This window comes from Mesorhizobium loti, assembly GCF_013170705.1.
Taxonomy (GTDB): Bacteria; Pseudomonadota; Alphaproteobacteria; order Rhizobiales; family Rhizobiaceae; genus Mesorhizobium; species Mesorhizobium loti_D.
Genome location: NZ_CP033334.1, coordinates 5611453 through 5669123, shown reverse-complemented (window position 1 = coordinate 5669123; position 57671 = coordinate 5611453). Strand labels below are relative to the sequence as shown.

Annotated in this window: 51 protein-coding genes and 1 tRNA gene (2 of these 52 only partly in view); 25 read left to right on the top strand and 27 right to left on the bottom strand. The window is 60.6% G+C overall.

The window, feature by feature from the left end; translation table 11 throughout:
• The 4 genes in view from EB815_RS27890 to thrC are tightly spaced (at most 14 nt apart) and all read right to left on the bottom strand, a layout consistent with a single transcriptional unit that may run on beyond the window.
• Positions 1 to 370: the beginning of an EAL domain-containing protein gene (locus tag EB815_RS27890; protein WP_056563918.1), read on the bottom strand. Its footprint begins 2519 nt before the window's first position; the window shows 370 of its 2889 coding nt (coding positions 1-370); the start codon lies at positions 368 to 370; its stop codon lies beyond the left edge, outside the window.
• Positions 371 to 373: 3 nt separating this feature from the next.
• Positions 374 to 970, bottom strand: a complete 597-nt coding sequence (locus EB815_RS27885; RefSeq protein WP_056563916.1) for a GNAT family N-acetyltransferase — start codon at positions 968 to 970, stop codon at positions 374 to 376.
• Between the two features lie 14 nt (positions 971 to 984).
• On the bottom strand, positions 985 to 2277 hold the full coding sequence (locus EB815_RS27880; RefSeq protein ID WP_056563914.1) for a M16 family metallopeptidase: 1293 nt from the start codon (positions 2275 to 2277) through the stop codon (positions 985 to 987).
• A 14-nt stretch (positions 2278 to 2291) separates the two neighbouring features.
• Positions 2292 to 3689 carry a threonine synthase gene (thrC, locus tag EB815_RS27875; protein WP_056565622.1) on the bottom strand — a complete coding sequence of 466 codons (1398 nt, stop codon included), beginning with the start codon at positions 3687 to 3689 and terminating at the stop codon, positions 2292 to 2294.
• Between the two features lie 129 nt (positions 3690 to 3818).
• Between thrC and EB815_RS27870 the strand changes: the two genes are divergently transcribed.
• A complete protein-coding gene (locus EB815_RS27870) occupies positions 3819 to 4550 on the top strand; it encodes a hypothetical protein (RefSeq protein ID WP_056563912.1) in 732 nt (243 codons plus the stop codon).
• Between the two features lie 42 nt (positions 4551 to 4592).
• Here EB815_RS27870 and EB815_RS27865 read toward each other — a convergent pair whose 3' ends face one another.
• A complete protein-coding gene (locus EB815_RS27865; protein ID WP_056563909.1) occupies positions 4593 to 5282 on the bottom strand; it encodes an HAD family hydrolase in 690 nt (229 codons plus the stop codon).
• A gap of 176 nt (positions 5283 to 5458) precedes the next feature.
• On the opposite strand from EB815_RS27865, the gene EB815_RS27860 reads away from it, so the two are divergent.
• Positions 5459 to 6592: a site-specific DNA-methyltransferase gene (locus EB815_RS27860; RefSeq protein ID WP_056563906.1), complete on the top strand. Its 1134-nt coding sequence runs from the start codon at positions 5459 to 5461 to the stop codon at positions 6590 to 6592.
• Between the two features lie 64 nt (positions 6593 to 6656).
• On the opposite strand, the gene EB815_RS27855 is transcribed toward EB815_RS27860, so the two are convergent.
• Together EB815_RS27855 and mutY are read right to left on the bottom strand one after the other, a co-directional pair.
• Positions 6657 to 7268 carry an HAD family hydrolase gene (locus EB815_RS27855; RefSeq protein ID WP_056563903.1) on the bottom strand — a complete coding sequence of 204 codons (612 nt, stop codon included), beginning with the start codon at positions 7266 to 7268 and terminating at the stop codon, positions 6657 to 6659.
• Complete coding sequence (gene mutY, locus EB815_RS27850; RefSeq protein WP_056563900.1) at positions 7261 to 8400, bottom strand: A/G-specific adenine glycosylase; 1140 nt, start codon at positions 8398 to 8400, stop codon at positions 7261 to 7263. The genes EB815_RS27855 and mutY overlap by 8 nt, the downstream gene beginning before the upstream one ends.
• Positions 8401 to 8454: 54 nt before the next feature.
• Between mutY and EB815_RS27845 the strand changes: the two genes are divergently transcribed.
• The 3 genes from EB815_RS27845 (at position 8455) to smc (ending at position 13378) form a co-directional block, all read left to right on the top strand.
• Positions 8455 to 8964, top strand: a complete 510-nt coding sequence (locus EB815_RS27845) for a DUF721 domain-containing protein (protein ID WP_056563897.1) — start codon at positions 8455 to 8457, stop codon at positions 8962 to 8964.
• Between the two features lie 154 nt (positions 8965 to 9118).
• On the top strand, positions 9119 to 9862 hold the full coding sequence (locus EB815_RS27840; RefSeq protein ID WP_056563894.1) for a DsbA family protein: 744 nt from the start codon (positions 9119 to 9121) through the stop codon (positions 9860 to 9862).
• Between the two features lie 57 nt (positions 9863 to 9919).
• On the top strand, positions 9920 to 13378 hold the full coding sequence (smc, locus tag EB815_RS27835) for a chromosome segregation protein SMC (protein ID WP_056563891.1): 3459 nt from the start codon (positions 9920 to 9922) through the stop codon (positions 13376 to 13378).
• Positions 13379 to 13428: 50 nt separating this feature from the next.
• Here smc and EB815_RS27830 read toward each other — a convergent pair whose 3' ends face one another.
• On the bottom strand, positions 13429 to 13881 hold the full coding sequence (locus EB815_RS27830) for a VanZ family protein (protein ID WP_244493898.1): 453 nt from the start codon (positions 13879 to 13881) through the stop codon (positions 13429 to 13431).
• Positions 13882 to 14281: 400 nt separating this feature from the next.
• Positions 14282 to 15919: an ABC transporter substrate-binding protein gene (locus tag EB815_RS27825; RefSeq protein WP_056563886.1), complete on the bottom strand. Its 1638-nt coding sequence runs from the start codon at positions 15917 to 15919 to the stop codon at positions 14282 to 14284.
• Positions 15920 to 16047: 128 nt separating this feature from the next.
• Here EB815_RS27825 and EB815_RS27820 point away from each other — a divergent pair, with 128 nt between their 5' ends.
• Positions 16048 to 16947, top strand: a complete 900-nt coding sequence (locus EB815_RS27820; protein WP_056563883.1) for a LysR family transcriptional regulator — start codon at positions 16048 to 16050, stop codon at positions 16945 to 16947.
• Between the two features lie 86 nt (positions 16948 to 17033).
• On the opposite strand, the gene EB815_RS27815 is transcribed toward EB815_RS27820, so the two are convergent.
• Positions 17034 to 17906, bottom strand: coding sequence for a phytanoyl-CoA dioxygenase family protein (locus EB815_RS27815; protein ID WP_056563880.1), 873 nt, complete (start codon positions 17904 to 17906; stop codon positions 17034 to 17036).
• Positions 17907 to 17927: 21 nt separating this feature from the next.
• On the opposite strand from EB815_RS27815, the gene EB815_RS33465 reads away from it, so the two are divergent.
• Positions 17928 to 18242: a hypothetical protein gene (locus EB815_RS33465; RefSeq protein WP_196772368.1), complete on the top strand. Its 315-nt coding sequence runs from the start codon at positions 17928 to 17930 to the stop codon at positions 18240 to 18242.
• Between the two features lie 205 nt (positions 18243 to 18447).
• Here EB815_RS33465 and EB815_RS27810 read toward each other — a convergent pair.
• A tRNA-Gln gene (locus tag EB815_RS27810) sits at positions 18448 to 18522 on the bottom strand.
• Positions 18523 to 18649: 127 nt separating this feature from the next.
• Complete coding sequence (locus EB815_RS27805; protein WP_056563877.1) at positions 18650 to 18994, bottom strand: VOC family protein; 345 nt, start codon at positions 18992 to 18994, stop codon at positions 18650 to 18652.
• A gap of 225 nt (positions 18995 to 19219) precedes the next feature.
• On the opposite strand from EB815_RS27805, the gene ppdK reads away from it, so the two are divergent.
• The 3 genes from ppdK to EB815_RS27790 all read left to right on the top strand — a co-directional run bounded on the left by ppdK (position 19220) and on the right by EB815_RS27790 (position 24071).
• Positions 19220 to 21898, top strand: a complete 2679-nt coding sequence (gene ppdK / locus EB815_RS27800) for a pyruvate, phosphate dikinase (RefSeq protein ID WP_056563873.1) — start codon at positions 19220 to 19222, stop codon at positions 21896 to 21898.
• A gap of 119 nt (positions 21899 to 22017) precedes the next feature.
• The gene (locus tag EB815_RS27795; protein WP_056563871.1) at positions 22018 to 23121 is read left to right on the top strand and encodes a glycosyltransferase family 9 protein; all 1104 of its coding nucleotides are present in this window, start codon (positions 22018 to 22020) and stop codon (positions 23119 to 23121) included.
• A gap of 206 nt (positions 23122 to 23327) precedes the next feature.
• Entirely contained in the window at positions 23328 to 24071 is a 744-nt protein-coding gene (locus EB815_RS27790) for a polysaccharide deacetylase family protein (protein ID WP_056563868.1), read from the top strand.
• A gap of 85 nt (positions 24072 to 24156) precedes the next feature.
• Here the strand turns inward: EB815_RS27790 and EB815_RS27785 are convergent, their stop codons facing one another.
• Positions 24157 to 24546, bottom strand: a complete 390-nt coding sequence (locus EB815_RS27785) for a DUF427 domain-containing protein (protein WP_056563865.1) — start codon at positions 24544 to 24546, stop codon at positions 24157 to 24159.
• Between the two features lie 131 nt (positions 24547 to 24677).
• Positions 24678 to 25034, bottom strand: coding sequence for a hypothetical protein (locus EB815_RS27780; RefSeq protein ID WP_056563862.1), 357 nt, complete (start codon positions 25032 to 25034; stop codon positions 24678 to 24680).
• A gap of 320 nt (positions 25035 to 25354) precedes the next feature.
• On the opposite strand from EB815_RS27780, the gene EB815_RS27775 reads away from it, so the two are divergent.
• Both EB815_RS27775 and EB815_RS27770 read left to right on the top strand, forming a co-directional pair.
• Complete coding sequence (locus tag EB815_RS27775) at positions 25355 to 26983, top strand: fatty-acid--CoA ligase (RefSeq protein WP_056563857.1); 1629 nt, start codon at positions 25355 to 25357, stop codon at positions 26981 to 26983.
• A gap of 80 nt (positions 26984 to 27063) precedes the next feature.
• On the top strand, positions 27064 to 27849 hold the full coding sequence (locus tag EB815_RS27770) for a DUF1499 domain-containing protein (RefSeq protein ID WP_056563854.1): 786 nt from the start codon (positions 27064 to 27066) through the stop codon (positions 27847 to 27849).
• 37 nt (positions 27850 to 27886) lie between these two features.
• Here the strand turns inward: EB815_RS27770 and EB815_RS27765 are convergent, their stop codons facing one another.
• Positions 27887 to 28795 (bottom strand): MBL fold metallo-hydrolase, encoded by a 909-nt coding sequence (locus tag EB815_RS27765; protein ID WP_056563851.1) that lies wholly within the window; start codon positions 28793 to 28795, stop codon positions 27887 to 27889.
• Between the two features lie 114 nt (positions 28796 to 28909).
• On the opposite strand from EB815_RS27765, the gene EB815_RS27760 reads away from it, so the two are divergent.
• The 6 genes from EB815_RS27760 to rfbD all read left to right on the top strand — a co-directional run bounded on the left by EB815_RS27760 (position 28910) and on the right by rfbD (position 34099).
• A complete protein-coding gene (locus tag EB815_RS27760; protein ID WP_056563848.1) occupies positions 28910 to 29500 on the top strand; it encodes a biotin transporter BioY in 591 nt (196 codons plus the stop codon).
• A 64-nt stretch (positions 29501 to 29564) separates the two neighbouring features.
• Positions 29565 to 30632: an NAD-dependent epimerase gene (locus EB815_RS27755; RefSeq protein WP_056563845.1), complete on the top strand. Its 1068-nt coding sequence runs from the start codon at positions 29565 to 29567 to the stop codon at positions 30630 to 30632.
• Positions 30633 to 30682: 50 nt separating this feature from the next.
• Positions 30683 to 31564 carry a glucose-1-phosphate thymidylyltransferase RfbA gene (gene rfbA / locus EB815_RS27750; RefSeq protein WP_056563842.1) on the top strand — a complete coding sequence of 294 codons (882 nt, stop codon included), beginning with the start codon at positions 30683 to 30685 and terminating at the stop codon, positions 31562 to 31564.
• Positions 31565 to 31567: 3 nt separating this feature from the next.
• The gene (gene rfbC / locus EB815_RS27745) at positions 31568 to 32119 is read left to right on the top strand and encodes a dTDP-4-dehydrorhamnose 3,5-epimerase (RefSeq protein ID WP_056563839.1); all 552 of its coding nucleotides are present in this window, start codon (positions 31568 to 31570) and stop codon (positions 32117 to 32119) included.
• 13 nt (positions 32120 to 32132) lie between these two features.
• Positions 32133 to 33203: a dTDP-glucose 4,6-dehydratase gene (gene rfbB / locus EB815_RS27740; protein WP_056563835.1), complete on the top strand. Its 1071-nt coding sequence runs from the start codon at positions 32133 to 32135 to the stop codon at positions 33201 to 33203.
• Complete coding sequence (rfbD, locus tag EB815_RS27735; protein ID WP_056563831.1) at positions 33200 to 34099, top strand: dTDP-4-dehydrorhamnose reductase; 900 nt, start codon at positions 33200 to 33202, stop codon at positions 34097 to 34099. The genes rfbB and rfbD overlap by 4 nt, the downstream gene beginning before the upstream one ends.
• A gap of 57 nt (positions 34100 to 34156) precedes the next feature.
• Here the strand turns inward: rfbD and EB815_RS27730 are convergent, their stop codons facing one another.
• Together EB815_RS27730 and EB815_RS27725 are read right to left on the bottom strand one after the other, a co-directional pair.
• Positions 34157 to 35275 carry a glycosyltransferase family 4 protein gene (locus EB815_RS27730; RefSeq protein WP_056563827.1) on the bottom strand — a complete coding sequence of 373 codons (1119 nt, stop codon included), beginning with the start codon at positions 35273 to 35275 and terminating at the stop codon, positions 34157 to 34159.
• Complete coding sequence (locus EB815_RS27725; protein WP_056563825.1) at positions 35272 to 36396, bottom strand: glycosyltransferase family 4 protein; 1125 nt, start codon at positions 36394 to 36396, stop codon at positions 35272 to 35274. Before EB815_RS27725 ends, EB815_RS27730 begins: the two co-directional genes overlap by 4 nt.
• A 312-nt stretch (positions 36397 to 36708) precedes the next feature.
• On the opposite strand from EB815_RS27725, the gene EB815_RS27720 reads away from it, so the two are divergent.
• Genes EB815_RS27720 through EB815_RS27710 form a run of 3 tightly spaced genes read left to right on the top strand, consistent with a single transcriptional unit; the run spans position 36709 to position 38819 of the window.
• Positions 36709 to 37743: a glycosyltransferase family 2 protein gene (locus tag EB815_RS27720; RefSeq protein WP_244493897.1), complete on the top strand. Its 1035-nt coding sequence runs from the start codon at positions 36709 to 36711 to the stop codon at positions 37741 to 37743.
• Between the two features lie 28 nt (positions 37744 to 37771).
• Positions 37772 to 38458, top strand: coding sequence for a class I SAM-dependent methyltransferase (locus tag EB815_RS27715; protein ID WP_056563822.1), 687 nt, complete (start codon positions 37772 to 37774; stop codon positions 38456 to 38458).
• Positions 38451 to 38819 (top strand): EamA family transporter, encoded by a 369-nt coding sequence (locus EB815_RS27710; protein ID WP_056563818.1) that lies wholly within the window; start codon positions 38451 to 38453, stop codon positions 38817 to 38819. Before EB815_RS27715 ends, EB815_RS27710 begins: the two co-directional genes overlap by 8 nt.
• Before the next feature lie 49 nt (positions 38820 to 38868).
• On the opposite strand, the gene EB815_RS27705 is transcribed toward EB815_RS27710, so the two are convergent.
• Complete coding sequence (locus EB815_RS27705; protein ID WP_155772375.1) at positions 38869 to 40977, bottom strand: DUF7024 domain-containing protein; 2109 nt, start codon at positions 40975 to 40977, stop codon at positions 38869 to 38871.
• Positions 40978 to 41251: 274 nt separating this feature from the next.
• Between EB815_RS27705 and EB815_RS27700 the strand changes: the two genes are divergently transcribed.
• The 4 genes from EB815_RS27700 (at position 41252) to EB815_RS27685 (ending at position 44654) form a co-directional block, all read left to right on the top strand.
• The gene (locus EB815_RS27700; protein ID WP_081294681.1) at positions 41252 to 42268 is read left to right on the top strand and encodes a glycosyltransferase family 2 protein; all 1017 of its coding nucleotides are present in this window, start codon (positions 41252 to 41254) and stop codon (positions 42266 to 42268) included.
• Positions 42265 to 42906 carry a class I SAM-dependent methyltransferase gene (locus EB815_RS27695; RefSeq protein ID WP_056563811.1) on the top strand — a complete coding sequence of 214 codons (642 nt, stop codon included), beginning with the start codon at positions 42265 to 42267 and terminating at the stop codon, positions 42904 to 42906. Before EB815_RS27700 ends, EB815_RS27695 begins: the two co-directional genes overlap by 4 nt.
• 2 nt (positions 42907 to 42908) lie before the next feature.
• Positions 42909 to 43781: a hypothetical protein gene (locus EB815_RS27690; RefSeq protein ID WP_056563807.1), complete on the top strand. Its 873-nt coding sequence runs from the start codon at positions 42909 to 42911 to the stop codon at positions 43779 to 43781.
• 111 nt (positions 43782 to 43892) lie between these two features.
• Positions 43893 to 44654 (top strand): FkbM family methyltransferase, encoded by a 762-nt coding sequence (locus EB815_RS27685; protein ID WP_056563803.1) that lies wholly within the window; start codon positions 43893 to 43895, stop codon positions 44652 to 44654.
• 43 nt (positions 44655 to 44697) lie between these two features.
• Here EB815_RS27685 and EB815_RS27680 read toward each other — a convergent pair whose 3' ends face one another.
• The 9 genes from EB815_RS27680 to EB815_RS27640 form a co-directional block, all read right to left on the bottom strand.
• Complete coding sequence (locus EB815_RS27680; RefSeq protein ID WP_056563800.1) at positions 44698 to 46392, bottom strand: hypothetical protein; 1695 nt, start codon at positions 46390 to 46392, stop codon at positions 44698 to 44700.
• 356 nt (positions 46393 to 46748) lie between these two features.
• On the bottom strand, positions 46749 to 49616 hold the full coding sequence (locus tag EB815_RS27675; protein WP_056563796.1) for a glycosyltransferase family 4 protein: 2868 nt from the start codon (positions 49614 to 49616) through the stop codon (positions 46749 to 46751).
• Positions 49613 to 51118, bottom strand: coding sequence for a methyltransferase domain-containing protein (locus tag EB815_RS27670; protein WP_056563793.1), 1506 nt, complete (start codon positions 51116 to 51118; stop codon positions 49613 to 49615). The genes EB815_RS27675 and EB815_RS27670 overlap by 4 nt, the downstream gene beginning before the upstream one ends.
• Positions 51115 to 52341, bottom strand: coding sequence for an ABC transporter ATP-binding protein (locus tag EB815_RS27665; protein ID WP_056563790.1), 1227 nt, complete (start codon positions 52339 to 52341; stop codon positions 51115 to 51117). Before EB815_RS27665 ends, EB815_RS27670 begins: the two co-directional genes overlap by 4 nt.
• Positions 52342 to 52343: 2 nt before the next feature.
• Positions 52344 to 53129, bottom strand: coding sequence for an ABC transporter permease (locus EB815_RS27660; RefSeq protein WP_056563787.1), 786 nt, complete (start codon positions 53127 to 53129; stop codon positions 52344 to 52346).
• A gap of 33 nt (positions 53130 to 53162) precedes the next feature.
• Positions 53163 to 54107 (bottom strand): GDP-mannose 4,6-dehydratase, encoded by a 945-nt coding sequence (locus EB815_RS27655; RefSeq protein WP_244493896.1) that lies wholly within the window; start codon positions 54105 to 54107, stop codon positions 53163 to 53165.
• 38 nt (positions 54108 to 54145) lie between these two features.
• Complete coding sequence (gmd, locus tag EB815_RS27650; protein WP_056563781.1) at positions 54146 to 55132, bottom strand: GDP-mannose 4,6-dehydratase; 987 nt, start codon at positions 55130 to 55132, stop codon at positions 54146 to 54148.
• 57 nt (positions 55133 to 55189) lie between these two features.
• Positions 55190 to 56605 carry a mannose-1-phosphate guanylyltransferase/mannose-6-phosphate isomerase gene (locus tag EB815_RS27645; RefSeq protein ID WP_056563778.1) on the bottom strand — a complete coding sequence of 472 codons (1416 nt, stop codon included), beginning with the start codon at positions 56603 to 56605 and terminating at the stop codon, positions 55190 to 55192.
• Positions 56605 to 57671, bottom strand: the 3' portion of a protein-coding gene (locus EB815_RS27640) for a phosphomannomutase (protein WP_056563775.1). It continues 364 nt past the right edge of the window; the window shows 1067 of its 1431 coding nt (coding positions 365-1431); its start codon lies off the right edge, out of view — the gene reads right to left on this strand; its stop codon occupies positions 56605 to 56607. The genes EB815_RS27645 and EB815_RS27640 overlap by 1 nt, the downstream gene beginning before the upstream one ends.

The following is a 57671-nucleotide window of genomic DNA, read 5'->3' as shown; positions in this document are numbered from 1 at the left end:
GGGTGGCGCCAAGATCGGGCCAGAAGATGCCGGAATTCACCAGTCGGAAATGCGGCGCCACGATCAGCCTGTCGAGCTGCTGGTCGGTGGTGTTGGCCAGCGCGAACACCGCCCAGTCACCGGTCGAGCGCGCGTCATTGGCCTCGACCTCGATGCGCCGCACGATGCCGTCTGGCCCGGGCGCCGTCGACACCTGGAAGTTCTCACCCTGGTTGCGGTAGATCTCGAAGGCGCGCGACAGGTCGAGCGCGACGTCGTCGCGGGCGATCTTGATCGGTTCGACGGCAAAGGCCGACGATGCCGCGCACAGCGTCAGGATTGCCGCGAGGACAAAGGCGAACAGCGGCCCGTTGCGCAGGAAATTCGTCAAAAATCAGTCCTTCGTTCCAGCGCTCGGCGGATCGTCCGCGATCCGGGCGTAGAGGTAGTGGTCCTGCCAGATGCCGTTGATCCTGAGATAGGATCTTAAGAGTCCTTCGCGCCGGAATCCGGCTTTTTCAAGCACGCGGACCGACCGGATATTGTCGGGAATACAGGCCGCTTCGATCCGGTGCAACCTCAGCGTATCGAAGGCAAAGCGGGCCACGACCTTGACCGCGTCGGTCATCAGCCCGCGGCCGCCGAAGCGCTCGCCGATCCAGTAGCCGACATGGCCGCTTTGCGAGACACCGTGGCGTATGTTGCCGAGCGTGATTCCGCCAGCCAGCTTGCCGCTCGACTTCTCGAAGATGAAGAAGGCGATCGCGGTGCCTTGCGCATAGTCCTCGCGGTAGCGGGAGATGCGCAGGCGCCATGCCGTGCGGTCGAGTTCGTCGGGCGTCCAGCGCGGCTCCCACGGCTCCAGGAATGCCCGGCTTTCGCCGCGCAACGTCGACCATTCACGGTAGTCATTGGTGAATGGAACGCGCAGCGTAACGAGGTTGCCCTTTAGCGCCGGCAGGTCACGGCGAAAGAAAGGGAGCGCGAACACGACGCTTTGGGGACTTAGACGGCGAGCCTGCGGGCCGTGGTCTGCGTGCCCGGAAGCGAATCGAGAATCGCCTCATATGGCGCCAGCGTACCCACGGGCCCGACAGCGGTAAGCGTCGGCTTGGTCGAGAACATCCGCGACGACAGGTCGGTCAGCCGCTCCACGGTCAGCGCCGAGAGGCGCTCCATCAATTCCTCCTTGGCGATCGGCCTGCCGAACAAGAGCAGTTGCCGCGCGATCTGCGAGGCCCGGCTGGCCGGGCTTTCGGCCGACATGATCAGCCCGGCGCGATACTGGGCGCGCGCCCGGTCGAGTTCTTCCTGCAGGATGCTCTCTCCGGCCTTCTGCAGTTCGTCGATGATGACAGGTACCAGTTCGGCAATGTCGCTCTGGCCGGTCGCGGCGTGGACGCCGAATATGCCGGTGTCGGAAAAGCCCCAGTGGAAAGCATAGACCGAATAGCACAGGCCACGTTTCTCACGGACTTCCTGGAACAGCCGCGACGACATGCCGCCGCCGAGGATCATCGACAGCACCTGCGAGGCGTAGAAGTCGCGCACATGGTAGGCGCGGCCCTCGAAGCCCAGCACGATCTGCGCATCCATCAGGTCGCGGTCCTCGCGGAAATCGCCACCGACATACTGCGCATATTGCGGAATGGTGCTGTCGGCCTTGCTGCGAAAGCCGCCGAGCTGCTTCTCGACCTCGCGCACGAAATTGTCGTGCTTGATGTCGCCTGCGGCCACGATCACCATCCGCTCGGCGCCGTATTGGCGTTCGATGAAGTCGTGCAACTGCTTGGAAGTGAAGGATTTGACGGTTTCCGGCGTGCCCAGAATGGAGCGGCCGATTGTCTGGTGGCGAAAGGCCGTCTCGGTGAAACGGTCGAAGACGATATCATCGGGTGTGTCGTGCGCTGCACCGATCTCCTGCAGGATCACATGCTGCTCGCGTTCGAGTTCCTGCGGGTCGAATTCGGACTCCTGCAGTATGTCCGCAAGGATGTCGACCGCCAGCGGCACGTCGTCGGACAGCACCCTGGCGTAATAGGACGTGGTCTCGACGCTGGTGGCGGCGTTGATCTCGCCGCCGACATCCTCGATTTCCGAGGCGATTTCGAAAGCGCTTCGCCGCTTTGTGCCCTTGAACGCCATATGCTCGAGCAGATGGGCCATGCCATGCTCTTCGTCACGTTCATTGCGGGCGCCGGACTTGACCCAGGCACCCAAGGCAACCGATTCGATACTTGGAAGGGTTTCGGTGGCGACTGTCAGGCCGTTCGACAGACGGCTTACCTCAACACCCATATGGCTCGTACTCCCTAACGCGCCGCCCGCGCGCGGCGGCTGACGTAATCTTCCACCATTTTCAGGTCGGATGGAAGTACCGTGTATTTTTCCTCAAATGTCATCAATCCCCCTAGCCATGCGGGCAGGGCGGGCGAGACGCCGCTGGCGGCTTCGACGGCGGCCGGAAATTTCGCCGGATGGGCGGTGCCCAGTACCACCATGGGCACGGCGCCTGATGTTTTGCCGGCCGCGACATGCACGGCTGCGGCGGTATGCGGATCCAGAAGATAATTGCTGGCCGCGAGCGTCGAGCGGATGGTGGCGGCGACCTCGTCCATGGTGGCGCGGCCGGCGTCGAATTCGGACCGCATCCCATTGATTTCGCGGGTTTCAATGGTGAAGGCGCCGGACTGCTTCAGGCCATCCATGTAGCGCCGCACGGTCGCCGCGTCACGGTTCGAGGCCTCGAACAGCAGGCGTTCGAAATTCGACGACACCTGGATATCCATCGATGGCGAGGTGGTGGCGAAGACGCCCTTGGTGCGGTATTCGCCGGTGGCGAAGGTGCGGGCCAATATGTCGTTGTCGTTGGTGGCGATGACCAGCCGTTCGATCGGCAGGCCCATCTTCTTGGCAGCGTAGCCGGCAAAGATATCGCCGAAATTGCCGGTCGGCACCGTGAACGACACCGGCCTGTCCGGTGCGCCGAGCGACAGGGCCGAGGAGAAATAGTAGACGATCTGGGCCATGATGCGCGCCCAGTTGATCGAGTTGACCCCCGACAACGCCACCCGGTCACGGAAAGCGTGGTCGTTGAACATGTCCTTGAGCAGGCCCTGGCAGTCGTCGAAATTGCCTTCGATCGCCAGCGCATGGACGTTTTCAGCCTTCGAGGTCGTCATCTGCCGCTGCTGCACCGGCGAAACGCGGCCATGCGGGAAAAGGATGAAGATGTCGGTCCGGCTGCGCCCGGCAAAGGCGTCGATGGCCGCGCCGCCGGTGTCGCCTGAAGTGGCGCCGACGATGGTGGCATGCTGGTCGCGTTCGGCAAGCACATGGTCCATCAGCCGGGCGAGCAGCTGCATTGCCACGTCCTTGAACGCCAGCGTCGGTCCATGGAAGAGTTCGAGGACAAACGTGTTGGGGCCGGTCTGGACCAGCGGGCAGACCGCTTCGTGGCGGAAGGTGGCATAGGCTTCACGGACCAGGCGTTCGAAGACCGGAGCCGCGATCTCGCCGCCGAGGAACGGCGCCAGCACGCGTATGGCAAGGTCGGGATAGGCAAGGCCTCGCATGGCACGGATGTCGGCTGCCGAGAAGTGCGGCCACTCGCGTGGCACGTAGAGTCCGCCATCACGGGCCAGGCCGGCCAGCACGGCATCGGAAAATCCAAGCGCGGGCGCTTCGCCGCGCGTACTCACATATTGCATGTCCCAGTCCCGTTGCTGCTCGGCTCTTCCGTTCACCACAAGGTGGTTAATTTCTGTGCCGGCTCCAGTCGCATTTTTGCCGCGCCGTTGATATACGTCACCAGCTTTACGAGAGGGAAGTGCAGTTTCATGGCGTTTCGTACATCACGTGGCCGCTTTTTGGCGGGTCTTGCGCTCACCGGCTTTATGCTCGCCGCCGCCGGCTGCCAATCGGGCGACAATGGCATCCTTGACCTCGGCTTCGGCAAGAAGAAGGACCCGGCAGCGCCACCGCCGCCGCAGGATCCCAAGGTCCTGGCCAGCCAGTTGAACGCCTATTGCCCGAGGGTGACGGTGCGCGACGGTACGGCCTTCTTCAACACCTATGCCAACGAGGTCAAGAAGGCCAAGCCCAAAGTCAAGAAAACAGGCGACGCCGCGGCTGATGCCGCTGCTCAGGCTGCTGCCGACGCCGCAGCCGCCACTCCGCCCGACGATTCGGCGAGGATCATTTACCAGGCGTCGATTGCCGACGTGACCCGTGATTGTGGCCGTGCCGACGGACAGATGACCATGAAGATAGCGGTCGCCGGCAAGATCGTGCCGGGACCCAAGTTCTCGCCCGGCACCATCACCATGCCGATCCGCACCGCGGTGATGCACGGCACCGAGGTGCTCTACTCGCAGATCCACCAGTATCAGGTCCAGGTCACCGATCCCTCGGTCGCAACCCAGTTCGTCTTCACCGATTCCAATGTCGTCGTGCCGGCGCCGACGGCGCAGGACTATCAGGCCTATGCCGGCTATGACGAAACCGCGCCGAAGGGGACGACCGACAAGCCGAAGAAGACCCACAGGAAGAAGGCCGCGGCGACGAACTGAGCGGCCATGGACACAGCGTGCGTCCGCCCGGGCGCCCGCGTCTCAGGCGTCAGCCGACCATTCCGATAGTGCCGCGATAACGCTTTTCAACTCGGCCCAGCGGCGGATCACCGTCTCGGCGCCGGCCTCTGTCAGCGCGTCGGCATGGCCGGGATAGCTGTGGCTGGCGCCGGTGAAGCCGATCACGCGCATGCCGGCTGTCCTGGCGCCGGTGACGCCGTGCACGGAATCCTCGATGACGAAGGTGTTCGCCGGGTCCGCGCCTAGTTTTTCCGCCGCGAACAGGAACACGTCCGGGGCGGGCTTGGTCTTTTTGCTCGGGATCTCCAGCGCCGAGAAGATACGGCCGGCGAAAAACGGCAGCAGATGCAACTTCTCCAGCATGAATTCGATCCGCGCCGAACGTGAGTTGGAGCAGATGCAGCGCTGTGTCGTGACCGAGGCCACCGCCTCGCGCACGCCCTCGATGGCGCGGACGTCGCTTCGCAGTTTGCGGTCGACCAGATCCTCGGCGCGATCGATCAGTGACGCCTGGAACGGGATCTTGGACTTCTCCTCGATCCGCATCAGGATGTCCTTGAACGTGAGGCCCGCATAGGTCTCCGCGATCTCCTCGGCCGAGATTTCGTATCCGGCCAGGGTTATCAACTCCGCCTCGACCCGCGCGGCGATGATTTCGGAATCGACGAGCACGCCGTCGCAATCGAAAATGACAAGGTCTGGCTGGGGCATGGTGATCCGGAATAAGGAGGGTGGAGGAATGGCCTCTCGGCTCAAGCGGCGCGGCATACACCAATGGCCCGGTCTTCGCAAACCTGACGGATGATCGCGCCGGCCTTCACCGAATATTTACGCTGATCGGTAACCATAACGGGGAGTAAACAGTAACGCGTGCCTCGGGTGTAAAAATGTCTGCCGTGCGTCTTCTCGACGAGCTTTCCCTTGCCCCCCAGCAATCCGAATGGCTGGACACGATCCTGAAAGGCGACTGCGTCGCGGCCCTCGACCGCTTGCCGGAAAAATCGGTCGACGTCATCTTCGCCGATCCGCCCTACAATCTGCAGCTCGACGGCGATCTGCATCGCCCCGATCAGTCCAAGGTCAACGCGGTCGACGACGACTGGGATCAGTTCGAGAGTTTTGAAGCCTACGACGCTTTCACCCGTGCCTGGTTGCTGGCGGCGCGGCGAGTGCTGAAGCCCAACGGCACGATCTGGGTCATTGGCTCCTACCACAACATCTTCCGGGTCGGCGCCAAGATGCAGGATCTGGGCTTCTGGATCCTCAACGACGTGGTCTGGCGCAAGACCAATCCGATGCCGAATTTCCGCGGTCGCCGCTTCCAGAACGCCCATGAGACGATGATCTGGGCCTCGCGCGACCAGAAAGGCAAGGGCTACACTTTCAACTATGAAGCGTTGAAGGCGTCCAATGACGATGTCCAGATGCGCTCCGACTGGCTGTTCCCGATCTGCACCGGCGGCGAGCGGCTGAAGAACGACAATGGCGACAAGCTGCACCCGACACAGAAGCCTGAAGCGCTGCTGGCCCGCATCATGATGGCCTCGACCAAGCCGGGCGACATCGTGCTCGATCCTTTCTTCGGCTCCGGCACGACAGGCGCCGTGGCCAAGCGCCTCGGCCGCCATTTCGTCGGCATCGAGCGCGAGCAGGCCTATATCGACGCCGCCAATGAGCGCATCGATGCGGTGCGGCCGCTGCAGGATGCCGATTTGACTGTCCTGACCGGCAAGCGCGCCGAGCCGCGCGTTGCCTTCGTCAGCCTGATCGACACCGGGCTGGTGATGCCGGGCGCCACGCTCTATGACGCCAAGAAGCGCTGGGCGGCCAAGGTGCGTGCCGACGGTACGGTGGCGATCGGCGACAGCGCCGGCTCGATCCACAAGATCGGCGCCGAAGTGCAGGGGCTGGATGCCTGCAACGGCTGGACGTTCTGGCACTATGAGCGCAGCGGTGGGCTCACCCCGATCGACGAACTGCGCCGCATTGCCCGCCTCGGCATGGAGCGGGCAGGGGGTTGACCCCTGCCGATTGCCGCTTTCACGTTGATTCAAGATCCGAGCGGATCGCCGCAAGCGATTCAGATCACGCCTTGATCCCGAAGCGTTCAAGATCCGCTTTAAGCGTCCTGGCATCGGTGAACAGCACCGATTGCCAGCCCGCCGCCCGGGCGCCGTCGACATTCTTCTGGCTGTCGTCGATGAACAGCGTAGCCGATGGTTCGAGGCCGAACGCAGCCACGTGATGGTCGTAAATGTCGCGATCCGGCTTGATCTTGCCGATCTCGCCGGAGATGGTCACCCCACGCGGGCGCTCAAGAAAATCGAAGCGTTTGCGGGCTTCGGCCAAAGTGTCGGAGGCGAAGTTGGTCAGCATGGTCACATCATGGCCGCGCTCGATCAGGCTGAGCATGATGGCGACGCTGTCGTCATAGGCATGCGGCACCATTTCGTGCCAATGGCGGCGGAAATTGCGGATGTTTTCCGAATGATCCGGGTGCTCAGCGATCAGCAGCGCCTCGGCCTCTTCCCAGGTTCGTCCGCGATCCTGCTCGATGTTCCAGTCATGCGTGCAGACATTGTCGAAGAACCACTGTCTCTCTTCGGCATCGGGAATGAGGCGACTGAACGGGATGTTTGGATCGTAGTGGATCAGCACACGGCCGATGTCGAAAACGATGTGGCGGATTTCAGTCATGGGGCCTCTTTGCTTTGAGCGGTGACGGCTTTTTCGTCGCACCGGGTATCGCAGCCTCGATTGCCTTTTTCATGACAGTGGGCAGCGCCTCTCCGGCAATCTCATGGGCAGGTGACCAGAAACATCCTGCCGGCGCATCATCTTTTATGTTGGCGCGAAAGACGTCGAGCTCGAGGGCGAAATGGGTGAAGACATGCGTGATTGTCCCGGCGCGCCGCCAGTCGCCGGAAAAGGGCGCCGCCGCCGCTGTGGTGTCCCCATCCACCCGCGCCGTCCAGGCCGTGGTCGGCACCTCCGTCATGCCGCCCAGCAAACCTTTCTCGGGCCGTTTGCGCAGAAGAAGGGCACCGTCCTCTCGCACGGCCACGAAAGCAGCGCCGCGCCGCAGCGGCTTGTCGGCTTTCGGCAGCCGCACCGGGAAGTTTTCGGGATCGCCTGAAACGACGGCGCTGCAATCCTCGCGCAGCGGACACAGCATGCAGCGCGGCCGGCGCGGCGTGCAGATCGTGGCGCCAAGGTCCATCATCGCCTGGGCGAAATCGCCCGGCCTTGTCGGCGGCAGCAGGCGCTCGACATGGGCGCGTATCTCTGCCTTGGCTTCGCTGAGAGGCGTCGTGATCGAAAACAACCTCGAGATAACGCGTTCGACATTGCCGTCGACAACCGCAGCGGGACGGTCGAAAGCGATCGCCGTGATGGCGGCCGAGGTGTAGGCGCCGATGCCAGGCAGGTCTCTCAAGGCAGCCTCGGTGTCGGGAAAGCGGCCGCCACGCGCCGCCACCAGATCAGCGCAAGCCTTGAGGTTGCGCGCGCGGGAATAGTAGCCGAGCCCCGCCCAGGCCTTCATGACGTCCTCGGTTGGTGCCGAGGCCAGTGCCTCGACATCCGGCCATTTCTCGACAAAAGCACGGAAGTAGGATTTCACCGCCTCGACGGTGGTCTGCTGCAGCATGACTTCGGACAGCCAGATGCGGTAGGGATCCGGCCGCACGCCGCGTGCATGCTCACGCGGCGTCACGCGCCACGGCAGTTCGCGGTGGTGTACGTCGTACCAGGCAAGCAGCCGCGAGGCGGCATCGCCTGTCATTGCCTCGTGGGTCTGGGCCTTGCGGGTCTGGTCTGCTGGTGCCATTGATCTTGTGTTGGCCTTGCGGATATCGGGTGAGGTCGTGGCTGGAGAACGCACATGGCAGGGAAAAGGCGCTTCGGCAATCCTGTTCCGGTGAGCGATCTCGCCACCGAGATCCTCGATCCGGTGCTGCGCAAAAGGGCAGGCATCTCGATCGGCCTCGTCCAGTCCTGGGAAGAGATTGCCGGACCGCGCCTTGCCAGCCGCTCGCGGCCCGAGAAGATCCAGTGGCCGCGTCGCCTGCACGAGGACGATCCGTTCGAGCCGGCGGTACTGGTTATCGCCTGCGAGGGGATGGCGGCGCTTCATCTGCAACATGAGACCGGCGAGATCATCAACCGGGTCAACGCCTTCCTCGGCTTTACGGCAATAGGCCGCATCAGGATCGTGCAAAAACCGGTGACGTCGGACAAAGGACGGCCTAAACCCAGCTTCAGGCCCTTGACGGCGGCGGAGAAGACGAAATTGTCCAGCACGGTCGAACTGATCGAGGATGAAGGGTTGCGCGCCTCGCTGGAAAGGCTTGGCGCCACCATCCTGGGTGAAAGGAAGTCAAAAACCCCTTGAAGACAGTCATGAATTTGTCGTCAACATCTCGCATTCGTGATCGCCTTTATCGGGTTCCGCGATTGGATTGGAGATGGAGATGCCTTAATTCGCGCCAACTCTCGCCTTTTCGTGCCTTTGCATTGCAAAATCCAACCCTTGTCAGGTGATTCGTATGAACCGTCCTCCGTTCGGCAAAAGTCTGTCTCGCAGAAACGTCCTGTCTTCGCTGGCCGCAATCCCGGCGGTTGCCCTGCTTGCCGCCTGCAGCGACTCCGGCGAAGAGGCCAAGGCTGCGGATGTGAAGCCTGCTGATCCGGCCGCACCGGCAAAGCCGGCAACACCGGCGGCTGTCCAGGTGCCGGAAGCGCAGGGCACCGTCGACATGGCCGAATTGCTGAAGCCGGGCGCGCTGCCCGACAAGCAGCTCGGCAAGGATGACGCCAAGGTCACCATCGTCGAATACGCATCGATGACCTGCCCGCACTGCGCGCATTTCGCCGAGACCACCTTCCCGGATCTGAAGACCAAGTACATCGACACCGGCAAGGCGCGCTATATCCTGCGCGAATTCCCGTTCGATCCGAGCGCGGAAGCCGGTTTCATGCTGGCGCGCTGCGCCAAGGATAACTATTTCCCGATGGTGGACGTGCTGTTCCGGCAGCAGGCGAACTGGGTTGGCGTGTCGAACACCAAGGATGCGCTGCTGCAAATCTCGAAGCTCGCCGGTTTTACACAGGAGTCCTTCGAGGCCTGCTTGACGGACCAGAAACTTCTGGACGATGTGAGATCTGTCCAGAAGCGCGGCGCCAATGAATTCAAGGTCGACTCGACACCGACCTTCTTCATCAACGGTAAGACCTACAAAGGGGCGATGTCGATTGAGGAAATGTCGGCCATCATCGACCCTCTGCTCTGACATCAGGTCAGCGCTGAAGCGGCAGCGTTTCGGCGCTCGCCTCAATGGGGCGCGTGAATGAAGTTCTCGCGCCTTCGCCTCCTTGGTTTCAAGTCGTTCGTCGAGCCCGGCGAGTTCGTCATCGAACGCGGCCTGACGGGTATTGTCGGGCCGAACGGCTGCGGCAAGTCGAACCTTGTCGAGGCGCTGCGCTGGGTGATGGGCGAAAGCTCCTACAAGAACATGCGCGCGTCCGGCATGGACGATGTGATCTTTTCCGGCTCGGGTACGCGGCCCGCGCGCAATACCGCCGAAGTCACGCTTTTTCTCGACAATGCCGACCGCTCGGCGCCCGCCGCGTTCAACGATGCCGACGAATTGCAGGTGTCGCGCCGCATCGAGCGCGAGGCCGGCTCGCTCTATCGCATCAATGGCAAGGAAGCGCGCGCCAAGGACGTGCAGCTTCTGTTCGCCGACCAGTCGACCGGCGCGCGCTCGCCATCGATGGTCGGGCAGGGCCGTATCGGCGAGTTGATCCAGGCCAAGCCGCAGGCGCGCCGTGCGCTGCTGGAAGAGGCGGCCGGCATTTCCGGCCTGCACACCCGTCGCCACGAAGCGGAACTGCGGCTGAAGGCGGCTGAACAGAACCTCGAACGCCTGGACGATGTCGTCGGCGAGCTGGAAAGCCAGATCGAGAGCCTCAAGCGGCAGGCGCGCCAGGCGTCACGCTTCAAGAACCTGTCGGCCGATATCCGCAAGGCCGAAGCGACATTGCTGCATCTGCGCTGGACGCTGGCCAAGACACAGGAAGGCGAAGCGCGTTCGGCGCTGGCTGCCGCGACCGCCCTGGTTGGCGACCGCGCCGCCGCGCAGATGGCCGCCGCCAGGGAACAAGGGATCGGCGCTCATCGCTTGCCTGACCTGCGGGACGCGGAAGCCGCCGCCGCCGCCGCCTTCCAGCGCCTGTCGATCGCCAAGTCGCAGATCGAGGAGGAGGCCGGCCGCATCCGCAATCGCCAGGCCGAAATCGAGCGTCGGTTGCAGCAACTTGACGGCGATATCGCCCGCGAGGAGCGGATGGTGCGCGACAATGCCGATGTTCTTGAACGCCTGCGCACCGAAGAGGCTGTACTGAATTCCGAGAACGCCGGCGCCGCGGAACGGGAAGCCACCACCCGCGCTGCATTCGAGCAGGCGGCGTCGACGCTTGCGCAGAGCGAAGCCAAGCTCGCAGCTCTGACAGCCGAACGGGCCGAGGCCGCCGCCTCGCGCCATCAGATCGAACGGACGCTGCGCGAAACCGCCGAGCGCCGCGACCGCTTCGCCCGCCAACTCGCCGAGGTTGACCGCGAATTGTCGGACATCCTCTCCAAGGTGGCTGGCCTGCCGGATCCGGCCGAGAAGCGGGTGCTGGTCGAACAGGCCGTGGCGTTGCTCGAAGAATCCGAGGCAGCGGTGGCGCAGGCTGAGCAGTCGGTCATCGATGCCCGTGCCGCCGAAAGCGCTGCCCGGCCGCCGCTTCAGGACGCCAGGGCAGAGCTGGCGGGCATCGAGACCGAAGCGCGTACCCTGGCCAAGATACTCAATGCCGCCAGCGGCGATCTCTTTCCTTCGGTGCTGGAGCAGATCAGCGTCGAGCGCGGCTTTGAGACGGCGCTGGGTGCGGCCCTTGGCGAAGACCTCGACGTACCGCTCGACCGCAGCGCGCCGGTGCATTGGGGCGAAAGCCAGATCCAGCCCGGCGACGCGGCCTTGCCGGACGGCATCAAGAGCCTGGCCAGCGTGGTTCGTGCCCCCGCGCAATTGGCTCGCCGACTGGCGCAGATCGGCATCGTCGAGGCCGCTGACGGCCGCCGGCTGCAGGCGCTGCTTGCGCCGGGCCAGAGGCTGGTCAGCCGCGAAGGCGCGCTCTGGCGCTGGGACGGTCTCACGGCCAGCGCCGATGCGCCGACAGCCGCTGCACAACGGCTGGCGCAGAAAAACCGGCTTGCCGAACTCGATGCCGAAGCGGTGCAGGCGACGCTTGTCCTGCGCCAGGCCGAGGAGGCTCTGGCACAGGCCGAACAGGCGCTTCGCCAGGCAAGCGACGCTGAACGCAACACGCGCCAGGCCGGACGCGACGCCCAGCACCGCCTGGACGCTGCCCGCAATGCGCTGGCCGACGCCGAAAAGGCGGGCGGCGAGCTGTCGAGCCGGCGCGCGGCACTCGATGAGGCCCGCGCGCGCATCGTCGACAGCCATGAGGAAACCTCGGCGGCCTTCGTCGAGGCCGAAATGCTGCTGCAGGACGCGCCTGATCTCGGCGACCTGCAATTGCAGCTCGAACAGTCCTCGGCCAATGTCTCGCGCGACCGCGCCACGCTTGCCGATGCGCGTGCCGTCCACGAGGGATTGCGGCGTGAGGCCGAGGCACGCGCACGCCGGCTCGATGCAATCGGCGCCGAACGCAGCAACTGGCTGGTGCGTGCCGAAAACGCCTCGACCCAGATTGCATCGCTCGGCGACCGCAAGGCCGAGGCCGAGGCCGAGCGCGAACGCCTGGCTGATGCTCCCGACGAGATCGACGCCAAGCGGCGCGCGCTGCTGTCGCAGCTCGCCGAGGCCGAGACCTTGCGCAAGGCGGCCGCCGATCGCCTGCAGGAAGCGGAGAACAGGCAGGCCGAACTGGACAAGCTGGCCACATCGGCCATCCAGTCGCTGGCCGAGGCGCGCGAGACCCGTGCCCGTACCGAGGAAAGGCTGACGGCGGCCGACGAGCGCCGGCTTGAGGTCGAGGCGCGCATCCAGGAGACGCTGAACACGCCACCGCATCTGGTCATTCGCCATACCGGCCTCGAAGTCGACGCTCCGATGCCCGAGATGGCCGAGATCGAACGTCAGCTCGACCGCTTGAAGATCGAGCGCGAACGGCTCGGCGCCGTCAATCTGCGCGCCGAGGAAGAGCAGAAGGAGCTCTCCGACCGGCTGGAGGCGATCGTTTCCGAGCGCGAGGACATCATCGAAGCGATCCGCAAGCTCAGGCAAGCGATCCAGAGCCTCAATCGCGAAGGCCGCGAGCGGCTTCTCGCCGCCTTCGACGTGGTCAACAGCCATTTCCAGCGCCTGTTCTCGCACCTGTTCGGTGGCGGCACGGCGGAATTGCAGCTGATCGAATCCGAGGATCCGCTCGAGGCAGGTCTCGAAATTCTTGCCCGCCCGCCGGGCAAGAAGCCACAGACCATGACGCTGCTGTCGGGCGGCGAGCAGGCGCTGACGGCGATGTCGCTGATCTTCGCCGTCTTTCTGACCAATCCGGCGCCGATCTGCGTCCTCGACGAAGTCGACGCGCCGCTCGACGATCACAATGTCGAACGCTTCTGCAATCTCATGGACGAGATGGCCAAGACCACCGAGACGCGCTTCGTCATCATCACGCACAATCCGATCACGATGGCCCGCATGGACCGGCTGTTCGGTGTCACCATGGCCGAGCAGGGCGTGAGCCAACTCGTATCGGTCGATCTGCAGGCGGCTGAAGCGATGCGCGAGGCGAGCTGATACATCCGGGCTGATGGCGCTCCGCCGTCAGGACAATGTGCGATTGGCGCTCAGCCTCGATGGCGCGTGAGCCAGGTTGCACAACCCGCCACCACCAGCCCGCAGGCGATGCCGATGCAATCGGCAACCCAGTCGAACACATCGAAATCGCGGTCTATCTCCGACGTCCCCTGAAGGACTTCGATCGCAGCTCCGACCGTGGCCAGGAAAATCACCAGCCAGAGCTTGCGCCTGGGCCAACCCAGACTGCCAAGGGCAGCCAGGACGGCGAATGCGCCGGCATGGTTGAGCTTGTCATCGCTGAAACCGATATCGATGCCGAATTCCTCAAGCCAGGACACCGGCAGCAGCGCGAGGACAAGAACCGCGACGAACGTAACGACAAATGCAGTCCGTAAGACGACTGAACAGGATGTCATTGTGCCCCAACAGCGATTTCGACCGCCCTTGAGGTCGAAGCCTGCCGACTGAGCCCGATGCACCAGGCAGGCGCGGAGCGCCACGATTGCATCGGATCGTTGGAAAAGCAACGACGTTTCGCTGGCATGGAAGGGTCAATTTTCCCGTTTTTTGGGAAGGTCAGTGCCCGCCAAAGCGGGTTCCGTTTCATTTCGGCAAAGATAAGCTCTCTTCGTGAACTGGAGCTTCTTGACGATGGCAGACGCGGAAACCGGGATTTCTCGCACGGGTGATGGTCCGGCGGATCTGGCGGCACGGCCGCGGATTCTCGGGGATCTGTCGAGGCAAGATACGTGTGGACGCATCTGCGCGACGTGTCCGATGCGAAGCCAGAACTGCTCCTCATCGGCCCTCGATAGTGTCGCCGTGAGGCGAAATGCCCGGTGAGCGAAAAAGAAATGGCAGGGCGGCGCCGCGGCAGGCGCCGCCGTGTTGTCCTTGTAATCAGGCGGCGAGCCAAGCCTTGGTGAAATCCTGCTCATAGGCCTGATGCATCTGATAGCCCATCAAGGCAGGTTTCATATGGCAGAACAGCTTTCGCCAGTAAGGCTGAACGATAATGCCGGATTCCTGCAGCATCAGCTGCAATTCCTTCATCACCGCGCGACGCTGATCCGGATCGGCGATGGCATTGGCCTTGTGAACCTTGGCATCGAACGCCGAATCGGCAAACCCTGTCTCGTTCCATGCCGAGCCGCTCTGATAGGCAAGCGCATAAGTCTGGATGCCGAGCGGGCGGGCATTCCAGTTGGTCGTCGCGAAGGGATATTTGGTCCAATCGTTCCAGAATGCCGATTCCGGGATGACTGTGCGCTTCACCTTGAAGCCGGCGTCGCGCATCTGCTGGGCGACGACGTCGGAGCTTTCCTTGCGGTAGTCGGCTTCGACCGAGATCAGATCGAACTCGAAATCGAGCTGACCGGCTTCCTCCAGCAGCGCCTTGGCCCGGACCGGGTCGCGCTTGATCGGCGGCAGTTCGGCATGCTCGGGGTGCATCGGCCCGACGTGATCGTTCTGCGCCACCATGCCCATGCCGTTGGCGCCCAGCTGCAGCACCGCCTCATTGTCGACCGCAAGCTGAATGGCATTGCGCACACGCTTGTCGTCGTAGGGTTTGGCATTGACGTTGCAGCGCGAGACGATGGTGGCGGCGGTGACGATCTCGCTCTTCTTCAAGCCCAGTCCGTCGAGCATCGCGACGTCATAGGACTGCGTCTGGCCGTTCAAATCGATCTCGCCCGATTCGAAAGCGGAGACGGTGGCGGCCGAGTCGGTGCCGTAGTCGATCCAATCGATGCCATCCAGGAACACCTCGCCGCCCCACCACGAGCCTTCCGGCCGCTTGCGCACCGATGCGGCGACCCCGACATCGAGCTTCTTGAGTTCGAACGGGCCCGTGGAAATGGGATTTGCCGACAGGGGCGCCTCTTTCGGATTGAAGCTGCGATGGACGATCAATGCCGGGTAATCCGTCATCGCCGGGATGATGGTGATGTCGGGTTGCGACAGTTTCAGCGCCACGGTGTGGTCGTCGCGGATCGTGATCGCGCCGGCCCGTGCCACCTTGGTATCGGGATCGATCAGCGAACTCATGCGCCCGGCCATGGAATTGCCGGCGGCACCCTTCTCGCACCAGCGCGTGATGTTGAAGGCAACGTCGGTGGCGGTGAAATCGTCGCCGTTCGACCATTTCACGCCTGGGCGGACCTTGAGCACATACTCCGTGGCGTCCGCATTGATTTCCCAGCTCTGCAGCAGGACCGGCTCGAAGGTGAAATCCGGCTTCCAGCGCACCAGCGGTTCGAGAAATTGCATGGCGATGTTGCCCATCTGCGAAACCTTGAAACTGCGCGGGTCCTCGAGTTCCATCACCTGCATGGCGACGCGTACGACACCGCCCTTCCTGGGCTGGGCCGCTTCTTCAGCCAGAGCCGGAACCGGCTGGCCAATGAGGCCGTAGGCGACCGCCGTGCTTGCGCCAAAGGCGCTGGCCAGCGCCAGGAATTCGCGGCGGCTGAGCGCGCCATTTTTTGCCCCCCGTGCAAAGGCGTCGATCGCTGGATGAAGAGGCTTGGATGTCATATCGTTTCTCCCATTGTTGATTTTACGTCCAAATTCGGTGGAATGCCCTTACCGCACGATCGCCGGGCGCTGTCTTCTGTCGGAAGACGCGAAGGGTGGAACAGACGCGGCGGCGAGGGGAAGCCAGGATGAATCTTCTGACGGCGATGCGGGTGTTCGACCGGGTCTGCCTGCTGGGCAGCCTCTCGGCGGCGGCGCGCGATCTCAATATGTCGACCACGGCGGTCAGCCGCATGATCAAGGATCTGGAAGAGGACCTTGGCGTGCGTCTCATCAACCGCACCACAAGGCGCCTCAGCCTCACCGAGGCCGGACGTGACTATGCTCCGCGGGCCCACAGCCTGCTGGACGACATCTCGGAATTGCAGGATTCGACGCGCGGCCTGCACAAGGAGACGCGTGGGCTGATCCGGGTTTCCTGCTCCAATGTCCTTGGCCACACGCGCATCACCAAGCTGGTGCCGAAATTCCTCGAGGAAAACCCTCTCACCAGCATCGAGTTCGACCTGACCGCGCGCTACGTCGTCGGCATTGTCGAGGAGGGCTACGATGTCGCCATCCGTTTCGGCGGGCAGGCCGATTCCGCCCTGATCGCGAGGCGCCTTGGCGAGGTTCGCAACTATGTCTGCGCCACGCCGGACTACTGGAACAGAAATGGCCGGCCGACCCATCCGGACCAACTGGCAAGCCATTCCTGCGTGTTGAGCAACTTCGCCAAGCGGCTGGGCACATGGCCGTTCATAGGCCCCGACGGGCCGTTCGACGCCGCCATCGGCGGGCGCATCTCGACCAACAGCGTGGAGGCCGCCTATCAGATGACCGTCGCCGGCTTCGGCATCGGCAACCTGCCGAGCCTCCTGGTCGATGCCGCGATCCGGGACGGCCGTCTGGAGGTGCAGCTTGACGAGTTTCGCCCGGGCTCCAGCCCGATCTATGCGCTCTATCCGCACCGCACCTATATCGCCGCCAAGGTGCGCGCCTTCGTCGATTTCCTGATGCGCGAACTGTCGGCGGATTTCACCGCCTGAGACGTTGCGAGGTCGCTGTTGAACGCAGTCAGGGGCCCGGCGCGAACGCCAGGCCCCCTCTGCCCCCGTCGCCCGACGCGGCAATGTCATTTCCACCAGGCGGTGGTGTCGTACATCGGTCCCGGCTCCTCGAAGAGTTTTTCGTATTTGCACAGCGTCGGCGTCTTGCCGAGCGGCACGGAGACGCCATCCCGGAACGCCCATTCGCCGCGCTGCGTCGAATCCGCCCGCACATAGCTCGACAGGGCGAAGGCGCGGTCGTGCTGCGATTTGTTCGGCGAGGAGCCATGCACGGTAAGCAGCCCCCACATGGCAAGGTCGCCCGGCTCCAGCACCAGCGGAACGATGGTCGCCGGATCGATGCCGACCTTGCGCAACTCCTCCTCGGCGGTCAGGCCCTTCATCAGCTCGCCGGTCCCCTCGTCCGAGAGGCCGAGATAGCCGAGCTTGTGGCTGCCGGGTACGACCTGGAGGCAGCCATTGTCGAGCGTCGCGCGGTCGACGGCGAGGCCGGTGGTGACGGTCGCATCGGCGACATTGTCGAAGGCGGCCTGGTTGCGGAAGCGCAGGTCCTGATGGAAGCGGTAGCCCGTGACATTGGCGCCTGGCGGCTTCCAGTGCAGTTGCTGGGCGATTTGCCTGATGTCGCGGCCAATCAGGCCCTCGAGCAGTTTCAGATAGTCCGGGCTGCGCCGGAATTGCTCGAAATAGGAATTGATCCAGGAGAACCAGTAGGCCTGCAGCACGTAACGCTGGCCGAAATCCGACTCGGGCAGAATCTGGAAGCTGAGATTGCCATGCCTGTAGGTGGCGTGATGCTTGAGCCCTTCGGCGTAGACATCATCCGTTTCCTTCTTCAGCCGGATCATCTCGTCGCCGTCGACGAACTGTCGAACGATCGCATATCCTTCCTCGCGGTACTGCTCCACCGCCTCGCGTGCCTGCTTGTCCGTCAACATGTCTTTGACAACCCCTGTCTGGTGATCCGTGGCGATCGTAACAAAGGGATTGCGGACGATAAGTCGTGGATTCTGGCATCGACTTTCCCGAATATCGGAAAAATGCCGTCGGCTAAGGCGGGCGTGAATCCCGCGGCGTCTGGCTCGGATGCCGCCGCATCCAGCACGCCATATGCGGCTGATGCGGGAACCCGCGGTATTGCTGGCGCTGGTCGTGTCCACGATCTTTTGCCGAAGCGCTGCCGATGGCGGTTGCTGTCCGGCTATCTGCCTGTCGATTTGTTCGGCCGAAGTGGTGCAGCCGGCGAGCTTGAGCGCTGCCGCAACGATAGCTAGTCTTGTAAAGGATTGCCCCCAATGATGTTCCCCAGCGGGAAGGAATCATAGGGTGGATTCACCGTCAAGGCGTCCAGCTAGACACGCGGCGTCAATCTAGCCATGTATCTACAGCCTAAATGACCTGTGTGGATCATCCGCTGGCTGTAACGCTTGGCATTCACCAATATTCGCTAGGTGATTGAAAAATCAGGAAAAATAGATATGGCTGGGGCGCCAGGATTCGAACCTGGGAATGTCGGTACCAAAAACCGATGCCTTACCACTTGGCGACGCCCCAATAGCCGTCAGAGTCGCTTGTGCGGCGCGTTATTAGCAGAGCAGCCGAAAAGCACAATGCTTATGAGCGACCGCGAGAACACTCGGCTGGCCCGCGGGGCGTTGCCGCCGGACGGTCCTTGAACAGGCTATTGGGACCACACTGCGAGCTCATTGCCGGCCGGATCGACGAAATGGAAGCGCCGGCCGCCGGGAAATGCGAAGATCGGCTTGACGATCGTGCCGCCGGCGCTTTCGACGGCGCCAAGCGTTTCCTCGAGGTCGTCGCTGTAGAGCACGGGCAGCGGCTTGGCCGGTGCTTCCGCCGCATCGGCCTGGAAACCGCCATCCAGGCCCTCCGCGAAGGCCGAATAGGTGGGGCCATAGTCGGTGAACGACCAGGCAAAGGCGGAACTGTAGAAAGCCTTCAGCCGATCCAGCGTGCCGCCCGTCGCCGGCATTTCCAGATAGTCGAGTTTTCCAGTCAGTTTCATGGGGCACCTATTTGTTCCCTTTATGTTCTAGCGGTCGAGCCGTGAGGTGGCAAGTCTTTTTGCCGCATGTCCGGGCCGGGCTTTTTCTTAATCGATTGTAGCGGCGGAACGGCTTTTCCGGTGCTTGCCTTTCGCACTGCAGCATCATATCGCTCCAAAGTCGGACCAGGGCGGAACTTTCCGTTTCGCCAATCTTTCCAATCTCCTGCAACCGGAGAGCAAAGCATGACCAAATGGGTTTTCACCTTTGGCGATGGTGCGGCGGAAGGCCGTGCCGGCGACAAGAATCTGCTGGGCGGCAAGGGTGCCAACCTTGCCGAGATGTGCAGCCTGGGTCTGCCGGTGCCGCCGGGCTTCACCATCACCACCGAGGTCTGCAATGCCTTTTACGCCAATGGCCGCGCCTATCCGGCGGGGTTGGAAGCCGATGTCGCGATCGCGCTCGATCACATTGGCCGGCTGACCGGCCGCCAGTTCGGCGATCCGTCGAAGCTTCTGCTCGTGTCTGTACGTTCCGGGGCTCGCGCGTCGATGCCGGGCATGATGGACACGGTGCTCAATCTCGGCCTCAACGACGAAACCGTCGAGGCGTTGGCGACGGATTCCGGTGATGCGCGCTTTGCCTATGACAGCTACCGCCGCTTCATCCAGATGTATTCCGATGTCGTCATGGGCCTCGATCACGAGGTGTTCGAGGAGATCCTGGAAGACCAGAAGGCCAGCCTCGGCCATGAACTCGACACCGAGCTGACCGCCATCGAATGGCAAGGCGTGATCGCGCTCTACAAGGCCAAGGTCGAGGAAGAGCTCGGCAGGCCGTTCCCGCAGGATCCGCAAGAACAGCTCTGGGGTGCCATCGGCGCCGTGTTCTCGAGCTGGATGAACAACCGCGCCATCACCTACCGGCGTCTGCATGACATCCCCGAAAGCTGGGGCACGGCGGTCAACGTGCAAGCCATGGTGTTCGGCAATATGGGCGAGACCTCGGCCACCGGCGTCGCCTTCACCCGCAATCCGTCGACCGGCGAAAAGCAGCTCTATGGCGAGTTCCTGGTGAACGCGCAGGGCGAGGATGTCGTCGCCGGTATCCGCACGCCGCAGAACATCACCGAGGCGGCTCGCATTGCCGCCGGCTCCGACAAGCCGTCGCTGCAGAAGCTGATGCCCGACGCCTTCCAGTCCTTCGTCACCATCTCCGACAGCCTGGAAAAGCATTACCGCGACATGCAGGATCTCGAATTCACCATCGAGCGCGGCAAATTGTGGATGCTGCAGACCCGCTCCGGCAAGCGCACCGCGAAGGCGGCGCTGAAGATCGCGGTCGAGATGGCCAGGGATGGCCTTATCTCGAAGGAGGAGGCTGTCGCCCGCATCGATCCGGGCTCGCTCGACCAGTTGCTGCATCCGACCATCGATCCGAAAGCCGCGCGTGACGTCATCGGCGTCGGTCTGCCTGCCTCGCCGGGTGCCGCCACCGGCGAGATCGTCTTTTCCTCCGGCGATGCCGAGGATCTGAAGACGCAAGGCCGCAAGGCGATCCTGGTGCGCATCGAGACCAGCCCCGAGGACATCCACGGCATGCATGCGGCGGAAGGCATCCTGACCACGCGCGGCGGCATGACCAGCCATGCCGCCGTTGTCGCGCGCGGCATGGGCAAGCCTTGCGTGTCGGGCGCCGGCTCGCTGCGCGTCGACTACAAGGCGGGCACGCTGATCTCGATGGGGCAGACCTTCCGCAAAGGCGACATCATCACAATCGATGGCGGCAATGGTCAGGTGCTGAAGGGCGCGGTTGCCATGCTGCAGCCGGAACTGTCGGGCGATTTCGCCGCCATCATGGAATGGGCGGACGCCGTGCGCCGCATGAAGGTGCGCACCAACGCCGAAACGCCGCTCGATGCCCGCATGGCGCGCTCTTTCGGCGCCGAAGGCATCGGGCTTTGCCGTACGGAACACATGTTCTTCGACGGCGACCGCATCGTCGCCATGCGCGAGATGATCCTGGCCGACACCGAGAAGGACCGGCGCGCCGCCCTGGCCAAGCTTCTGCCCATGCAGCGCTCGGATTTCCTGGAACTTTTCGAGATCATGGCGGGCCTGCCAGTGACGATCCGCCTGCTCGATCCGCCGCTGCATGAATTCCTGCCCAAGACCGAGGCCGAAATCGCCGAGGTCGCCGCCGTCATGAATATATCGGCCGACAAGCTCAGGCAGCGCACCGAGGCCCTGCACGAATTCAACCCCATGCTTGGCCATCGCGGCTGCCGGCTGGCCGTCTCCTATCCGGAAATCGCGGAGATGCAGGCCCGCGCCATTTTCGAGGCCGCCGTCGAGGCCGGCAAGAAGGCGGGCGCGCTGGTTGTGCCCGAGATCATGGTGCCGCTGGTCGGCCTGGTGAAGGAACTCGACTATGTGAAGGCGCGCATCGATGCGGTCGCCAAGAGCGTCATGGACGAGACCGGCGTCAAGATCGACTATCTGACTGGAACCATGATCGAACTGCCGCGTGCGGCGATCCGTGCCCATGTGATCGCCGAGTCGGCCGAGTTCTTTTCCTTCGGCACCAACGACCTTACCCAGACCACCTTCGGCATCTCGCGCGACGATGCGGCCTCGTTCCTGGAGACTTATCGCCAGAAGGGCATCATCGAGCAGGATCCGTTCGTCTCGCTCGACATCGACGGTGTCGGCGAACTGGTGCGCATGGCCGCGCAAAAGGGCAGGGCGACACGGCCGGAGATCAAGCTCGGCATCTGCGGCGAACATGGCGGCGATCCCTCGTCGATCCGTTTCTGCGAGGAGGTCGGTCTCGACTATGTGTCGTGCTCGCCCTATCGCGTGCCGATCGCCAGGCTGGCGGCCGCGCAGGCAGCGGTGCAGGTAGCAAGGACGGGGCGCGGATGAGCCGATCAAAGCTTACGGTTTTGTATGAAAACTCACGCGAACGTGCTGAAGGCATTGCGTAATCTCGACATTGTTCCTGCCCAATTTGCGGACGGCCCGCCAATTGTCCCGGGAATCACATGTTGCAGATATCACCCGCGCCGTTCCGCTCGATCCTGGTCATTCAAACGAAGTTCATAGGCGACATCGTCCTCGCCTCGACGCTCGCCAGGAACCTGCAACTCGAATTCCCCGGCGCCAGGATCGTGTTCCTCTGCGAAGCGCATTTCGAAAGCTTCGTGGTCGCGCATGGTATCGCCTCGGAAGTGGTCACGTTCAGGCGATCCCGCATGCGCGGCACCGCGCTGGAGCGTGGAAAAGAGCTCTATGCCATGGTGCGGGCCCTACGCGACTTCCGCTTTGATCTGACGATCGACCTGACCGATTCAAAGACCTCGCGCGTCATCAGCGGGTTCGTCAACGCCAAGACCCGTGTCGGCTACAATCCTCCCGAACGGCCTCTGAAGCTGCTGGAGCGGCAACCAGCCAATGTGTTTGCCAAGCCGTTCGGATTTGGCGGCCAGCATTTTGTCTACCGCTATCTTTCGCCCATTGAAGCGCTCGGCCTCGACCTGCGCGTGACGGTGCCGAGCATTCAGCCTCTGCCGTTCGAGACCCTGAAAGCCTTGGCGCTTCTGGGCAAGCATGGTCTCAACCCACACGGCTTCGTCGCGGTGCACGCGGGAGCAAGTTTCAAGGGCCGGCAATGGCAGCCCGAACGCTTTGCCGAGGCGATCGACGAAATTGCAACCGGCACCGGATTGGGCTTCGTGTTGGTCGGAGGGCCTGAGGAGCAGGGGACAGCCGCGCGGATCATCGCCAGGACGGTGACGCCGGTCGTCGACCTTGTCGGGACGCTGTCGCTGAACACCTTGCTGGCTGTGCTGAAGCAGGCGCGGCTGTTTCTCGGCAACGAGAGCGGCCCGATGCATATGGCGGCGGCCGCGGGCATACCCGTTGTCGGCCTGTTCGGTCTGACGAACCCGTCGCGCTGGGGCCCTCTCGGCGTGCCCAGCATCGCGCTTCGGCCACCGATGCCGTGCGACTGCGTGGCCAAGGGCTTGTGCCGCCGGACCGACCCCCGCAAGGCATGCTGCGTCTGGCGCTTGAAGGTGAGGCCTGTCGTCGAGGCGGCGCGCGAGATCTTGGCGCGCACCGAGATGAAGCGCGAGCGCGCTGTCTGAACTGCTGTCGCCCGATGGATCGTTCGCAAGCCGGGCGGTCAAATTGCCGCGCCGGGCATTTTTCTGCTACCAATCGTCCTGATTTCCGCCTTCATGCGGGTCTTGGGATAGCGGCTCGAAATCGCCCCATGGGAAATATTCCAAAACAAAGGGCGGGTTGCCGTTTGCGTGAAACGGTGAACTGCTCCAGTCGGGAATTCGGTTCGATGCGTCTGCTGCTGCAAAGACATCTCTGCATGATCGCCATGTCGCTGGCGGCGCTATCCAGCGCCCAAGCCGCGCCGCTCGTCGAGCCCACGCTGCACATCAAGCCCGCGGCAAGCGGGGCGGGCCATGTCGCGCTCACGCTCGACGCCTGCGGTGGACAGACCGACACACGCATTCTCTCGGCGCTGGTGGAAAACAAGATACCTGCCACCATTTTTGTCACCGGCATCTGGCTGAAGCGCAACGCCGCGGCCGTCGAGATCATGCGGGCGCATCGCGACCTTTTCGAATTGGAAAATCACGGCGGGCGCCATATTCCGGCGGTCGACACGCCGCGGAAGATCTATGGCATACGCAGCGCCGGCAGCCCGGATGCTGTGCTGGCCGAGGTCGAGTCGGGGGCCGCGGCGCTTGCCAGGACAGGTGAGCCCGCGCCGAAATGGTTCCGCGGCGCAACCGCCGAATACAGCCCCTCGGCGATCGCGATGATCCGCAAGCTCGGTTTCAAGATCGCCGGCTTTTCGATCAACGGCGACGGCGGCTCGCTGCTGGGCGCCAAGGAGACCGCCAAGCGCATCGCCGCCGCCAAGGACGGCGACGTCATCATCGCCCATATCAACCAGCCCACCCATGCCGCCGGCGAGGGCGTGGTGCAAGGCCTGCTGGCACTCAAGGACAAAGGCATGACCTTCGTGCGCCTGGACGATGCCGACGGTACCGGCAATCACGGCACCACCGACTGAGGGTGCGTGGATATTCAGGTGAGGCCGGCCTGTTTCGACTCGAACTGAATCTCAACGCACCCCAATGCCCTCGAGTTCGAAGCGTTCAGCCCGGCTTGGCTTCGATGCTGACCTTGCTGGCGTAGAACGCGCCGTGGTCGCGGATTTCGGTCATTTCGTCAAAGGGCCGCTCGTAAGCCCACATCGCATTCTGACCGGTTTCGCCGGCAGGCAGCACGCTCCAATAGCTGGCATCGCCCTTGTAGGGGCAATGGGTCGAGTGTTCGGTAGCGCTCAGCTTGCCGAAATCGATGTCGGCGAACGGAATGTAGAAGGCGGCGGGGTAGGGAGCCTCCGTCAGCACCTTGGCCTTCGTGGACGACGCGATGACCGTACCGCCGGCGCGCACCGTAACGGTGCCGACATAGGGCTCGATGGTGATGATCTTGTCGGGATTGCGCTGGAAGCCGGGTGCCGGGTTGGCGATCTTGTCCATGCTGGTTCTCCTTGCCTGGCTCCCTAAGGTGTGGCGGGCACAGCCGTTGCGCAAGGTCCAGTTGCATCACGAAAACAGGCGCACCAATCGCCGCGGCGTGGCGCTTCGCGCTTTCGAGTATCCGCCGCGGCTCAGGCGGCGGTCTTGAACGCGTCCATCAATCCGGCATAGGCGGCTGCGATGCCCGCCACCGGGTTGCTGCTTCTCGAAACGGTTTCGACTTTCAGCGAGCCACCAACGGTTGGCAAGGTGAGCAGCAGGAACTGGCGGTTGCCGCCATCGCCGACTGATGCCGCCGCGACGTGCTGGCCTTCGCCTTCGTTCTGGACGCACATCTTGAACAGCAGCGTACCGCCGACCGCTTCGAGCGCGCCGCCGACAACTTCAACAAATTCGTCTTCGGAAACAGTCTTCTCGTCCGGCACCAGATCGGCCAGGCTTTCCGCAAGTGTGCTCTCAAGGGCCTTGTCGTCGAGCTGCGCGTCCATGCGAACCTCTTTCAGTCGCCAATCGCCCCTTGCCCGTTAACGAAACTTAACGCCGACGATGGCCGGATTGTGGCGGATTTCAAGTCATTTCGCCGGATAAGGCACTGCCGCCACCGCGATGATTTTGACCCTCCTGCCATCCCGGTGGCACGAGTGGCCAGGAGACGGAAGTCCAAAACATGTCAAGATTCAACCGCTTGCCGTTGCGGCACGGGCGCTGAAATTCGTTCGCCGCGCAAGCGGGTGACTGGACAATCCGCCGGTTCGCTTCACAATGGTTCGAGGCTACGACGCAAAATGCGCGAGGGAGGAGGAACGGGATGCTGGGGCTGATGCAGGAATGGCCGCTGCTGTGCCACAAGCTTATCGACAACGCCGAACGGCAGCATGGAGTGCGCGAGATCGTGTCGCGCTCGGTCGAGGGACCGATCGTGCGCACCACTTATGCCGACATCCATCGTCGTTCCCTCAAGGTCGCCCAGAGGCTGGAGCGGGACGGCTATGGGTTGGGCGACCGCATCGCCACGCTGGCCTGGAACACGGCGCGCCATATCGAGGCCTGGTACGGCATCATGGGCGTCGGCGCGATCTATCATACACTCAACCCGCGCCTGTTTCCCGAGCAGATCGTCTGGATCATGAACCACGCCGAGGACAAGGCCGTCTTCGTCGACCTCACCTTCATACCGCTGCTCGAGAAGATCGCCGGTGCCGTCAAATCGCTGAAAAGGGTGATTGTGCTGACCGACAGGGAGCACATGCCGCAAACGACCCTGCCCAACGCCGTCCCCTATGAGGACTGGCTTGACGAGGTCGATGGCGATTTCGCCTGGAGGACCTTCGACGAAGGCACCGCCGCCGGCATGTGCTACACGTCGGGCACGACAGGCGATCCCAAGGGCGTCGTCTACAGCCATCGTTCGAACGTGCTGCACGCCATGATCGCCGCCATGCCCGACGCGATGGGCCTGTCGTCACGCGACACCATCCTGCCCGTGGTGCCGATGTTCCATGCCAACGCCTGGGGCCTTGGCCAGAGCGCACCGATGATCGGCGCCAAGCTGGTCATGCCCGGCTGCAGGATGGACGGCGCCTCGATCTATGAATTGCTCGAAACCGAGAAGGTAACCTTCAGTGCCGCCGTGCCGACCGTCTGGATGATGCTGCTGCAATATCTGGAGGAGACCGGCAAGAAGCTGCCCTATCTGAACAAGGTCGTCATCGGCGGCTCGTCCTGTCCGCGTGCGATCATGACGAAGTTCGAGGACAATTACGACGTCCAGGTCACCCATGCCTGGGGCATGACCGAGATGTCGCCGCTCGGCACTCTGTGCACCTTGAAGCCGGAATATGCGGCCCTGGAGAGGGAGGCCCGGCTCGACGTCAAGCAGAAACAGGGTTACCCGCCCTTCGGCGTCGAAATGAAGGTGACCGATGACGAGAACAATGCGCAACCCTGGGATGGCAAGACCTTTGGTCGGCTGAAGGTGCGTGGACCGGCCGTTGCCCGCGCCTACTACGGTGGCGCCGGTGCCGAGCAGTTCGATGAGGAGGGCTGGTTCGACACCGGAGACGTCGCTCACATCGACGCCGGCGGCTACATGCAGATCACCGATCGAGCCAAGGACGTCATCAAGTCCGGCGGCGAGTGGATTTCGACCATCGATCTCGAGAATCTGGCGGTCGGCCATCCAGACGTGGCGGAGGCGGCGGTAATCGGCGTCCATCATTCGAAATGGGGCGAGCGGCCCTTGCTGGTCGTGGTCGCCAAGCCGGGCAAGGAGCCGAGCAAGGCTGACATTCTCGGCTTCATGAACGGCAAGGTGGCCAAGTGGTGGATGCCGGACGATGTCGCTTTCGTCGGCGAGATACCCCATACCGCCACCGGCAAGATCCAGAAGATCACCTTGCGCCAGCAGTTCAGGGACTACCGCCTGCCGACGGATTGAGGGGATGTTGCTTGTTTCGGCTTCAAGCCGACGCGAAAAGGCACTAAACCTCCGTCCGGGTTGGGGCAGCGCAGAGAACAATGGTTAGCATTCCCGAACGGCGAACCTCGAAGGCTGCCGGCTGGTCGCGGCGCACGGCCGCATTTTCAGCGGTGCTTCTGCTGACCAATTTTGTCGGCCACCGCTTCGATCTCGTCGAAACGCCGGTGTTCCTGTGGGTGCTGGGCATCGTCGCGCTGCTCGCCGCGCTGGCGCTGTTGTTCGCCGCCTTCGCCTTTTCGAGACTATGGAAATTTGGTGATCGTGGCGGCCGTGACCTGACCGTCGGCGCCTTGCTGGCCCTGCTGGTGCTCGTTCCCTACGGCGTTGCCGCCTATTGGGCGACGATCTATCCGCCGCTCAGGGACATCTCGACCGATTTCGATGATCCGCCCGCGCTCGATGTCAGCGACCGGACAAAGGACATGAACGTGCTCTCGCCGTCGACGCCGGGCGAACAGCGGCTGCAGACCGACAGCTATCCGCTGGTCACCGCGCGCAGCTATGACCTGCCATTCGAGACCATCGTCAATGCCGTCGAGACCGTGCTCGACCGGCGCGGCTGGGATCTTTCCGAACCCTATCCCGACCTTGCCGGGCAAAGCGACGTGACCATTACCGCTGTCGCCAAGAGTCTCGTGCTCGGCCTTCCCGCCGATGTGGCGATCCGCGTGACGGATGATGGCGATACGGTGATCGTCGACATGCGGTCGGCCTCGCGTTACGGCCGCTACGACCTTGGCGACAATGCCGCGCGCATCACTGATTTCCTGGCGGAGTTGGACCAGGAAGTCGCCGGCCAGGTCGGGGCGGCTTCGGCCGAGTAGACTTTCCGCCGATCCCATGCCTGCTGCGAGGATAGGCCTATCGGACCGGCGTGAAAATGCCGTCGATGGCGGGAGCCGCGTCCGTCGACACCATACCGCGGGCCACCAGATCCTCGAGATGGGCAAGCACCGACAGTCCGGCGGCACCATGCAGCCGGGGATCTGTATCCCGGTAGATCGCCTTGACCATGTCGGGAACCCTCCGGTCGCCGGCTCTGACCCGCTCCAGAATGGCCCGTTCGCGCATCTTGCGATGCGTCTTCAATCCGCGCATGAAAGCGCGCGGCGCCGTTACCGGCCCGCCATGGCCTGGCAGCAGCATGCGGTCGTCGCGCTCGATCAGTCTGTCCAGCGATGCCATGTAGTCGGCCATCGCTCCGTCCGGCGGAGCGACGATGGACGTCGCCCACGCCATGACATGATCGGCCGAAAACAGGATGCCGGTTCCTTCCAGCGCGAATGCTGCGTGATTGGCGGTGTGGCCGGGGGTTAGAACCGTGCGGATCGCCCAGCCGTCGCCGGCGACCAACGTGCCGTCCGGCAGGGCGGTGTCGGGAACAAAAGCGGTGTCGGCGCTGGCGTCGAGCGCGTTGGTCTCGCCGACATGCAGTGGCCTTGCCGGCCGGTGAGGCCCCTCCGCCACCACCAGGGCACCGGTGCGCTGCTTTAGCCGGGCCGCCAGCGGGGAATGGTCGCGATGCGTGTGGCTGACGAAGACATGGCTGACCGGCCTGCCGGCGATCACGTCGAGCAAGGTCTGAAGATGGGCGTCGTCATCGGGCCCGGGGTCGATCACCGCCAGCGTGTCGCGACCGACGACGTAGCTGTTGGTGCCATGAAAAGTGAAGGGGCTGGGATTTCGGACCGTGACGCGCAGCACGTCCGGTGCCACGCTCACGCCCTGGCCGTAATGGGGATCGAAGCTGGTATCGAATTTGAGAGCCATATCGGCGCATTGTTCCCGGAACGGCAAAACCGATTGCCGCATAGCACGCAAGCCAATATAGGAAAACGCTAGACCGCGATTATCGGATCGCGACAGATCGGATTGGGGAAGACCATGGCAACTGCAACGACGATGCGCCCGCTTGTTTCTCTGGCCTTGCCGCAGGATGGCGCGGCGCGACTGGCAACACAGCTTTTCCTGGCGATCGCCGGAACGCTGCTGCTGACCCTGTCGGCCAAGACCAAGGTTGTGCTGGGCCCCGTCGACATCTCGATGCAGACGCTCGCCGTCTTGCTGATCGCCGCCGCCTTCGGCATGCGTCTCGGCGTCGCCACGCTGCTGCTCTACATGGCGGAAGGCGCCATGGGCTTCCCGGTTTTCCAGGGCACGCCGGAGAAGGGCATCGGCATCGCCTACATGCTTGGCTCGACCGGCGGCTACCTCGCTGGCTTCGTGGTCATGGCGGCGATCGTCGGCTGGGCCGCGGATCGCGGTTGGGATCGCCACCCGATCAAGCTTTTCAACGCAATGCTGGTCGCCGAAGTCGTCATGATGGCGATGGGCTTCGCCTGGCTGGCGCTGCTCATCGGTCCGGAAAAATCCTGGCAGTTCGGCGTCGTGCCGTTCATCGTCGGCGACCTGATCAAGGTTGCACTGGCGGCAAGCCTTGTGCCGGCCGTCTGGTCGCTGCTGAAGCGCTCCTGAGGTCTTCAGGAAGCTTGGCGTGCCATAGACGTCAGGGGTCCATTCCCGAGGACGGGTGCTTCTGATGAAGGTTCTGGTCACCGGCGTCGCCGGGTTCATAGGCTATCATGTCGCCAGGCGGCTCCTCGAGCGCGGCGACGAGGTTGTCGGTATCGACAGCATCAACGAGTACTACGATCCGGCGATCAAGCAGGCGCGGCTGCGGCTGCTTGCCGAAGCAAGCCGAAGCACCAATGCCGGCTATCATTTCATCCACGGCAATCTTGCCGACAGGGGCATCGTGGACGGCTGCTTTGCCGACCACGCCTTTGACCGGGTGATCCACCTCGCCGCGCAGGCCGGGGTCCGCTACAGCCTTGAAAACCCGCGCGCCTATGTCGAAAGCAACATCGTCGCCTTCACCAACATGCTGGAGGCCTGCCGCGGCAGCGGCATGGCGCACCTGACCTACGCCAGCACCTCGAGCGTTTACGGCGCCAACACCGACATGCCGTTTTCCGAGCATCGCCCCGCTGACCATCCGCTGCAGTTCTACGCCGCGACCAAGCGCGCCAACGAGTTGATGGCGCACAGCTACAGCCATCTGTTCGGGCTGCCGACCACCGGGCTGCGTTTCTTCACCGTATACGGCCCCTGGGGGCGTCCCGACATGGCGCTTTTCCTCTTCACCAGGAGCATCTTGGCCGGCGAGCCGATCAAGCTGTTCAACAATGGCAACCACACACGCGATTTCACCTATGTCGATGACATCGCCGAAGGCGTGATCAGAAGCAGTGACAGCCCTGCCACAGGCAACCTTGCCTGGGATTCCGGCCATCCGGACCCGGCAACGAGCAGCGCCCCGTGGCGTATCTTCAACATCGGCAATAATAACCCGGTGAGGCTGACCGCCTATGTCGAGGCGCTGGAAAACGCGCTTGGCCGCAAGGCCATTATCGAGCTCTTGCCGCTGCAGGCTGGGGACCTGCTCGATACCTTCGCCGACATCTCCGCATTGCAGGAGGCGGTCGGATATCGCCCCGGTACCTCCGTGTCGGAAGGGGTAGGGCGATTCGTCGAGTGGTATCTGGCGTATTTTAGTAACGACTCTGCGGTAAAAGCCGGCGCTGGCAGCAGCTTTTTCAGGGTGTAGTATGGCTCCCACTGCCGCCGAGGGGATTTGGGCATGTCAGGGAGAGCTTCTTGAAAGGAATTATCCTTGCGGGAGGTAGTGGAACACGCCTTTATCCGCTGACATTGGCAGTCTCCAAACAAATTCTTCCGGTATACGACAAGCCGATGATCTATTATCCGCTGAGCGTACTGATGCTCGCGGATATCAGGGAGATTCTGGTTATTTCGACGCCGCGGGACCTGCCCGTTTTCCGTGATCTACTCGGCGACGGATCGGAGTTCGGGCTGGACATTTCCTACGCGGAGCAGCCGCACCCCAATGGCCTTGCGGAAGCTTTCATCATCGGCCGCGAGTTCATCGGCAAGGACAGTGTGTCGATGATCCTGGGCGACAATATCTATTTTGGCGATGGGCTGTCGCAGCTTTGCCGCACCGCCGCTTCGCGCGACACGGGCGCTTCGGTTTTCGCCTACCGCGTGGATGATCCTGAACGGTATGGCGTCGTGTCCTTCGACAAGGTCACCGGAACCGCGCTTACGATCGAGGAAAAGCCGCAGAAGCCGAAATCCAACTGGGCTGTTACAGGGCTCTATTTCTACGACAACTCTGTTGTCGACATCGCCTCGTCCATTCGACCTTCGGCGCGCGGCGAACTGGAGATCACGGCGGTCAACAACGCCTATCTCGATCGCGGCCTGCTGCATGTGCATCGATTGGGGCGCGGCTATGCCTGGCTCGACACGGGGACCCATGACAGTCTGAACGACGCGTCTTCCTTCGTGCGCACGATCGAACATCGACAGGGCATCAAGGTCGCGTGCCCCGAGGAGATCGCCTTCGAGCAGGGTTGGCTGACGGCAGAGCAAGTGCTGCAGCGCGCGACACGGTTGGGAAAAAATGAATACGCCGCCTATCTGCGCCGGCGTGTCGCCGATCTGTCGGAGGGCTAGGCGTTGGAGATCAGGTCCCTCGGCATTGAAGGCGTGCTGGAAATCGTTCCAAAGCGGCACGGCGATGCGCGCGGTTTCTTCATGGAAACCTACAATGCCGAGCGGTTTGCGCAGGCTGGAATAAATTTGCTTTTCGTGCAGGACAACCATTCTTATTCGGCCGAGGCAGGTGTCCTGCGCGGGCTCCATTACCAGCTTGCGCCCCGGGCGCAGGACAAGTTGCTGCGTGTTGTGCGCGGCCGGATTCTGGACGTTTGTGTCGACATTCGCCGCAGTTCGAAGACCTTTGGGAAATGGACCGGCCACGAGATTTCGGCTGAAAAGGGCAACCAGATTCTGGTGCCCAAGGGCTTTGCCCACGGCTTCCTGACCCTGGTGCCCGACACCGAGGTCCTCTACAAGGTGACCGACACCTACTCGCCCGAGCACGACCGGTCTATCCGCTTCGACGATCCCGCGATCGGCATCGAATGGCCTTCGGTGGCCGGCGGGTTCCAGCTCTCGGACAAGGACGGCAAGGCGCCGATGCTCGCCGACACCGAGGTGTTTGCCTGATGAGGACAGCAGCATGAATTTTCTGGTGACAGGCGGGGCCGGCTTCATCGGCTCGGCGGTGTGCCGTCATCTGTGCGCCAATCCGGCCTACCGCGTGACCAATCTCGACAAGCTGACCTATGCCGGAAACCTGGCCTCGCTGCGGCCGATCGAGAGCGCGCATAATTATCGCTTCGCCCATGGCGATATCGGCGATGAGAGGACAGTGCTCGATCTGCTGCGCCGTGACGATATCGACATCGTCATGAACCTCGCCGCCGAGAGCCATGTCGACCGCTCGATCGACGGGCCGGGCGCCTTCATCGAGACCAACATTGTCGGCACCTACCGGATCCTCAATGCGGCGCTCGAATATTGGCGTGGCCTTGCCGATGACAGGAAGGGCCGCTTCCGCTTCCACCATGTCTCGACCGACGAGGTGTTCGGCGATCTGCCATTCGACGGCGGCATGTTCGTCGAGGAGACGCCTTACGCCCCGTCCTCGCCCTATTCGGCTTCGAAGGCGGCGTCGGACCATCTGGTGCGCGCCTGGCACGAGACCTACGGCCTGCCGGTCGTGCTCTCCAACTGTTCGAACAATTACGGCCCCTATCATTTTCCCGAGAAGCTGATCCCGCTGGTCATCCTCAACGCGCTCGACGAAAAGCCGCTGCCGGTCTATGGCGCCGGCGCCAATGTGCGCGACTGGCTGTTCGTCGAGGATCACGCGCGGGCCCTGGAACTCATCGCCACGAGAGGGCATCCGGGCGAGAGCTACAATGTCGGCGGCAATTCGGAGCGCACGAACCTCGCCGTCGTCGAGACGATCTGCGACCTGCTCGACACCAGGCGTCCCCGGACCGGCGGCAGGCGCTATCGCGAGCTGATTTCCTTCGTCACCGATCGCCCCGGCCATGATCGCCGCTACGCCATCGATGCCTCCAAGATCGCCCGTGAACTCGGCTGGGCGCCGACCGAGAATTTCGACAGCGGCCTGGCCAGAACCGTGGATTGGTTCCTCGACAACAAATGGTGGTGGGGGCCTATCCGCGAGCAGCGCTACGCCGGAGAAAGACTGGGCGAAGCGCGCAAGGGTGGCGCGTGAGGCTCGTCGTCACCGGACGCGAAGGCCAGGTCGCGGCAAGCCTGCTGGAGGCAGGCCAAGGAAAGGCCGGCATGGAGGTCGTCGCCATCGGCCGCCCGGAACTCGACCTGGAAAGACCCGAGACCATCATCGACGCCATTGCGGCCGAGAAGCCGGATATCGTGGTGTCGGCCGCCGCCTACACGGCGGTGGATCAGGCCGAGGACGAGCCCGACCTCGCCTTTGCGATCAACGCGACCGGCGCCGGCAAGGTGGCTGAAGCGGCTGCTCGGCTCGGCGCTCCCGTCATCCATCTTTCGACCGATTATGTCTTCGACGGCAGCGCTTCTCACGCCTATGTCGAGACCGACGCGACGGCGCCCCTCGGCGTCTACGGCGCCTCCAAGCTCGCCGGGGAACTGGCCGTGGCCGCCGCCGGCCCGCGCCACCTGATCCTGCGCACCGCATGGGTCTACAGCCCGTTCGGCAGGAATTTCGTGAAAACCATGCTGCGGCTGGCCGCCGACCGCGACGAGATTTCGGTGGTGGCCGATCAATGGGGAAATCCTACCTGCGCGCTCGATATGGCCGACGCCATCCTGCATGCGGCCACGGTGCTGCATGGCGACAAGAACGCCGGCGCGTTCGGAACCTATCATCTGGCCGGCACCGGCGAGACCAACTGGAGCGGCTTTGCCCGTCACATACTGGACACCAGCCGAGCGTGCGGCGGTGCTTGGGCGCAAGTGCGCGACATTGCCAGCAAGGACTATCCGACCAAGGCGCGGCGCCCCGCCAATTCGCGGCTGTCGAGCGCGAAGTTCGCTGATGTATTCGGATGGAGCGCGCCTGACTGGCGGCAGTCGACGGAGGCGGTGGTCCGCCGGCTCCAAGGCGGGCAGGCCCCGGCAGGATGACCAAGCGTCCTTGAGGGCGCCTCGCTGAGTTTCACAAGCCGTGCCTTTCCGCGGCCCTCAACGTCGACGGCTGTCGAGTTGGTGATAGAGATCGGCGTACGCCTTTCCCATCCGGTCTGATGTAAAGAGGCTGGCATAGCGATCTCGGGCGGCTCGCCCCCACGTCGCTGCTTCATCAGGCGAGCCGACGAGCCGGTTGATCGCTTCGGCAAGCCGTGCTGGATCTGAAGGCGGAACGACCAGCCCGGTTTCGCCGGCCTTGTTCACATAACTGGTTCCCGTTCCGATCTCGCATGAAATCATCGGCTTGCCGCACATTGCCGCCTCGACCAGCGATAGCCCATAGGCTTCCGACCTCTGGTTCGAAGGAAAAACGAAGCCGAGGCAGCCGTGGAGGAGCGCCATTTTGTGCGGTTCCGAAACTTCGCCCAGGAAAACCACATTGTCGCGCCGCAACGTCCTGGCCTGCAGCTTGAGCTGCTGCTCGATCGGCCCCGAGCCGGCGATGACGATCTTGCATCGGACCCTGTCCGCGGCCTCGATCAGAACATCAAGTCCCTTGTAGTAGCGCAGAACGCCGACGAACAGGACGAAGGGCTCCGCCACCGCCGACCGGCGCCAGATGGTGTCGGATTCGGTCGGCGCGGGGTAAGCGGTTTCGTCGATGCCGATGGGAATGATCGTCGATTTGGCCTTGAAGGCTTTGAGAACAGGGCTCGATCCCAGATAGTCCGGGGATGTCGCAACGATCGTGTCCACGTCCTTCAGGAAACGCAGCATCAGCGGTCGATAGAAAGGCAGTATCAGCCTCTGTTTGACGATGTCGGAATGATAGGTGACGATGGCCGGTTTGCCGTGTCGGGAATGAAAATGCACCATATCCATCAGCGGCCATGGAAAATGGTAGTGCAGCAGGTCGGCTTTCCCGGCGAGTTCCGCGAATTTCCGAAAAACCGCGCGCGAGAATCCGGTCGAGGCGAGTTCGAAATCGAGCTTGGCCTTGTGGGCCATATGGCCGTCAAACCATTGGGTGTTCTCGGCCGGAGTGGGGCTCAATGACAGCACGTCCGTTTCGATGCCATGGCTCGCGGTGCTCTGGGCAATGGCCTGTATCGTGCGCTCCACCCCGCCGAATGAATCCGGCCAGTAGGTCTTGAAGAAGTGCAGGACTTTCAAACGCGGGTCTTCCGTCTTTGCTTGATGGCTTGTTCAAAAATCCGCAGCATGCTCTTGGCGTGGTTTTCCCAGGTGAAGCGTTCGGCATTCCTTTTCGCGCCCGCGGCGATGCCGTTTCGGAATTCCGCATCGACGCACAACCGGTGGAATGCGGCGGCGATCGCCACGGGATCGTTCGGGTCGACGAGGACGGCATTGTCGCCCGCCACTTCAGGCATGGATGACGTGTTCGAGGTCAGCGCCGGCTTGCCGAAAGACTGTGCCTCGACGATCGGAAAACCGAACCCCTCGTAGAGAGATGGCATCGCCAGGAACAGGCAATTCGCATAAAGCGTGGCAAGCGTCATGTCGTCGACGAATCCGGTAAACTTGATATTCGCCTCCAGCCCGCCGGCGCGCACCTTATCGGCAAGGCCCGTCTGTTTCCACCCCGTGCCGCCGACGATGACCAGATCGCAGCCGGACCGGATGCCGGCCGGCAGCAAGCCGTAGGCCTTTATCAGATTGCCGAGGTTCTTCCTGGGTTCGACCGTGCCGACAAAGAGCGCATAGGGCTTGCCGATGCCGAGCGGCCGCAGGCTCGAAATATCGCCAGGGGGCGGCAGGGCGACCGTGCCGGGATGAACCGTGCTGACCGGCGATTTCAGCCAGGGGAATTCGGCCGTCAAGGCGGTGGCCGTGGCTGTCGAATCGGCAACCACGGCATCGGCGGTCCGCAGCGCGGGCTTCATCAGCAGGCGGTCGCCAACCCAGGTCCGGGTCCGCATGGTCCGCGCGGCGTGCAACCAGACGAGGTCGTGGATAGTGACCACCCGAGCGATGTCGCCGCCGAGAGCAAAGGGCAGACGGTGCGATGGTCCCCAGAACACCTCCACGCGGTCGCGCCGGGCCAAGGAGGGCAACACGGCCTGGCCCCAGAACGTGCGGGCGACGGGTCCCTTGAAGTCGGCGATCCGCACGCGAACGCCAGGCGGAAGATCGTAATCCGGATTGATCCTGCCAGGGGCATAGACAACAACATCGACGCCCAGAGCCGCCAATGCCTTCACGGCATTGTGGACGAACCGGCCGATCCCGTCGGTAGCCGATCCGAGATTCCTGCCATCGATCCCGATCCTCAAGCGTGTCTCCGGAAATGAACTGGGCAAGGGATTCCGGACATTCTTACGATGGCGGCAGGACGGGTGTGTGGAAGCGTGGTCGCTTCGACCGCGCATTGCGAACCACCTGTAGCATACATCCAGCTGAATCGGTAACCTCAGGGCTGGCCGTCATGCAGCGAAAGCCGCTCCACGGCATGAGGCACGGTAGCGTCGAAGCTTTATGCGTCGTCGGCAAGCCGATAGACTTCGGTTGCTCTGGAGATAAAGCTAAGCTAAAGCCCTCGGCGCAACTGGAAGACTATGCCACATGGCCCACCAGAATGGCTGCGGGTGAGCTTTTTGCCCTCACAACAAAAGCCTGGCATCGCTGTCGTCATCCCGAGCTATCGGGTGCGCAATCATATTCTCGCCGTTCTCGGCCAGATCGGCTCTGAAGTCACCGCCATTTATGTCGTCGACGACGCCTGTCCGGAGGACACTGGCCGTTTCGTCAAGGAACATGTCACGGATCCCCGTGTGAACGTGCTGTGGAACGACGAAAATCTCGGCGTCGGTGGGGCGACTCTCGCGGGGATGAAGCAGGCTGCCGCCGACGGCGCCGATGTGATCGTGAAGATCGACGGCGACGGCCAGATGGACCCGGCTCTCATTCCGAGCTTCGTCGGCGTCATTCTCATCGGTGAGGCGGACTATGCGAAGGGCAACCGCTTTTTCGATCCGGAAGGGGTGGCTTCCATGCCTTTAGGCAGGCTGATCGGTAATGCGGGCCTTTCCTTCCTCGCCAAGATGTCGACCGGATATTGGCACAGTTTCGATCCGACAAACGGGTTCTTCGCAATCCACGCCAGCCTGGTCGGTCTTCTGCCGCTGGAAAAGATATCGAGGCGGTTTTTCTTCGAATCGGATCTGCTTTTCCGCCTGAACGTCCTTACCGCGCGCGTCGTCGACGTGCCCATGCACTCACACTACGCCGACGAGGTAAGCAACATGAAGCCGCATCGCGAAATTCCGCGATTTGCGCTCGCGCATCTGAGGAATTTCGGCAAGCGTATCTTTTACAACTACTTCATCCGCAATTTCAGCATCGCGTCGTTGGAGCTTGTGTTGGGATTGGCGCTTTTGCTGTTTGGCTTTGTGTACGGCCTGTCGAAATGGGGTACATCCGTGCCGGCCACCGCCGGCACCGTGATGATCGCAGCGCTGCCGATCATCGTTGCGACCCAACTCCTGCTTGCTTTCATCAACTACGATATCCAGTCGGTTCCGCGGTCGACACTGCACTTGCGACTGAAGACCTCGTTGTTGCCGCGAAAGGCCCTGGTGCATCAGGGAGCAGCGAATAGTAAAGCGAAGAAAAGTAATTGATGTAAAGTTAATTGGGTGACGAGTCGAAATGAAAAAGTATACTCCTCTTCCAGATTACGAAGAGATGGTCAAAAGATGGCTGTCGAATTACTATACATCCAACTATCAAGGCGGATTGTCGGCTTATGTTTTACGAGAGACGCACTCGTTGATCGAGAAGCCATTTAACAGCGACGTCCACCTCTCTCAAATATTGGAGGTGGGAGCGGGTACTCTCGCCCATCTGCCGTTTGTGCGTCACAGCTTTGATCGGTACATCGCATCAGATTTCGACGATACTGTCCTGAAATCCGTTTCTGGGCGAAAACTGCCGCATGGCGTTGAGCTTATGAAACTAGATGGTGCCGCTCTGCCGTTCGAGAGCGACAGTTTCGACCGGCTCATAGCGACCCATGTGTTGGAACATGTGCCTTTCCCGCATATTGCGATCGAGGAGTGGGTGAGGGTGTTGAAACCAGGGGGGGTACTCTCGGTTTTGCTGCCATGCGATCCGGGGTGGGCATGGAGAATAGGGCGCGCATTTGGGCCTAGGAAGCAGGCGGAACGAGCGGGTCTGCCCTATGATTATTACATGGCCCGCGAACACATAAACAGTATATTTAATCTGAGTGAGATATTGAATTTTCATTTTCCCGAGCGTCAAATAACCTGGTGGCCATCGAGGATCCCTGTTCCTGATGTAAACCTGATTTACGCTGGAAATTTTTATGTTTAATATAAATTATATTCTGATTTCATCATCTGTTTTGGTTATAGCTTTCGGGCAGGTAATATTCAAGTTTGCCGCTAGGAATTTCAAAATAGGCGCAGGGGGTGGTTGGTGGAGTGTGGCCCAGCAGAATGTGACGCCCATAGCACTCATACTTCTAGCCCTATTTCTATACTTTTTATCCACTATCGCGTGGGTGCAGGCGCTCAGAACCGTTCCGCTTTCGGTAGCCTTTATGTTCAACGCGCTGGCCTTCGTGATCGTCCCATGCGCAGGTTTCTTCTTGTTTGGTGAAAGCGTTCCCAAATACTTTTATCTGGGTATGCCACTCATTCTCTTGGGGATTTTTCTGATTTCGCGGCCCTGATGTCTCCAGTTTGAGCACATCGCCATGGCAGGCAGTTCGCAACGATCAACTACTGTGTCACTTCCTGCACGCTGAGTTGGCGGAATCCAATTCCGAGCTTCCGACGATCTTCGTTTAGACCAAGCTCCTTCGGTGAGATTGGGTTGGGGATCGAGAAGGAGATCGAAGTCGACGCCTCCGAATTTTCAAATGGGATAGCAATTTCCTGCACCGATTTCGACAGCGCGAACGTCGCCGATTGAGAGCCTATGTGCACGGAAACGGGTCGTCCGACATTCGGACCAAATGCACTTGCCGTAAGGTGCAGAACGAATTTTTTTGGCAGCGGCTTCACGAATTCCAGTGTGACCATAGGACCATCCGACCACGTGCCCCAACCCTCGGCACCTGACAGGCCTCGGACACGGGCTAGGGTTCCGGGCCAGGATCTTCTTGTGAAGTCTATCCTGTCTGATCCTGCGAGCCGAAAAAGTGAAAAGCCATTCAGGTCCAATTTGAAATGAGAGTTAGGCGGAGGGGCGTGATCGCCGATGAGAAGGAGCCATTCCTTATCACTGCGGACCTTCGAAAGATCCGCTGGAGAACCCGCTGGAATTAGAACAATCGAAGCCTGCGGATCATCGACATAAAACAAGGACCTAAATAGCCCTGACGGATTTGAGCTCATGATTACAAGGCGGGATGTGTCGTGGCCCTTCAAATATTGATGCGCGAAGATGCCAGCCTCGTCAAATACATTTGGATTTAGGTTGGTTCGAAGATCGATGCTGGAAAAATAAGTTCCTATAACCGCCGATAGAGGCGCAAAGATCAGAAGAAAAACCCGCGCGCCAAATTTAAAACTAAAAACCCAAATAAAAAGTGAAAGCATTCCGATGGCGGAAATAAAGTAGAATATATTCTTTTGGTAAGAAATACCACGCAGCTCTGGGCTATCTACAAAGGCTGGCGTGTAGGGGCGCATCGCCGTAAAAATCGCGTAGATAATCAATCCAAAAACAGGGGCTGCTGAAATAAGTCTATAAAGCGTGAAATTTCCTTCACGTTGATTAATTTGTGATGACATAAATATTAGAAAAAGAGGAAAGGCGAAATTATAGTAACGCATATGTAGCCTGAAGGGCGTTTCATAAGGGCCCATATTGGCGATCGAAGCCGAAAATAGCGCCACTACCACGACCAAAGTTGAAAAGACGGCGAGCGTGTAAAAGGCAATTCTAGCGGAGACCTCCTCGGCTTCATGACGAATCGAGTGCTTCCACATGCTGAGCAGGACGGCGGCTAACGGGGTGCCGTACAAGATTGATAGCGCAAGAAGATGGCCGGCAAGATTGATGCCGGCTAGTTTGACCAGTTCGGCGTAGTGGTCCAAGTTCAGAACTGCGCCGCTAGCGTAGGACCCGTAGGTGGGGCCAAAGAGCGTGGCTCCCGCTCTCCCTGCAAGGGCAAAACCAAGCGCCAGTTTGGCGGCGATGGCAACGGCGACAAACACAGTGGACACCCGGAGCCACTTCGCGGCCCAGGCCTGCTCGGGACCCTGCCTAATCAGATAAGCGAAGTATAGAATGACCCCGGGTAGAAAAAATAATGAGTGCGGTTTAACTAGTGCCGTAGCAGAAAATATAAGTGAAACAAAAATAAATTCAACGAGCTCAGAGTGTGCGTCTAGCGCCAATACCGCCCACGAAAAAACCCAGAACATCAGAAAATAAAGAGATTCTGGCATGTAATAGGCTGTATATGTATTGATAGCTCCAATAACTGACAAGATGGCGATCAAGGATGCGGATGGCTTTGATGTGATGCGGGAAGAGGTTAAAAAAATGAATGGTGCAGCTAGTATAAATAAAATAGTATTTAAGTACCTTGCGCACGCGAGAAAGCCATCTCCGCAGTATCCTGTAAATTTATATACATAGAAGAAAAGATACGATGGAACAGGAGCGCCAGACGGGAGGCTAAGTCGAGAAAATCTACTGTATGTATATTCGTCGGCTAACACTACAACGTAAAGACCTTGATTTCTAAAGTTTATCGCAATGCCGATAGCGACCAGGATAATTGACAGAAATACCGTCGTGTTCCTGGCATATGAAGCAATCAGACGAGCCCATGTGGCGGAAAAACCGCGCGCGATCTCCTCGCGTGTCCAAATCACAGTTAGCTCTCCCAACGCCTGGTCAAACGTTTATCGAATCTACCTGTCGACTAGTTTTATCAGATGTTCAACCACCACGTGCGCGCTATCCCGCAGGGACGGTGCCGAATTCTGGCACTCTCGGCTCGGCATTGGCTGCCCACTGAAAAAGGTAGAACAACCAACCCTAAGAGTACGCAAATAGGAGCCTCGAGATTGGTGATCGGTATGGAAAGGCCGTTTTTGCTTAGCCAAACCGCTTGCGTCGGAGCCTCATGATGGTAGATGACACGGAGTGTCAGGTCCCAAACCCAAGGGCAAGCCGCTGCCAAAACTGATTATCCAGATTCCTTGCTATAACGAGGCCGAGACCCTCGCGATAGCGCTGAATGATCTGCCGCGGATCGTTGCCGGTTTCGACAGCGTCGAATGGTTGATCATCGACGACGGAAGCAGCGACGCCACAGCCAGGGTCGCGGAGGAAAACGGCGTCGACCACGTCATACGCCATACCAGCAATCGTGGCCTTGCCTACGCCTTCATGACCGGCATCGAAGCCTGCCTCGCGCGAGGCGCCGATGTCATCGTCAACACCGATGCAGACAACCAGTACAACGCGGCCGATCTGCCGGCCCTGACAAGGCCGGTTCTTGAGGGACGCGCGGACATGGTCATCGGCGCTCGGCCGATATCGGAGATCGAGCACTTCTCGCCGTTGAAGAAGCTGTTGCAGAAGCTCGGCAGCTGGGTGGTTCGCGTCAGCAGCGGCACGGATGTGCAGGACGCACCGAGCGGATTCCGCGCGATTTCGCGCAACGCGGCCCAGCGCCTGGTCGTCTTCAACAATTACACCTACACGCTGGAAACCATCATCCAGGCCGGCCGCAAGAACATGCGCGTGGTCTCAGTGCCGATCCGTGTCAACGGTGATCTGCGACCGTCGCGGCTGGTCAAGAGCATCCCTTCTTATCTCAAGCGCTCGATCTTCACCATCGTGCGCATCTTCGTCATCTACCAGCCGGCCCGGTTCTTCGGCGCGGTCGCGGCGGTTCTTTTCGGCCTCGGTTTCCTGCTCGGCCTGCGCTTCCTCTACTTCTATCTGGTCGATGCAAGCAGCGGTCACGTCCAGTCGGTGGTCCTTGCGGGCGTGCTGATGTCGATGGGCTTCCAGGCACTTCTGGTTGCTTTCCTGGCCGACGTGATCGCGGCCAACCGCAAGCTTCTGGAGGACATCAGATATACGCAGCGCGCGGCGCAGGGGGAGATCAAGCGACCACAGCTGAAGCGGCAGGAAAGCAGGCTGGGCGAATGAAGGTAGCTGGTGGAAAGGCAGAGGACGGCGTCGTCATAGGCAACACCTATGACAAATACGGCACGCGAAATCCTATCGCCCGCCGGATGGTCGCCGGCTTCGACGATGCTTTGTCCGGCTTGGTGGCAAAGGCGAACCCCGCTACCATTCACGAGGTCGGATGTGGAGAGGGCTATTGGGTCATGCGGTGGCTTGGCCAGGCCATCGATGCGCGGGGCACCGATTTCTCCACCCAGGTTATCGGCATGGCAAGGGAGAACGCCCGTGGACGCGGCATGGACCCCGGGCGTTTCGCGGTCCGCAGCATTTATGAAGTGAAGCCGGAACGCGATAGCGCGGATCTCATCGTCTGTTGCGAGGTGATGGAGCACCTAGAAGACCCGCAAAAGGCCTTGCAGGCGCTGCAGCGCGTTGCAGGATCGGACCTGATCCTCAGTGTCCCTCGCGAACCACTCTGGCGGGCACTTAATCTTGCGCGCGGCAAATACATTTCGGCCTTGGGAAATACGCCCGGTCATCTGCAGCACTGGTCACAGCGCGGCTTCGTCTCGCTCGTCTCCCAGTTTTTCGAGGTGGTTGAAATCCTGTCGCCATTGCCTTGGACCATGCTGCATTGCAAGCCTAGGAAAAGGCGCTGACGATGGCGCTCGGCCCGGGCGCGAGGACTTGGCTCAACCGCATAGGAGCTTTCCTGGGTTTGGCCGGCCTCGTTTTCGTGGGGATGCGGCTTCACAGCTACGCTGGCGAGATCGATTTCCGACGAATTGGTCTTGGCGGATACGTCGCAATCGCCGCGCTGGCCGGTCTGTATGGCCTCTCGAATCTGCTGCTTGCCGTTGGCTGGTGGCGTCTTCTGGTCCATCTCGGAGTTTCGGCCTCCCGTTCCTGGGCAATCCGCGCCTATGCAACCTCGCAACTCGCCAAATATGTCCCCGGCAATATTTTCCAGTTCGCCGGGCGGCAAGCCATTGGTGTGGCGGCGGGTATCGGCAATCGGCCGCTGGCCAAATCGACTGCCTATGAACTCGCCATCCTCATCGTTAGCGGAGCTCTCTTTTCGCCGCTTCTGTTATCGCTGATTGTCGCCGACACTCCGGACTGGCTCGGCTGGGTTTGTTTCGCTGCGGTCGTGGCGGGCGCGCTTTGGCTGGCCTCAAACAGAGGCGTGGATTTTGGTGTGGCTGCTATTTGCTATCTCGCCTTTCTGGCATTTTCCGGTCTCGTTTTTGCGGGAGCCTATAACCTTGCCGGCGGTTCAGTCGGACCGGCGCTTTATCCGGCGATTGCAGGCGCCTACGTGCTGGCGTGGCTTGCCGGGCTGGTGACCCCAGGCGCGCCGGCCGGTATTGGTGTCAGGGAGGCGGTGTTGCTCTTCCTGCTCGGTGAAATCAGCCCCGGCCCGGTCATAGTCTTGGCAGCAGTGATCGGGAGGACGATCACCGTCCTGGGCGATCTCTTCTTTTTTGTGAGTGGGCACATTGCTAGGCGATTGTGCCAGAAGAGCGATGAATAACGAGCAAGACATGTTGCCGCGAGATGATGACCTAGGTAGCATGCCAGACATCAGCAGGAAGATACTGTAACGTCATGGAAATGCTCCATTTTTGGAAAAAATAGGGAAACAATGCACAAAAGATACATTAAGTTTGGCGAAAAAGACGTCACTCTCTGCGGAAAAAAAGGGGACATCTACTTTGACAACGCTGTGCCTGATGAGCCATTTACATTTGCAATGACTGCTCTTCCCAATGCAGCGGTGGTTTTCGACATTGGATCAAATATCGGGATGACAGCGGTTGTTGCGGCGAAACAAGGCGCTGCGAAAGTCTACGCTTTTGAACCGGATCCGAACGTCTTTTCATTCCTGCTCGATACCGTTAAAGCCAACGCAGCTTTGGTGGATGCTCACAATATCGCGCTGGGTTCAAAAGAAGGAACGCTCTCCTTCTTCTCAAACCCGGATTCGGCGTCTGCCAGTCATCTTGTCACGGAGAATACGCTTGGGCATTCGCCAACGCATAGGGTCCGGATGTCAACGTTCGATGCGTTCGTGACGTCGCATCAAATCCACAGGATCGATTTTATCAAGATCGACGTTGAAGGATTCGAAATAGATGTCTTGTGGGGCGCACGAGAAACCATACCGCGTCTAAAGCCATCGCTGCTAATCGAGTTTAATGCTTTTACCATGGTGGGATTCCGGGATATAAATCCTCGAGACCTGTTGCGGCTACTCCTAGAAACTTTTCCGTATGTCTATCGCTTCAAGGATGGGAAACCACAGCTTATAGATGGTGACGACGCTGCGCTTGGGTTTATTCACGACAACTTGGTATCAGCCGGATGCGTAGATGATCTATATTGTACTTTTCAACCTGTGCTGTGATGCTTGTAGGGTAATAAAGGTGTTTCAGTATTGTCTCTTTTTCTCAACGAGAAAGGGTGGACGTTGCTGACGAATTTGAAATCGGCGAGTGCAACCGAACGATTATGTAGTCGGCAGTGCGTGTTAACGATAGCGCTTGGTTTGCTGCTAGTGTATCCGCGACGCGTAAGAGGTCTTCTTTGAATTCTTGCTTCACTGGCCAGGCTTGCGTCGGAGCAAGATTGTCTATGAATGATAGCGCCACAGCATCTGCGGCATGCGACGTAAGCACTGCAGTCACCATGTCGGCATAATTGGCGCCAATGGTCCTGTCCACCTCACGCTGAGGAAAGGCTTGTAGAGCTGCGGGCCATTGGTCGAATGCGGTGGCCACATTCTTGTCGCCGCCAATGTTGAACGCCTTGATCCTGATGCTGGGCGCAAGAAAGGTTATGAAAAAGTCATTTCCCCAAGGCGCGAAGAAGACCCTCTCATCGTCCACGAAATTTTCGTCGATACTTTTCGCGGCGGCCTCAACATTCTGCATATTTTCCCGGTTCGCGGCATAGGTGGCCAACCAAGCTTGGTGTGGCAAGTTGCATAGCACCACACCAACCGCAACTGGAATGCGCCATTCGGTAAGGCTCCTGCGTCCAGAAGCGCTTGCCAGAAACACGGCCCACATCCCGAACATTCCGAGTGCCGCCCAACGATAGCTGGCACGCATCGCATCGAAACCCGGCAGGTTTTCGGAGATGTATCCAGTGCCTGTAGGAATCGGTGCGTAAGATGCAGGCATGACGGGGCCTGCGACGCCATTTGGCTTCAACGTGTAGAACTTGAACGATGGTCCGAGCGAGAAATAGAAACCGACCAGACCAATAATCATGAAACCATAAATCGCCCGTTTATCGCCGTGGCTGATTGCCAGTCCAATTATCGCAGCAAGTATTAGAAATATTGCATGTGGAGTGGTGAATACGGAGGGGTCACCAAAATAGTCGGCGCTGGCTCTGGCTTCAGAGAACCCGATCCAATCCGAAAGCCAAAGGAGGCCTTGAACAGGGCGAAAGAGAAATTCGATGTTTGCTCCCCAAGCTCGAAAGAAGTCCATTGGCGCAGGATCGAAACTTGCGCGCCCGATGTAGAGCGTGAACAGGGTATACGCGACTAGGAATGCAGAACCAATCAAACCGATCCGAATGACTGCGCGCTTCCATTTTTCCTTTCGACGGATTGTCGCGGCAACCCAAAGACAGAACGTTGCGACAGCAAACATAACAAACGTATAGCCGTCCATGAAGACCGCGATCACGGCACCAACGCCGAGCGCTAGAAAGGCTGTGGGTGATGGAACTTCATCCCAAATTGTCGGCCAAGCGCACATCGCGTAGAATGGTAGCAGGGACATCCCGAGTGCGAGCGACGAGTAACTTTCATGCATCCACAACATTGGCGTCGACAACCACATTGCGGCAGCGGTTAGTGAAAGCAACGTTCCGACGTTCAGCAATCGACCGAGGCGGTAGCAACCCCAAAATGCCAACACCAGCCACGCGCCAAATGAGAGCGAATATGCGTCCGCTGCATCGAATCCCAACTTGAGAAATGCCGCCGCAGCCAACGCAGCCGGAAGTCCGAATGCGATAGCGGCCGGCGCTGGATTGCCGATGTTGTTCGCAAAGATCCAAATCAGTTCAGAGTTTGCAAACGATCTTGCAAAGCCCATCACCCACAACGCTTGCCCAAATGTCGGCATAGAGTAGCCTGGGATGGCTCCGTGCAAGACAAGGACAAGTAGAACAAGAGGAAGAGCTGCAAATACGTGTATAAGGCGCAAACTCATATCGGATTACCCGTCAAACTGCGAGGGTTGAACCTGTCATAGCTCAGTGCGGCATAGGCCCAGAACCTGTGACGGGCTAGCTGCTTGTATGAGGTCGGAAACAACCAATAAAACCCTGAAAGGTCGAGATCGCGTTCAGCGCTGAGGGTTTTAGTGTCCATGCTCTCACCTACGAAAGCGCAGGTTGGAATGCAACGCTGACTACGGAATTAGTCCCGAAAAACCTCGACGATGCGTCGCCCAGCACTCATCTAGCGGGCGAGCTGCTGCTACAAGGTCACGCGCAGCGGACTGCCAAACCACCGGACGCCCTCCTGGAGGAGTTCGATATCAATGAAAGCGGCGTCGCGCTCTTTCCACGTTATGGGGACAATGACGGCCAGATGGATCGTGTCGCCTGGTATCAGCACAAACGGAATGTGAGTGCGGGCATTGTCATACTGAAGAAGCTGGCCTGCTGCGTCGAGCACATGATAGCTCAGCACCACGCCCATATTGGCGTCAATCGGGCCGCGGCTCGACCAGGCCATATCGGAGAGGTTGGTCACATTGACGACGATCTTCGACGCGGCGCCGTCATCGGTCACATATGGACCCTCCACGAGCTCCAGGCGATGCGCGCGCTGCTCCTCCTCGAGAGACGCGGTGACCCGTGTGTCGCCAAGGTCGTTCAGTGGCGCGAAAGGCTTAGGCGAACTCGGCTCGTAGAGCTTGTACCATTTCTGCCCCACGACGACACTTTCCAGCTGCGCGGCGCTCTCGGACCATGTCGGCCATGAAACTTTGCTCGGCTTGGATATGAACGGCCGCTTCAGGAAGCTCTTGACCGCGTCGGCCAGGGCCGCTGGCGATCCCATTTCGAAGAAATGCGCTGCGGCCGCACCCTTTCCCACCTCTCGGAACACTGGAATATCGCTGGCGAGAACCGGCTTGCCGAAATGGCCCGCCTCGACGATGGGCAGGCCAAATCCTTCCGCGAACGAAGCCGCGATCAGGGCGTCGCAATCGCTATAAAGGGTACCAAGATGTCCGTCATCGACGCTTGCGTGCAAATGCAGGCGATTGCCAAATTCCACATGGCGCTGAATGCGGTCGATGAGATGCGAAATGCCCCAACCGGTCCTGCCCACGATGACCAGTTCGATATCAAATCCGTCGGCCCACAATGCCTCGAATGCATCCAGTGCAACACGATGGCCCTTGCGCGGCTCCAGCGTTCCAACCATCAGGAAGCGAGGTCGCATCACGCTCCTGCTTCGCGGTTTCGATGGCAACGCGTCCATTGCGAAATCCGCGCCGAGTTGCCAGTAGCCAACCTTCATTCGGCGCGGAAACCGGATGCCCGCCAGCAAATCCAGCAATTCGTCGGCGACTGCCCGGGAAATGCAGACAAAGCCGGTGGAGTAGGCGAGCGCGGTTTGGAACCATGCACTGAACAGGGGCGGCATGCCTTCATGACAGAAGGCGGCGGAGCGCAAGGGAACCGTATCGTAGAGACAGGATACGACCTCCGCCCCCTTGATGAGAGCCGGGCGCAGAAATGCCGGATGCAGGGTATGAAAGGGCCACGAACTGTCCAGCATCAGGATTGTATCGCCGGCGTTCGGCCGCAGCCGGTTCGATGAATGCTTTGTCGGCGGCCGTCCCGTCCACTCTCTTGCCGCGTACCAGCCGGATTGGTCGTCGCAAAAGGAGATGTATTTGCTCTCGCCCTTTGATCCGCGTGGGAACATGCTTTCACAGATGCGCCGAACGACGCGTTGAATGCCTGTCCGATGGTCCTCCAGAAGTGTCGCCGTGGCGTCTACCAGAAGTCGTCGCTGCGTAGCCTCCGGTTCGGCGAGAGCCATCAAGGTCGAAGCGTCCTGTTCGTCGCCTCTCTTGACATCGAGTGCTTCGACAAGCCCGAGCCGCTGCGGAGCCGCGCGACTGTCCAGCCCTTGCAAACCCTGAACGACACGATCCGACACCCTTCGCCAGCTGAATGTGTCGATTCTTTCTCGCGCCAGTTCTTTCAGCTTGCGCGCGTTGAGTTTGCCCGCGGCGGCGATATCGATCTTCTCCGCAAGATCCAGCGGGGACGTTGGATCAAAGAGCAGCCCGTCGTCTCCGACAACTTCGGGAAGCGCCCCGGCTCTGGCGGCGAGGGCTGGTGTTCCGCAGGCCATTGCTTCCAACGCCGTCAACCCGAAACCCTCCATGAAAGAGGGTTGGATCAGCGCCAGCGCTCCCTTGTACAGACGCACCAGCGTCCTATCGTCGACGGCGCCCGCGAATACAACCTGGTCAGGTCGCAAGCCATGAGACTGCCAGAGGTTGAAGTACTCGACCCTCTCCCGGGGTGTGATTTCCCCGGCAATCACAAGCTTTAAGTTATGGCGGAGTGATTCTGAAAGATTGACGATTGCTTGCGGTATTAAATCGAGATTCTTTCTCCAATCGAAGCCACCAACATAGAGGAGATAATCGTATTCTTTATGATGGATCTCGTTGCTTTCGCCGATCAGGTCGACGAAATTTTCCGATATGCCGGTTCCGATATATTTATAATTAGAATTTTTGACAAGTTCTGTAAATTCTTCAGAAGAAAACTCAGAGATTGTGAAGGTGATGTCAAAATTACCATACCCTGAGAGGCGCCTGTGAAAATATTCTCGCTGACGAGTGTCGCGCATGTACTTTTCGGGAAACCTGAATGGGATCGCGTCGTAGAAGATGGCGGCTGTTTTGACCGTCGCCAAAGAGCCACCTCGATAGGGAACCGCGGGGTCGACGGCCCCCTCGAACGGACTTGCGGACAACGCGACATCCGGGTTGAGTTGGTTGACGTGATGGATGAGGGCAATCTCGCTGCGGCGGCGCCAGGGCGTGTAACCGAAATCGGCCTCGCCTCCTTCGACCTTGCCGTGCCAGACATGAATTCGATCCGGGGGGACGATGCCCGAGAGCAATGATCGCGCGGCAATGGCTGCCTCAGGCATCGCCGCATTCAGCGATACCTGCAGTTCGATGTCGCCATCTTGGCCGGAGAGGGCTTGGAGCAGATCCAGCACGTAGCGGCCGATGCCTCGCTTCCGGCTGTGGGTTTGCAGGCACTGACCGTCGACCCAGAGTTTCAATGGCTGGGCATTTGTCATTTCGACTTTCCGGTCATGAGAAGCTTGCTCCAGGCCCGGAACGCGACAGGGTCCGGATCAAGCATCCAATCCTTGTCGATGATGATCAATCCGCTTCGGGCGCGTGCGAAAGCCAAAAGGCGGCGCTCGATCGGCGGAGCCAGCCGCACTGCGCGCCGTACGGAAGCGGCCAGGCGCGGCCTCAGCCGCAACCACAGCAGGCCATGGTGCATCAGAAGCCTGGTATTGGCACCAGGCGCCAGCGTCCACGCGGGGGAGGGGGCGGCGAGGTCACGGCTATTGTATTTTGGCCGCTCTAATGCAGTGCGGTACAAGTATTTCATTGCTCGGATGGGAGCTGCGAGTTTCCACGAGGTCGAGTTCTTGAAGGCGTCCGTAAGCGCCGAGAGTTGCTCAACCTGTTCGGCCAGCGCCGCCATGCTTTGGCTCAGGCGGGCAATCTCGGCGTCACGCTCCTCTATGACGGCATCCTTGAGGAAAGACTGTTCTCTCGCCGTGATTTCTTCCTCGGCAAGATGGTGACGAAGGCGCTCGATCTCGGTATCGCGCGCTGCCACGGCTCTGTCCTTGATGATGTCCTTAAGCTGTTTGCCGAGAGAAGCCACGGTGTTTGTCAGCGCGATATTGCCCGTTCGCATCATGTCGGACTGGGCAGCCAGATTATCGGTCAGTTGCTGAAGCTGGAGCGCGGTCGAAGTCATCATTGCCTTGACGCCTCCCGATATGTCGACGACTTCGTCATCGGCGGAACGCAACCATTGCTTTATCTGCCTTGTGTCCGTGGGCACCATTTGCGATGCGCTCTCGACAAACGCCGCAAGTGCATTGGGTCCTTCCACGAGGTGTTTTCTCGCCAGACAGGCATAGTCGCGCGCCACCTCGAACATCAGGTGAATGCTGCGTTCCATCGGTCCGGCGTCGATCATCGGGGCGCCATTCAGCCTCAAGATCGCGGTCTCCGCGAATTCAGCTTGTCCCACCAGAAATTCCAGCAAATCCGGCGGCAGGGGACGCTTATGCGTTGGGTCGAGATGGAAAGTATGCGTACCGACCGAGATATTTTCCGGATTGGGTGTTTCCAGGATCAGCAGGCCGTCATCGGTCAGCACTCTGTTGCATTCATCCAATAGTCTGATCAAGTAATCCGTCGGTACGTGCTCGACCATATGGAAAGCCGAAATGACGGCCACGCTGTTGTTCGGCCTGCCGCCGAGATAGTCGATCGCGTCCTGCAATTCGATCTTGAGGCCATGGTCCGTGGCCTCCTGTGCCATACGCGCATTGGTATCCACACCCGTGGCATCGAACCCAGCCTCGGCGAGTATCTCGAGCCATTCGCCGCGTCCGCAGCCAAGATCGATCGCCAGGGTCGGTCCCTCGGCCTGTCGCGGTACCTGCGCCAACAAGGGCAGGTAGATCTTCAGCCGATCCTTGACGAGTTCCCTCGAGCCGCGAAAGCGATCCTCGAAGGCCTTGTAGAGATCATCGAAAGTTTTTTTCATCTGACGATTTCGAACACGTGTTCAAGGCGGCTCGTCCCGACAAAAAACGGGCGGTCTGAATTGATGACGTCGAAAACCTCGACGTTTTCGATCCAGTCGAAATTGTTGTCGATGTGAACGTCTCCGGTGTGGAGCGAAATGGAAAGTCCGTATGAACCCTGGCCAAGCGCGCAGGCAAGACGCAGGTTGCATTCCACCTTGTCTCCGGCCTTGATGCCTGAAAGCACCTGGCCCGTATGCCAGGTGTTGGTTCCCCAAACTGTGTGGCCGGCGCGGTCTTTCAGCATGAACCCGATGACCAGTTCCGGAATGTCCTCCTTCGCCTCTATCCGGGCTCGAATTGTCACGCTCTGTCCTGAGATGGCGGTCTTGATCGGCTTCCCGTTTTCGCCGTCGATCAGCGCGACGGATTCAACCGCGGCCGCCTTGGTTCCGCTCCTGCTGTAAAGCCAATCGTCCCTTTCGCGCCGTTGCTCGATGGTCAGCTTGGCGTTCTCCTTGGTCGCGATCAGGGCGTTGTAGTAGTCGACCACTTCGTCGGGCGGCCCGTCCTTCAGCACGCGCCCCTTGTCCAGCAGAATCACCCGGTCACACAAGGATCTGACGTCGCCCATCCCGTGAGTGACCAGAATGATCGACGTGCCGGCGGCCCTGAAGCTGCGTATCCGGTCGAAGCTCTTGTGCTGGAAATAGCTGTCGCCCACCGAAAGCACTTCGTCGACGATCAGCACCTCGGGCCGTTCGGCGGTGGCGAGCGCGAAGGCCAGCCGCGCCTGCATGCCGCTCGAATAGGTTCGCAGCGGCTGATCGAAGAAGTCGCCGATCTCGGCAAAGTCCTCGATATGCGGCATCAGTTCGGCAAGCCGCGTTTGCGACAGTCCCATCAGTCCGCCGGCATGGTAGGCGTTCTGGCGTCCGGTGAATTCGGGGTTGAAGCCGAGCCCGAGTTCGAGGATGGCGCTGATGCGGCCGCCAACGCTTGCCGTGCCCTCGGTAGGCCGAACGGTGCCGGTGATCAGCTTCAGAAGCGTGCTCTTGCCCGCACCATTCTGGCCGATGAGGCCCAGTGCCTCGCCGGCCGCCAGGGAGAACGAGATGTCCCTTACCGGCCAGAATTCCTCCGTGGGCTTGACGGGCGCGCCGAACCAGCCGGCAAACCTTTCCAGATTGCTTGCGTAGCTCGCATAGCGTTTCGACAGATGGCTGACGGAAAGCACGGTCATGGCTACAACACGTCGACCAGTTCGGGGCTTGCGCGCCGAAAGAAGATCATTGCGAAAGCCATGCTCACAATTCCAAGTGCCGCCGGCACGATCAGGCTTTCAGGGTTCGGCCAGCGGTTGAACAACAACGCGTCCTGATAAAGCGCCACCAGCGGTGCGATCGGATTGAGGCCGATCAGAAAAGCATATTTTTCGGGCAGAACATTGGCGGGATAGACGATCGGCGTCAGCCAGTACCAGAGCTGCAGCACGATCATCATGACTTGCGCCACATCGCGAATGAACACGTTCATCACGCCGAGGATCACGCCAAGGCCGAAGCCGATCGCTGCAATCAGGATGATCCCGATCGGCAGCAAGACCAGGGCGCGGCCCGGAATATGGCCGAGGAAGATGAAGATGACAAACAGGGCGATGAGCAGCAGCAGATGGTTGATGAGCGCCGTGCCCCCCACGATGACGGGCAGGCACAAGCGCGGAAAGGCGATCTTCTTCATCACGGGTGCCTGCTCGATGAAGACGGTCATGCTGCGTGTCAGAATCTCGCTGAACAGCGTCCAGGCCGCCATGCCGGACAGGAGATAGATCGGATAGGCCGCGGGGCTGTCCGTGTCCGGGAGCCTTGCCTTGAGAACTTCCGAAAGGACGATCGAGAAGATGAGCGCCTGCGCAAGCGGATGAAGGATGAACCACAGGCCGCCCAGACGCGACCGCACGAAACGCCCTTTCAGGTCGCCCCTGATGGAGGAAATGATGAAATGGCGGTACTGCCACAGGCTTCGAAACATGTGCTCAACCTTTGGCGCGCTGCGGTGATGTCATCATCGAGCGTTGCATAGCCGGTGCCAATACCCGAAAACGTCGGCTATTGTCTGCTCGAATGGCACCAAAGGCCGCCAATTCAACTCGGCGCGTGCCTTTGAAGCATCACCTGATGCGGTGGGAATCTCGTTCGGGCGCAGTTTTTCAGGGTCGGCACGTACTTCGATGTCGATGCCCGACTGCGCAACAAGCGTATCCAGGATATCACGGATTTTCCGGGGTTGTCCCGATGCGATGTTGTAGACTTGGTCGGGTGCGGCATCCAGATTCAGCACTGCGGACCTGGCATACGCGCGCACCACGTCGCGAACATCGAGGAAGTCACGCTCCGCCTCGAGATTCCCGACGTGAATGACCGGCTCGCTCTTGCCGGACACGATCTCGGCGACCTGGCGTGCGAAGGCGGAAACCACATAGGCATCGGACTGGCCGGGGCCGGTGTGGTTGAAGGGACGAAAGCGTACGGCGCGCAGACCTTCATATGCCATTTGCCCGACCATCAGGTCCGCGGCCGCCTTGGTGGCGCCGTAGACCGTCATCGGCCGAAGCGGCACGTCTTCCGTCACCGGACCTGCCGCGCTCAGGAAGGAAGCGCCATACGCTTCGGAACTACCCACATAGACGAACCGGGCGTCCGGCGCGTGGTGCAGCATGGATTGGGCGAGGTTCATCGTTCCGTTGAAATTGACGTTCCAGGCATGCCGTGGCGCGTTGCGTGCATCGGAAGGAGCGGCGACCGCGGCCAGATGGATGAGCGCGGTGGGCTGCACCTCGCGGATGGCCTCGTCGAGCCCCTTTCGGTCCTGCAGGTCGATCGCGTTTCGGTGGCCCGCGCCATGGCCAAGCGGGAACACCTTGCAGTCAGCGTGTTCCCGCTCCAGCAGCCGCAACAGTGCCGTGCCGACAAACCCTGTTGCCCCGGTTATCAGGATGCGATGCGTCAACCTATCGACCATAACGCAAAAAGGGTTCTCCGCTCAACTCAGCGCTTGGCGGTACCGGCGTGACGTTCGAGATCGGCGTCCACCATTTCACGGATCATGTCTTCCAGCGAGATCGTCGCCTCCCATCCCAGCTTCTGCTTTGCTTTCGCAGGGTTTCCGAGCAGAATTTCGACCTCGGCCGGTCTGAACAGGTCCGGATCGATCACCAGGTGATCGTCGATCTTGAGCCCGACATGTTCGAACGCGATTCGGCACATGTCGCGCACGGTCGTCGTCCTGCCTGTCGCGACGACGTAGTCGTCCGGCTGGTCCTGCTGCACCATAAGCCACATGGCACGGACATAATCCTTGGAGTGACCCCAATCGCGCTTGGCATCGATGTTGCCGAGCCGCAACTCCTTTGCCAGGCCTTTCTTGATGCGCGCCACCGCGTCCGTGACTTTTCGGGTGACGAACTCAATGCCGCGAAGCGGAGATTCATGATTGAACAGGATGCCGCTCGAGGCATGCAGGCCGAAGCTTTCGCGATAATTGATGGTAATCCAGTGGCCATAGAGCTTAGCGACCGCGTAAGGCGAACGCGGATGGAAAGGAGTTGTCTCCGACTGCATGGGCTCCTGGATAAGACCGTACATTTCCGAGGACGACGCCTGGTAGAAACGGGCTTCGGGCGATTCGAGGCGAAGTGCCTCGAGCACATTGGTCACGCCTATGCCGGTGACATTGCCCGTCAGGATCGGCTGCTGCCAAGATGATTTGACGAAGGATTGGGCGGCAAGATTGTAAACCTCGTCGGGCTTAACATCGCGCATGGTTCGAGCCAGGCCGGACAAATCCGTCAGGTTGCCATCAACGATCCGGACATCGTTTTCGATGCCAAGCCATTTCAGGCGCGTTGTATTGACGTCAGCCGTGCTCGATCGCCGCGCCAGTCCGTGGACCTCGTATCCCTTGGACAGCAGCAACTGCGCCAAATATGCGCCATCCTGCCCGGTGATGCCGGTGATCAAAGCTTTCTTTGTCATCAATGCTCTCGATTGTATCTGGTGGTTGCTCGCCAAGCATCGCGAGCCGGGGGATTGTCAGGCGCGACCATATACGTCATCGAAGCGCACGATATCATCTTCGCCGAGATAATCGCCGCTTTGCACTTCAATGATCACCAGGTCAATTCTGCCGGGGTTTTCCAGCCGATGCTTATGGCCGCAGGGGATGTAGGTTGATTCGTTTGTTGCCAGGAACAATTCCTGGTCGCCATTGACGATTTTCGCGGAGCCGCTGACCACGACCCAGTGCTCCGAACGATGGTAATGCATTTGCAGGCTCAAACGCCTGCCAGGCTTCACCTCGATGCGTTTGATCTTGAATCGCTCGCCTTCCTCCAGAACCGTATAGGTACCCCAGGGTCGGTGTACCGTGCTGTGAAGGAGATGCGCCCCATGTCCGGAAGCCTTGAGACCCTCGAACAGCTTTTTGACGTCCTGAACGCGGTCGCGGGATGCGACAAGCAACGCATCCGGGGAATCGACGATTATCAGGTCGTTGACGCCGACGGTGCCGATGACCCGCCTGTCGGAGCTGATATAGCTGCCTGCGGTGCCGATCATGTGAATATCGCCGCGTATCCTGTTTCCGTTTTCGTCGGGGGCGATCAATTCGGCCATCGCGTTCCAGGATCCGATGTCGTTCCAATCCATGTCGCAGGGTATCACGGCAAGATTGCCGGCCTTCTCCATGACCGCGTGGTCGAGAGAGATCCGCGGAGCCGAGCCGAAATGCTCGGGCGCGAGTTCGATTTTGGCAAAGCCTTCGCCGTCGCTGAAACGGGCGTTCTCATAGCTTCTGGAAACCGCCTCGATGACCGCGGGACAATGCAAGGCCATTTCATTGAGCATGGTTTGGGCGCTGAAGCAGAAGATGCCGGCGTTCCAGAAGAAACGCTTGGATGCGAGATAGGCTTGAGCGGTCTCGAGGTCTGGCTTTTCAACGAAGCGGACAACTTTTTCGCCGTCGGCCTCGATATAACCGAATGCGGTGTCCGGCCTGGTTGGGTTTATGCCCAGGGTCGCGATTCGGCCCAGCTTCGCGTAGTCGATGGCCCGGCCCATGACATTCAGAAACGCAGGCAGATTGCCAATCATGTGATCCGCGGGAAAGACGCAAAGGATTGCGTCAGGTCCCTGCGTCGCCTTGGCGTGGACCGTGGCGGCGGCAACGGCAGCGGCCGTATCCCGGCCTTCCGGCTCAAGCAGAAATGTGCGTGGCAGCACGACCGAGTCCAGTTCGTCGAAGTCGTCCTTGGTCAGGAAGAGGTGGTCCCCTGATGTCACCGCAACGAGTTCCACGACGCCCTCGATCGAGGCCGCGCGCAACACGGTGTGCTGAATAAGAGAATGTCCGTCCGCCACTTTGAGGAAAGGCTTGGGGTGCGATTGCCTCGAGGCAGGCCATAGCCGCGATCCGGCTCCCCCGCTGATGATGACGGGAACCACTTTCATTAAACGACCTCTGTTTCGTCTGTGGATGTGATTGCCCGCGCCCTTTCAAGCGTAAGCGCCACAATCGCTTCCGCTCTGTCCTGGTTTGCAGCCTCCGAATAGCACCGCAGTTCCGGCGCGTTGCCGGACGGCCGCAAATGGATGATCTCGCCATTCGCCATTCGTGTCCTGAGGCCATCGGTCTCATCGACTTCGGCGACAGTCCCGAAAGGGGCCAGAAATCGCTGCAATTGTTCCCGGTCGGCGAGCCGAAGCATCAGGCCGCTCGAACTTTCCACCGGGAAGTTCTCAAGGCGCTCGCTCGCGCACACCGGGAGCTTCCAGAGTTCGCGCAGATGCGACACCTTTTTTCCTGTCGACGCAACCGTGCCAAGGACGGCAAGGATCGGGAGCATCGCATCTCGCGTCGGCAGTGCCGTCAATGTTCTCCCGTGCAGCGAGCAGTCCGACCCAAGGAGCACGCCGCCATTGGCCTCAAAGCCAAGGACGATGCCGCCGGTGCGGTATGAAGCTTCCATGGCTTCGATGACGAACGGAGACCCGACCTTCGTCCTCAGCACCTCAAAACCGAAGGTTTTCGAAATGCCTGAATTGGACGTTACCGGCGTCACGACAACATCTGCCCGCAAATACAAGGCTACGGCGAGGCCTATCAGGTCGCCGCGAAACAGATCGCCGTTCTCGTCGGTGACGAGTGGACGATCGGCATCGGCATCCGTCGACACGATGGCATCGAGTTTGAATTCTCGCGTCCAAGCCCTGAACTTTGCAATTGTGGTCGGGCTCACAGCTTCTGTGTCAACGGGCACGAAAGTATCGGATTTCCCGACAGGCGTCACGCTGGCGCCGAAGGATCGGAGAATCTCGACCAGGAGATCCGCCGCGACCGAGCTGTGCTGATAGACGCCGATCCTCAACCCCGAAAGGGAGCCGGGCTTCAATATATCCTCGGCGCGTGCGCGATAGGCGGCCATCGCCTCATCATGGTGTGTCGGAAGTGCGGTTTCTGCAGACGGCGGCGAGCGATAGGAATCCGACTTTTCAGCGGCATACTGTGCGATGGCGG

Coding starts and splice junctions, on each gene's coding strand:
- EB815_RS27825 (WP_056563886.1), bottom strand. CDS start 15,919: ATGACATCCAAGCCTCTTCATCCAGCGATCGACGCCTTTGCACGGGGG.
- EB815_RS27715 (WP_056563822.1), top strand. CDS start 37,772: ATGAAAAAGTATACTCCTCTTCCAGATTACGAAGAGATGGTCAAAAGA.
- EB815_RS27765 (WP_056563851.1), bottom strand. CDS start 28,795: ATGGCTCTCAAATTCGATACCAGCTTCGATCCCCATTACGGCCAGGGC.
- gmd (WP_056563781.1), bottom strand. CDS start 55,132: ATGACAAAGAAAGCTTTGATCACCGGCATCACCGGGCAGGATGGCGCA.
- EB815_RS27855 (WP_056563903.1), bottom strand. CDS start 7,268: ATGACTGAAATCCGCCACATCGTTTTCGACATCGGCCGTGTGCTGATC.
- EB815_RS27755 (WP_056563845.1), top strand. CDS start 29,565: ATGAAGGTTCTGGTCACCGGCGTCGCCGGGTTCATAGGCTATCATGTC.
- EB815_RS27865 (WP_056563909.1), bottom strand. CDS start 5,282: ATGCCCCAGCCAGACCTTGTCATTTTCGATTGCGACGGCGTGCTCGTC.
- EB815_RS27670 (WP_056563793.1), bottom strand. CDS start 51,118: ATGAAAAAAACTTTCGATGATCTCTACAAGGCCTTCGAGGATCGCTTT.
- mutY (WP_056563900.1), bottom strand. CDS start 8,400: ATGGCACCAGCAGACCAGACCCGCAAGGCCCAGACCCACGAGGCAATG.
- EB815_RS27695 (WP_056563811.1), top strand. CDS start 42,265: ATGAAGGTAGCTGGTGGAAAGGCAGAGGACGGCGTCGTCATAGGCAAC.
- EB815_RS27685 (WP_056563803.1), top strand. CDS start 43,893: ATGCACAAAAGATACATTAAGTTTGGCGAAAAAGACGTCACTCTCTGC.
- EB815_RS27660 (WP_056563787.1), bottom strand. CDS start 53,129: ATGTTTCGAAGCCTGTGGCAGTACCGCCATTTCATCATTTCCTCCATC.
- EB815_RS27860 (WP_056563906.1), top strand. CDS start 5,459: ATGTCTGCCGTGCGTCTTCTCGACGAGCTTTCCCTTGCCCCCCAGCAA.
- EB815_RS27675 (WP_056563796.1), bottom strand. CDS start 49,616: ATGACAAATGCCCAGCCATTGAAACTCTGGGTCGACGGTCAGTGCCTG.
- thrC (WP_056565622.1), bottom strand. CDS start 3,689: ATGCAATATGTGAGTACGCGCGGCGAAGCGCCCGCGCTTGGATTTTCC.
- EB815_RS27785 (WP_056563865.1), bottom strand. CDS start 24,546: ATGGACAAGATCGCCAACCCGGCACCCGGCTTCCAGCGCAATCCCGAC.
- EB815_RS27840 (WP_056563894.1), top strand. CDS start 9,119: ATGAACCGTCCTCCGTTCGGCAAAAGTCTGTCTCGCAGAAACGTCCTG.
- EB815_RS27775 (WP_056563857.1), top strand. CDS start 25,355: ATGCTGGGGCTGATGCAGGAATGGCCGCTGCTGTGCCACAAGCTTATC.
- EB815_RS27710 (WP_056563818.1), top strand. CDS start 38,451: ATGTTTAATATAAATTATATTCTGATTTCATCATCTGTTTTGGTTATA.
- smc (WP_056563891.1), top strand. CDS start 9,920: ATGAAGTTCTCGCGCCTTCGCCTCCTTGGTTTCAAGTCGTTCGTCGAG.
- EB815_RS27870 (WP_056563912.1), top strand. CDS start 3,819: ATGGCGTTTCGTACATCACGTGGCCGCTTTTTGGCGGGTCTTGCGCTC.
- EB815_RS27805 (WP_056563877.1), bottom strand. CDS start 18,994: ATGAAACTGACTGGAAAACTCGACTATCTGGAAATGCCGGCGACGGGC.
- EB815_RS27680 (WP_056563800.1), bottom strand. CDS start 46,392: ATGCCGACATTTGGGCAAGCGTTGTGGGTGATGGGCTTTGCAAGATCG.
- EB815_RS27780 (WP_056563862.1), bottom strand. CDS start 25,034: ATGGACGCGCAGCTCGACGACAAGGCCCTTGAGAGCACACTTGCGGAA.
- EB815_RS27820 (WP_056563883.1), top strand. CDS start 16,048: ATGAATCTTCTGACGGCGATGCGGGTGTTCGACCGGGTCTGCCTGCTG.
- EB815_RS27690 (WP_056563807.1), top strand. CDS start 42,909: ATGGCGCTCGGCCCGGGCGCGAGGACTTGGCTCAACCGCATAGGAGCT.
- ppdK (WP_056563873.1), top strand. CDS start 19,220: ATGACCAAATGGGTTTTCACCTTTGGCGATGGTGCGGCGGAAGGCCGT.
- EB815_RS27795 (WP_056563871.1), top strand. CDS start 22,018: ATGTTGCAGATATCACCCGCGCCGTTCCGCTCGATCCTGGTCATTCAA.
- EB815_RS27770 (WP_056563854.1), top strand. CDS start 27,064: ATGGTTAGCATTCCCGAACGGCGAACCTCGAAGGCTGCCGGCTGGTCG.
- EB815_RS27665 (WP_056563790.1), bottom strand. CDS start 52,341: ATGACCGTGCTTTCCGTCAGCCATCTGTCGAAACGCTATGCGAGCTAC.
- EB815_RS27790 (WP_056563868.1), top strand. CDS start 23,328: ATGCGTCTGCTGCTGCAAAGACATCTCTGCATGATCGCCATGTCGCTG.
- rfbB (WP_056563835.1), top strand. CDS start 32,133: ATGAATTTTCTGGTGACAGGCGGGGCCGGCTTCATCGGCTCGGCGGTG.
- EB815_RS27760 (WP_056563848.1), top strand. CDS start 28,910: ATGGCAACTGCAACGACGATGCGCCCGCTTGTTTCTCTGGCCTTGCCG.
- EB815_RS27645 (WP_056563778.1), bottom strand. CDS start 56,605: ATGAAAGTGGTTCCCGTCATCATCAGCGGGGGAGCCGGATCGCGGCTA.
- EB815_RS27845 (WP_056563897.1), top strand. CDS start 8,455: ATGGCAGGGAAAAGGCGCTTCGGCAATCCTGTTCCGGTGAGCGATCTC.
- EB815_RS27815 (WP_056563880.1), bottom strand. CDS start 17,906: ATGTTGACGGACAAGCAGGCACGCGAGGCGGTGGAGCAGTACCGCGAG.
- EB815_RS27880 (WP_056563914.1), bottom strand. CDS start 2,277: ATGGGTGTTGAGGTAAGCCGTCTGTCGAACGGCCTGACAGTCGCCACC.